Here is a 54,390-nt window from a genome sequence, read left to right as displayed (position 1 = left end):
ACCGAATCTGTCGATGAAAGTCAGATTATCTTGGCTGAATATCAATGGAACGATAAAAAAATCGAGATTTCGCTTGCGGATTTCAGGGAGGCGATTGAACAGTTATCAATCTTCCAGCAGGAAAACTACGCAAGCAAAGCCGGGAAGACAGAATACCTACCAGAGTTCATTGACGAGAAGCTGAAAGTCCTCGCAGCGATAGATAAAGGGTTGGATAAAGATGAAGGTATACTCAAAAAGTCGCAGGAATACAAACACACGCTCTTAATCGAGCGCCTGACGCTAATTGAAGTCGATGAAAAAGTCTTCCTCACAGAGGAGGATCGGCGGCGGTATTACGAGGAACACAAATCGGAATACATTGAGGAAGCAGCAGCACGAGTAACCTGCATCAGTGTCTTGGAAAAAACGCTTGCGCAGGAGGCATTGGCACAAATCAAAGCTGGAGTAGCCATCAGCGAACTGGCAAAAGGATTGTCAGAGAAAGAAAAATTGTTTGGTCCTGGCAGCAACAAGTTGGATCCGGGGAACACCGGACTCTTTACTAAGGACGAATCCGAAGACTGGCAGCCTTTTGTCGACGCCGCTTTTGATATGGAAGTCGGCGAAATAACGGAAGAGATTCTTGAACTTGAGATGGATCACGAAACGTACTACCTCATTTTCCGCAAGGAGGAGCACATACCGACTATATTGAACCCTCCGTTAAGCGTGAGAAAAAACGGCAACGAATCATTGAATGGGTGGCAGAAGTCACCTCGACAAGCGGACTGAAAACCTACCCCGAACGGATTCCTGAATCAGTGCTGGACCAAGAGGAACCGGTGACAAACGCCGAAAGTATTGTCATTGCAGAGTTTGATTGCAACGGAAAGCAGCAGATTACGCTTGCTGAAATGATACAGGACATTCGTGAACTCTCAGAGTATACACCCGAGCGCTACAGAGACAAAGCGCGCCTTGAAGAATACGCGACCCTGATGGCAGAAGGGCGCTTAATACTCTGTCTTGCCAAAGCTCGAAAACTCGAAGACGAGCCAGAAATCCAGAGAAAAAACCGAAGGTATCTCCACACGATGCTAGCCAATAAACTCTGGAAAGTCGAAGTTGAGCAGAAGGTCAGAGTGACAGAGGAAGACATACAAGCCAACTATGAAGCGCGTAAAAGCGAATTCGCCGAAGAGGAGCAGGTGCGGCTAACCTGTATCACGCTTAAGGATAGCGATCGCGCGAAGGAGATTTTTGAATCAATTCAGTCGGGCAAAGATATGGTCGAAGTGGCGAAGGAGTTGTCAGATACCGGAGAATTGACTGGTCCCGGGGCGGATCCCCTCAACCCCGGCGATACCGGTTACCTGGCCCGCGACACCTTTCCGAAGGAGCAGCAAGCCTTTACTGACGACGCCTTTGCAATGGATGTGGGACAAACCACTGATGATATCATGACTGTCAGCTTTCAAGGCAGACAATACTATACAATTTTCCGAAAAGAAGAACATAACCCAGCAGTCCAAAAAACGCTTGACGACTCAGAGGTCCGGCGGATAGTGACAGCGGACACCCAAACGGAAATGCGCAATGCACTTACGAGCAATTTGTACACCCAACTCCGTAATAAAGCGAAACTCAAAATATATTTCGACCGAATTCCAGAGCAGTCAGATAAGTGACAACAACCAGCCACCTTCAGCTTGGGGTACTTACTTCAAACCAATTCTCAACAATGTGCTGTGGATTTAGGGATGCACAGCGAACAAGACTATCAAGGCTTATGTTGCGGTGCACGACTTGACAATTTTAAGATTAGGAGGATTTACAAATAATGCAATCAATCAGTGACAGTCAATGGCAGCAATTTGAGGAGGAAGGCTATCTCCTGCTCGGCAGAGTGATGGACGATGAGGAACTCGATACTTTACAGAAGCGCATTGATGACATCATGATGGGAAAAGCCAAACTCCCCTACGATCAGATAATGATGCAAATTGATGGCAAGACCAGCGACTACAGTAAGATGGAACCAATGACCAAGGGACACAAAGGTCCGACGTTAAACTATCGTAAGATTACGGAACTTGAGCTTGACCCATTCTTCCTGTCGTATATGCAAAAACCTGCCTTCCGGGACATTTGTGCTAGAGCCTACGGTTCCTCTACTCCGATTGCTACCCCGCGTGCAATGTTTATGAATAAGCCGGCGGACACAGGAACTCACCTTCCTTGGCATCAGGATGTATTTCGGAACCTTGACACATTTTCAGACATTATCATCTGGGCGGCGCTCGATCCGGCGACCCTTGATAGCGGCTGTCTCAGGGTAATTCCCAAATCTCATCACCGCATCTATGAAGGAAACTTCCCCACGGAAGAACAGCTGGCAGCCCTCTTCGCGGTGGCGGATCCCGTCAGCCTAGCATTAGAGCCGGGCGAGGGGGTATTGCTGCACGTCAACCTGATTCACACTTCCGCGGTGAATGATACCGGTTTGCCACGGCGGGCATTCAGCGTCGCTTATATAGATGCTGCAGCTAGGACCAAAGAGGGTCAGCCTCTCCCCACTATTTTCGGTGAAGATGCCTTAATCCCTCAATTCAACTAACCAAGCGGATGTTCAATTCCGATGGCGTAAGTGTTCTGAAACCGAAAACTTACGCCATTTTGATACTACCATGCCGTAAAGGTCGGGAGCTGATGACAGCGGTTGTCCGACGAAATCAGACTGTATTGCTACTCCTTGAAGTTGTGCTTACCAGTAGTCGCTAGGGAGTGCAATTCCTCCCTAGCATCACGACATACGCTCACCCCCAAGAATCGCTTGCTCTTCGTTTCACTGAAGGGCTGGCTTCACACCTCAACATATCAGTCAAAACTAATTCTACGGGAGAATAGTTTAATGCGCAAAGATTCTGGTGGAAAATCTGCATACAGCATGGGGCTACTTATCATCTTGATTGCTTCACTATGGCTGGGTTGTGGAAGTGATGATGAACAAGAGAATGGGGACCACCCCGATAAAATTGTCGGTAACGACAATGCGGAAATGGTGCTGATTCCTGCTGGGGAGTTTGAGATGGGCGATCCCTTCAACGAAGGTACGACCTACGAACGCCCTGTCCACACTGTCTTCCTTGACGATTTCTATATTGATGTCTACGAAGTGACCAATGCGATGTACGCTAAATTTCTCAATGAGATGGGGAGGCATGTGGGGGATACCGGTCATATCTGGCTGGATATCGGCGACGGTGATGAGATGATCGAATCGGTTGGGGGGCAATACCGAGCAAAGGCAGGATTTGAAGAGTATGCTGTGGTTGAAGTGAGTTGGTACGGTGCAGCGGCATATGCCCAGTGGGCAGGCAAACGCTTGCCGACCGAAGCGGAGTGGGAGAAAGCCGCTCGCGGTGGACAGGTCAAGGAACGGTATCCGTGGGGAGATGATGAGCCTGATGGGAGTCAGTGCAACTACGCGGATAAGAACACAAGCTATTCTTGGTCAGATCCGAACGCTGATGACGGCTACCAAACAACCGCTCCTGTGGGGCTATATCCTCCAAATGGCTATGGGCTATACGACATTGCTGGAAACGTATGGGAATGGTGCGTAGATGAATTGGATGTAGAGTTTTACGAAAACAGTCCGAAAGAGAACCCGGTGTCAGGTGGAATTACACTATTGATGCCTGATAACTTTAATAGTATTAGGGAACGCCGCATACTTCGCGGAGGTTCGTGGCACAGCACTCCGGAGATTCTCCGCGTGGCGTACCGCTACAGCAGTGAACCGGCGGTCACGCTCAGTTACTTTGGCTTTCGTTGTGTAGTCCCTGCTGACCCTTAGTCTTATTTTAACTTGTGGGCAACCCGCGTTGTGATATTCTCATGCCATTATTTCATCATTTGAAGAAAGGACCGAATAATGACAGGTCCCCATGAGTGGACGCCTGCTGAAGGTAGTCTACAAGAAATATTAGAGAAATATCCAAATCCTCTCAATGCGTTGGTATCAGGCGAAGTACCGGCGATTGTCCTCCGCCAAGTTTTCAATCCGAATCACTGCGCGGGTCTCATAGAGAGGCTCTATGAACGTGGCTTGGCATACGACCCTCGCCCAAATGAAAACAGCGAAGAAAGTAATAGACCTGTGTACGTTGGTCCCGCCTTTGTTAGGTACAGCGGTGATCCCGACAAGCTCTTCGCTTACGCCGCCGACACCCACGAACTTTTCAAAACCCTCTTTAACGGGTACGATAATCCAGTAAAGACCTTCTACGAGATGTTGTCATGTCTGGCACCGGACAAGCGGGTGATGACCGCTCGTGAACCGGACGGACGTCTCTATGGTCCCGCCGTTTTTCGTGCCTACTATGCCGATAGAGGACACGGGCCGCACTTTGACTCCGTAGCAAAGCGGCAGAGGTTGTTCCATTATCAGGTTGCGCGGTTCCAGCATCAGTTTGCTGGGGTGATGTGCTTCCAGAACTCCGAAAAGGAGGACGAAAGCGGAGAACCTTTTCTCTACAACTGTCCATGGACCCCCGCCGTGGGGGAATATATCACCGCAGGCACGTTTAGCCAATATGTCGCTGACCAAGGTATCCCCCGTGTTCAAATTCAACTTGAGCCCGGCGACCTTTACTTCTTCTTCTCTGAAAACATCCATGAAGTACCGCCGGTGATAGGTGAGAAACCGCGCATTGTGCTCGCTGCCTTTTTTGGCATGTCCCCGGACGATGAAGAAATTTTTGTCTGGTCGTGATGATGCTATTGTTACTTTGCACTATTGTTAGCCACTGAAAGGACAAATCAATGAAAATCACGAAAATCGAAACATTCCAGATTGAAACCCCACGCTATTACCAAAAACACCCCGTTGACACAGGCGAAGCGCCATCAGGTCACGTTGTCGTGAAGCTGCATGTGGCTGACGGGCTTGTAGGGCTAGGAGAGGCACCGGACAGCAAGGCTGATGATCTGGGCGCGCTAACAAAGCGCTACAACGATTTGCTGGTTGGACGCGACGCCACTCGGATTACCGAGATTAATGAGTTGATGCGGGCGCAGGACTTTGAGAGTACAGTCAGTAACGCACACATAACAGCCGCCATCGACATCGGATTGTACGACCTCAACGGTAAGGCGCAGGGCGTGCCAGCCCACAATTTAATGGGCGGAAAAGTGCGAGAAAGCGTGTACTTCTGTTATCCGATTATAGGGGCGCACCTAGAGGATGGCTTTGAGCGGAACGCCAGCTACCTACAGCGGTTGGTGGATTTGGGACATCATCTGTTTCGCTACTACGTTTCAGGAGACAGTGATCTGGACAACCGGTTCATCACCGAGATGAAAGCCCGTTTTGGGGACAAAATCAAACTCAAAGCCTTCGATTTTTCCGGACGTTTCAACGATTGGGAGACCGCCCTGCGCTACGCAGACGTGTTACGTCATCATAATCCGTATAATTTTGAGCAACCATCAAACAATTTGCGAGTGTGCGCCGAGTTTGTCAAGCGGATGGATACGCAGGTAAGTCTGCACATCAGCAACCTAGAGCAAGGCTATGAGGCCATTGAGCGCGGGGCATGCACCGTCCTTAACTTGGCGTGGATCTGGTATGGTCCGACCTACGAAGCCGCGGGCTTCAAAACTTTGCTTTCGACCGATCAGGATTCAACCGTAGGCACAGCCGGTGCGGTGCATCTAGGGGTTTCGGTGCCCAACCTTGATATTCCTGCTGACCCTGCTGGTCCCCTACTCTATACAGTTTCACCTGCTAAAGTGCGCATCCGAGCTGAAGAAAGCCACCTGTATCCGCCAGAGGGACCTGGCTTGGGCATCGAGTTGGACGACGACAAGATGAGGGAACTGACAGTCGCCTCCGCATAAATACCTCCAACACGCGTGGGTTGGGTTGAACGGTTAAACGTCAATCCCTATCAAGTCCAATAGAGGATCGGTCGTTTAACAACACCTGTTGATACACAGATGGGGTGAAACCCAGTTCAGTTTTTCATCGGAAAGTCTCCTTTTCAAAAGTTTATTTCATAAAAGTAATCTTTTGTACCATCCCGATTTTATCGGGATGATCCCAATCCGCAAACTAACAGTTTGCGCTACATTTTCCAGATTGCCCGATGATTATAGCGTTTACCGAATTAGCAACATCAAAATGTCAACGCACCCTAGTTATATGCGGCGCGATAATATTGACCCCTATACCCGTAGGTCGGGCATCCCCGGCCTCGAGATCCTCTCGGACTTGCCCGACCTACAAAGCCTCAGCGGGGGCGGTATGTGTATAGAAATTGGCAACCCAATTCGCCCAAGCCCCAGTTGCTTTGAATCCCGATTTATCGGGGCGGGGCGATAGGTGTGTCGTAAAATTGGTTGTTTCTAATAGATGTCGGGTATGAAAATCAAGTTACTGGTGGTCTAGAAACTTACGTTATTATAAAAATCGGTTTTTTAGGAGAGTATGATACCAAAACCAACTATCAGCCAGCCTGAAACACACTCAATCGAGATTTCCCGATTTTTACACCTGCCTTCAAACCCAGTGAAAAGATTGAGTGTCAACTGCACGCAGAGGCGGAAATACCAATCCAACAGTAGTATTTGTGGGGTATCTATTGCCAAATGCCTACTATTCATCGCAGTAATAGGCATATCACTCACATTCACCACAGTATCCCATACAGAAGAATATAACGAAGCACCGATGCTGGCAGAGCTTGTCAAACAGGGGAAACTTCCACCGGTTGAAGAGCGGCTTCCGGAGAATCCACTGGTTCTGAGTCCACCTGAAATTGGTAAGTATGGGGGGACTCTGAACCGCGTGTGGCTCGGTTTTTCAGATAAATGGGGTGTTGAAAAGTTGACCGGAGAATCGTTGATAGAATGGTCCGAAGATGGCACTGAAATTATTCCCTGTGTTGTCACGGATGCACAAATTTCCAATGGAGGTCGTGTATACACTTATCATATCCGAAAGGGAATCAAATGGTCAGATGGTCATCCATTCACCACCGAAGATATTTTGTTTTACTGGGAGGATGTCCAATTTGATAAAGATATCCTAAATGTCCCCGGATTTCAATATAAATCGGGTGGTGAGTATGGGAAACTTAAAGTGTTAGATGAACATACCTTTCAAATAACCTTTAAGGAACCCCATCTATTTTTTCATACGCTGATTGCAAATTACCTCGGTTTTACCTCATATCCGAGACACTACCTCAAGCAGTTCCATCCAAAATACACCCCCATCGGCGAGCTGAAAAAGAAAGCAAAAAAAGCCGGTTTTGATACGTGGCTTCAACTTTGGTCCGCAAAGTCCAGCAGCAGTGGACAAGGTTGGTTTGTTGGTAATCCAGATCACCCAACGCTTTTCGCGTACAAAGTCACGCAAGCAACACCGGAACGTCTTGTGCACACCCGCAATCCCTACTACTGGAAAGTTGATAGTGCCGGCAATCAACTTCCCTACATCGATGAAATCGTCCATACTTTGACAGAAGACACCACTATGCTGAATCTGAAAGCCGCCGCCGGCGAAGTCGATTTTCAGGGGCGGCGGCTCAGTCCGAATAATCTTCCCACCTTTATGGCAAATGCAGAAAAGAATAACTTTGATGTGGCGCTTTACGATACCCACATTGGTGCACTGCCCGGAATATTTATAAACCAAACGGTTGAAGACTTGACGCTGCGGAAAATCTTCCAGGACGTGCGTTTTAGACAAGCACTTTCCGTTGCCATTAATCGTGAGGAAGCCAACGAACTTGTGACCATGGGATTGCTAACACCAAGGCAGGCTTCGTCAGCTTCAAATAGCATTTTCCATCGTGATAAATGGGCGAACAATTATGCACAATACGATGTAAAACTGGCAAACCGTCTACTCGATGAAATGGGACTCAAATGGGATGGGAAATATCGCTTACGCCCAGATGGAAAGAAACTCACCGTCGTTGTTTCCTGTTATCAAGGCTGGCTCGGCACTGAAGATGTTGACACAGCAGAAATGCTAAAGGAATATTGGGGTAAGATTGGCGTTGATGTGGCTGTTGATAATCAGGCTCGCGAGCAGCTTATGCCCAAGTGGGCAGACAACAAACTTCAAATTGGCCTCTATGTCTATTTTCCAAGTTACTCCACCATGGTGCATTTTGTCCCTTATGCAACAGATTCGTGGTCCAACTCGTGGGCACCTTTGTATTCTCAGTGGTACCATTATGATGGAGAACAGGGTGAAAAACCTATCCCTGAAATGCAAGCCCTTTTCGATCTCCACCAAAAAATACTTGTCGCAGAAACCGAGGCTGAACAAAAGCGACTCTTAGAACAAATCATCCAGAATCATATTGATAACTTATGGGTTATCGGTGTTGTAGGTGATGTTCCCCAACCCATGATTATTTCAAAGAGATTAGGTAATGTTTCAATGGAAGGCGTGTATGCACTCGCCTACAACAGCCCGAAAAATATTGCATACGAAACCTTCTATTTCAAAAATTAATCATAGTAGGTACGGAGGCAGTCATGGTGTAAACTCTCACAAGTATAGTGAAAAGCCAAAAAAATAAACCATGATAATACGGTATATTATCCAAAGATTGCTTTATGCGATCCCAACGCTCGTCTTCATTTCAATAGTGAGTTTTATCATCATTCAATTGCCGCCGGGAGATTTTGTTGATTATATTATGGCTGAAATGGCAAATGATGCGAGTCGGCTTGACGCAGACTATGAAGCGCAACTGCGAAAGGAGTTGGGGGCTGACAAACCTGTGTATATTCAGTATCTCTTATGGATGCAAGGTGTTCTTGTCGGTGATTTTGGCGTCTCCTTTATGTGGAATAGACCCGTTAACGAAATCATTTGGGAACGATTAAGCTATACGCTCCTCATCGCTTTTGTTTCATTAATCTTTACCTACTTGCTGGCAATCCCGGTTGGGATCTATGCAGCCACACACCAATACTCCTTTGGGGACTACACGCTCACATTCTTGGGTTTCATTGGCGTGGCAACTCCGAATTTCCTTCTCGCACTTGTACTGATTTGGATATTTCATCAATATTTTGGAATAAGCATCGGCGGCTTATTCTCACCTGAATTTTATGATCAGCCGTGGAGTTTTGCCAAATTTCTGGACTTTATCAGTCATTTATGGGTTCCGATAATCGTGGTCGGTACAGCTGGAACTGCTTGGTTAATTCGTATCATGCGCGGAACACTCATGGACGAATTAAGGCAACAGTATGTTATGACCGCGCGAGCTAAAGGGGTCAGCGAAAGACGTCTTCTATACAAATATCCTGTGAGAATGGCGTTAGTCCCCATCATCAGTGTAATCGGTTGGCAACTTCCAGAAATGATATCCGCGACAGTCATCACCTCGGTCGTCCTCTCCCTTCCAACAATTGGTCCCATTTTCCTAAAGGCACTATCAGGGCAAGACATGTTTCTCGCCGGATCCATCGTGTTGATCTTGTCATCACTGACAGTTGTTGGAAATTTTGTTTCTGATATTCTATTGGTTATCGTTGATCCGAGAATTCATTTTGAATCAAATTAGGCAATGATTTTCTTAAAGAAAAGAAAAAAGCGAGAAAAAACGGAACAGGATAACAATCTATATTCAGCTTTATCTCATCGCCAACTGATTTGGATTCAATTCAAAAAGCACAAGTTGGCGCAAATCAGCCTAACCCTATTAGCTCTATTCTACTTCATTGCTATCTTCTGTGAATTTTTCGCACCATATCGGCTTGGAGATCGGCACGCCAAATACACCTACTTTCCTCCCCAAGATGTCCACTTTTTCGACGAAAATGGTTTTAACTTCAGACCATTTGTGTACGGTGTTAAGCGCACAATCGACAAAAAAACTTTCCAGAAGATCTATGAAGAGGACAAGACAAAAAAGTATCCTATCAGACTTTTCGCTCGTGGAAACACTTACAAGCTGTGGGGATTATTTGAAACCGACATACATCTGTTTGGTGTTGACAAGCAGGGAAGTATATTTCTGCTAGGCACAGACCGGATGGGAAGAGATCTGTTATCTCGAATTATCTACGGTGCTCGAATCAGTCTCTCTGTAGGAATCATCGGTGTATTGCTTTCGCTTATAATTGGTTTATTCCTTGGCGGCATTTCAGGCTATCTTGGCGGGATTTGGGACATTGTCATACAACGTGTTGTTGAAATACTCCGCTCTTTCCCGACTATACCACTTTGGATGGCACTCGGTGCAGCGGTCCCACCCGAATGGTCGCCGGTGTTGGTATATTTTGGCATCACAGTGATTCTCTCTTTTATGGGATGGACAGGAGTTGCAAGGGTCGTCAGAAGTCAGCTGCTTTCGCTGAGGGAGCAAGATTTTGTCATGGCGGCTAAGGTCAGTGGTGCTACAGATGGCTACATCATTCGGCGTCATCTGATACCCGGCGTATTTACCTATATCATTGTACATTTAACGCTGGCGATCCCTTGGATGATTCTCGCCGAAACTTCGTTGAGCTTTCTCAATATAGGACTTCGACCGCCTGTAACGAGTTGGGGTGTTTTGCTCAAAGAGGCTCAAGCGGTTACCACCGTTACTCTATACCCGTGGATTATTACGCCTGCAGCGGCTGTAATTGTCGCGGTGCTTGCCTTCAATTTCGTGGGTGATGGCTTGAGAGATGCGGCGGATCCGCATCGTCATTAAGAACCGCTAATGATCGCTAAGGTGGCCAAAAAATTTGACTGAGTGAGTATATAATGTTGCCAGTGCTTGAAGTGAATAATTTGAAAACGCATTTCTTCCTCGATGAGGGCGTCTTAAAAGCCGTCGATGGGGTCAGCTTTAAGGTCTCTGAGAAACAGACGCTTGGAATTATAGGCGAAAGCGGCTGCGGCAAGAGCATTACTGCCCAATCAATCCTACAAATAGTACCGCACCCCGGCAGGATTGTTGATGGAGAAATTATCTTATATACAGACGGGGAGGAACCGGTTTTTATTAATCAGCTAGATCCATTTGGGAAAACGATTCGTGATATTAGAGGCCGTCAAATTGCGATGATCTTTCAGGAACCCATGACAAGCCTCAGTCCGATTCATACCGTTGGGGACCAAATCATGGAAGCCCTTCTATTGCACGAAACCCAGAACCGAACAGAAGCACGCGACATCGCACTGGACATGCTCAATCGTGTAGGTATCAACAACCCATCCCAAAGAATAGAAGAACTACCACATCAGCTTTCTGGCGGAATGCGGCAGCGCGTTATGATTGCTATGGCGTTATGTTGTGAACCGAAATTACTAATCGCTGATGAACCGACAACCGCTCTGGATGTAACGGTACAAGCGCAGATCCTTGAACTGCTACAAGAATTGCAGGGGCCATCAGGGATGAGCATGATCTATATTACACACGACCTCAGTGTCATTGCTGAGATTGCCGATGAAGTTGCGGTGATGTATCTAGGGCGAATTGTTGAACAAGGACCAACCCGCGAAATCCTTGATAATCCACTTCATCCTTATACACAACGGTTATTGAAAAGTGTGCCTAAACTGGGTCACAAAGCTCGTTCAAGGCTTGAAACTATAGAAGGCAATGTCCCAATTCCCCTTGACCCGCCTCGGCGATGTGGATTCTTTTCTCGCTGCCCTGAATCTAAAACAGGGGTTTGTGATGTAGATATTCCAGCTCTACTAGAGAAAAATAAAAAACATTCGGTCTGTTGTTTTCTACACAGTGACGAAATCGAAGGCGTTGAAGGATGAATCAAGAAAAAGGGAATGCAAAACGGCTTTTGGAGGTGCAAAACCTCAAAAAATATTTCCCTATTACGATAGGTTTCTTAAGGCGCGAGGTGGGTCAGGTCAAAGCGGTCGACGATGTGAGTTTCTCTATCGATCAAGGCGAAACCCTTGGCCTAGTAGGAGAAAGCGGTTGCGGAAAGACAACCTTGGGGCGTAGTGTTATACGGGCGATTGAACCGACTGATGGTATCGTGAAGTTCAGAGCCGACGGAGAAATGGTCGATTTGATTTCGCTGAACCCAAAAGAGATTCGAGAAGTTCGTCAACACATGCAGATGATTTTCCAAGACCCTTACACATCGCTTGACCCCCGTATGACAGTACTAGAAATTGTGGGCGAGCCTTTGGAGGTAAACGGTATAGCCAAGGGGGTCGAACTGGAAGAACGTGTCAAGGCACTTATGGAAGTCGTTGGTCTAGAGGTCAAATACCTGAAACGTTACCCTCACGCATTTAGCGGTGGTCAACGGCAGCGTATCGGTATCGCAAGAGCATTAGCCACAAATCCAAAGCTCGTCGTATGCGATGAAGCGGTCAGTGCCTTGGATGTCTCAATTCAAGCCCAGATTCTCAATCTACTCCTTGACCTCCAAAAAGATTTACAGTTAACCTATCTATTTATTTCGCACGATCTTTCTGTGGTCGAGCACATTTCCGACCGGGTTGGCGTGATGTATGTCGGAAAATTGGTCGAGATGTCAAAGACCGAAGATCTATTTTTTCGCCCCAAACACCCCTACACCGAAGCACTGCTTTCAGCGGTGCCAACACCCGAAGGAGACAGTAAAAATCGACGGATTATTCTTGATGGTGAAGCAGCAAACCCGGCTGATATCCCCAACGGTTGTCCGTTCCATCCCCGCTGCAGATATGCCGAGGATATCTGCAAAACTGAACCACCTGTTTGGCAAGAGATACAGCCTGACCATTTCACCGCCTGTCATTTTGCCAAGGAATTGGTACTAAAAGGCGTAGAACAATATGGAGACTGATGGTAGTCAAGTTTGACACCTTCCGTGGCGGTAGGCGGAAGCCGCAAAAACAACGAAAAAGTTGGCACACTAGGGAACGATTTTAGGTGCGTTGATATGGAGTCCTAACTATGCTCACCGACGAACAAATCAACTTCTTTAACGAATTCGGATTTCTTGTGTTTCGCCAGTTGTTTAGTCTACAAGAGATGGAGACCATCGGCAGCGAGGCGGAAATTGCCTTGAACGAAATTTACCAAGGTCGCGAAGGCGGTCCCCACGGCAGTTGGGTGCCACTTCTTGGTCCCTCCACTCCTTTCAACGCTTCCCTGCTTGAGGACGAGCGCTTCTACGGTATTGCCACCCAACTCTTTGACGAGAACATAATCGGCTTAAACACCGATATGCTCTGGTGGCAGGCTAATACAGGCTGGCACCGCGATCTGGATGTGCCGGGGAACACCGGATTGAAATTCATCTATTATTTGGATGCGCTTCAAGCGGAGAACGGATCTTTACGCGTCGTGCCGGGGTCCCACATAGAGCCTCACCACACCAATGTTCCCGAAGTCGAGCCTCTGCGTCTCACCCCAAAGGATGAGGATTACATGCGAAAGGTAAGAGCGCTAGAAATCCAGCCGGGTGACCGCATGCTTCCTAGTGTAGCCGTGGAATCTGAGCCGGGTGATGTAATCGCATTTGCTATGCCTTTGTTACACGCTAGTTTTGGAGGTGCTCCCAATCGACGCTTCGGTGCGACTGTATATTGGGTTCCGTCAAAAACCCCAGAGCAGGCAGATGCTCGCCGCAAAGAAGCGCGCACCATACACAGCAACCACTATCGTATGTTCAACTACCCGATTGATGCACCCTTTTGTCACCCACACTGGATCGAAGGCGCTCAAGGAAATCCTGTGCGCGAACGTTGGATTGAATGTTTACGTGATCTGGAGTGGATCAGTACTTCATGAATATTATCATCAGCGATAATCGAGATTTCATATCAATTCCTGCATCGAGATGACAGATAACTGACCTAAGAAAGAATCACTTTGAGTCCGACAGACAATCGTTTTCCTGCTTCAACCCGCCGCCCTCAACCAGAAATCCGTTGGCGTGTAATCTGGCTGGCGGTGGCTATCATCCCCTTTAACAACTATTGGGTCTACGCGATGCTGCGGTGGGCACAGGGCCTCCCGACGACTATGTCGCTCTTCTTCAATGTGATTTTTATCTTTGCGATTCTGCTTGTATTGAATTATGGAATTTCCCTATATTCGCCTCGCTTGGCATTGACGCAAGGCGAACTGCTGACGTTCTACACCATGCTCTCCGTCGCCACTGCAATCGCCGGTGCAGATTTCTTCGCCGTAATTATCACACATATCGCCGGCGGCGGCTGGCTGGCAACTGAGGAGAACGAATGGGCGACATTGTTTCACCGTTACTTCCCCGATTGGCTAGCATTGACCGATAAAAACAGCCTCACGACCTATTTTGTCGGTGAATCGACCCTTTACCTTGACGAACATCTTCGGTTATGGTGGAAGCCCGTCCTTTCGTGGTCTGGGTTTATCGTCGTCCTTGTTTGCACGGCATTTTGCATCAACGTCATTATGCGGAAACAGTGGATTGAGATAGAACGACTCAGCTACCCAATTATCGAACTCCCGCAGCAGATGACAACCAAGGGCTTCTTTCGGAATCGGTTGATGTGGGCTGGAGCGATCCTCGCGGGCGGTATGGATATCGTCAACGCGCTGCATTTCTTGTATCCGTCCATCCCAGGACTCGGTGGCGATTTCTTCGATTTGCGCCCCTATTTTACTACGAAACCGTGGAACGCTATCGGTTGGACACCCGTCACGCTCTTCCCCTTTGCCGTTGGGATGGCATATTTTATGCCGCTCGATCTCTCCTTTACGTTCTGGTTTTTCTATATCTTCTGGAAATTTGAATTGATCATGGGGAGTATTCTCGGGTTTCAGCAGATCCCCAATTTTCCCTATATCTTTGAGCAATCGTTTGGCGTCTGTGTCGGCGTGCTGATTCTGGTGTTTTGGAGTGCGCGCCATCATATACGAAATGTGCTGATAGGCGCATGGCGCGGCGATAAAGCGTCTGAGTCTAACGAACCGATTTCTTATCGTACGGCAGTCCTCGGAATAATTATCGGTTTCCTACTGTTAATCGGGTTTTGGGTCGTAGCGGGGATGTCGCTTTGGGTTGCTGTCCTAGTTTTCATCATCCATTTTATAACCGTGACCGTTACAGCCCGCATTCGCGCCGAGCTCGGACCTCCCCTCCATGATCTCCGCAGGATGGGACCTGATGTGTTAATTCCACAGATGTTTGGCATGCGGCGAGTCGGTCCTAGAAATCTCAGCCTGTTTGCGCTCGTATTTCCTTTTAATCGTGCTTATCGGGGTAATGCTATGCCGCCGCAACTGGAAGGACTGAAGCTCGCCGAGCGGGCGGGTATCTCAACGCGTCGCGTCGGATTTGCGATACTAATCGCTGTCGTCATCAGCCCGCTGCCCCTGTTCTTGGGTGGATTGCAGCTCGGCTACGAATCCGGTGCAGTGGCGTTTTGGGGCGGCGGTGTCTTTCGACGGACTCAGGGCTGGCTCACCAATCCAATGCCTGTGGATATCCTAGGAATCTTGGCAATGCTCTTCGGCACACTCTTCACTTTCGCTCTCACCGCCTTACGTCATCGTTTCGTTTGGTGGCCCCTCTATCCCGTTGGGTACGGCATCACAGGGACATGGGCGGTCAACTTTTTTTGGTCCTCGGTGCTCGTCGCTTGGGTGATTAAGTTGTGCATCCTCCGCTTTGGAGGCATAAGGACGTTTCGTCGCCTAGCACCGTTCTTTCTAGGAATGTTATTCGGCGAGTTTCTACTCGGAGGTGTGTGGGCGCTGATTGGTGTGATTGTACAGAGACCGATGTATCGATTTATTTGGTGAGGGCTAAAATCTCTATTGACTTTGTTCTCGTCCGCTATCATTTCCAATAGGATGTCCAACTGACGGTGCCGCTTGACTTTTACTTACTACAATTTATAATGAGAACAGAGCTGTATGTCACTTTCATAAAGTCCATATTGAGTTTAACGTTGTTCTTATCACCTCCATTGGAGGCTTAATACAGTGCCCGAAACGACCTTTTTATCACACTGTGCCTCATTCCGATCAATATTTACTTCCTTATTCAACTCGAAGTCGTCCGTTATACATTTCCCACGCTCGTCCATCCGCTATCAAATGTTATTTTTATTCTGTTTTGGCTACTTCTGATTGGAGCCCTCCTCAAGAAAATTTCTCCCAAGCTTGGAATTAGTTCGTCGGAACTTCTGACGATCTATGTTATGTTAGGGATCGTATCATCTCTCTGCTCGGGTGACTCGATGCAGATTTTGATCCCCCTTTTGGGGCATCCCTTCCGTTTTGCAACACCTGAAAACCAATGGCGCGAACTGTTCTGGAAGGAACTTCCCGCTTGGCTCACCGTCCAAGATGAAAAGGCACTAACCCCCTATTACGAAGGAGGATCCAGTTTCTATATCAAACGGCACCTGTATGCCTGGCTCCGTCCCGCTCTGGCATACGTCCCATTAATCTTTGTCCTGATGTTTGTGATGCTGTGCATTAATACGTTGTTACGGATTCAGTGGACGGAACGGGAACGGTTGACCTACCCAATTATTCAACTTCCACTGGAAATGACAGACACTAGTAACAGGTTCTTCAAAAATAAGCTGATGTGGCTTGGCTTCAGCATCGCTGCGTTGATTAGTATAATGAACCTGCTCAATTCGATTTACCCCGCGGTTCCCTATATTCCCGTCAAGCGTCAGAATTTACACCAATTTTTCACCGTCCGCCCTTGGAATGCGATGGGCTCCTTCCGGGTTTCGTTTTATCCCTTTGTCATTGGCATTGGGTTCCTCATACCCCTGGATCTCCTCTTTTCATGCTGGATGTTTTACGGAGTCTATAAGATCGAACTAATGGTCGGTAACATAATGGGATGGCGCAATCTGCCGCGTTTTCCCTATTTTAACGAACAGGCATTGGGGGTTTACGTTGCACTGCTCGTATTTGTCTTGTGGATCGGCAGAGTCCATTTCAAAGGGTTGGTGCGCCATCTGCTAGGCTCATCTTCACTTGATGATTCCCGTGAACCGATGCCGTATCGCTTGGCAGTCGCCGGCATAGTAATTGGATTGATATTTTTGATGGTATTTTCCTACAGAGCGGGGATGTCCTTGTGGGTTACTCCGATCTTTTTCGCGATTTACTTTCTAGTAGCGATAATGATTGCGAGGCTCCGTGCGGAATTGGGTTTTTTAGTACACGATTTACATTATATTGACCCGCACAATACGCTCGTCACCGTATTTGGAACACGCCGCCTCGGATCGAGCACATTGACCGTCTTTTCGTTATATCAGTTTTTCAATCGCGCCTATCGGGCTCATCCGATGCCACCACAACTAGAGGGTCTGAAAATCGCTGAAAGGCGAAATATCAATCCGCGTCATATAGCTGCAGCGATTCTACTCGCCACTTTAATTGGGTCAGTGAGCGTTTTTTGGGTGTTGTTAGATAGCTACTACCGACACGGCGCAGACACCGGGTACTATGGACCATGGGCATTAGGGTACGGACGAGCCATCTATAATCAACTCGAAATATGGCTGAACTATCCCCAGGAGACAGATGTTCCAGCTATCGCTTTCATGGGAGGCGGACTCGGTTTCGCAGCACTACTCATGTTCCTAAGAACGCGCTTTCTGTGGTGGCCCCTCCATCCACTCGGCTATGCCATGGCAAATAGCTGGGGAATGTTCAATCTGTGGGCTTGTCTCTTTGTTGCATGGGTAGCGAAAGCAATCATCCTACGTCACGGCGGACTTAAGGCATACCGACAGGCAATCCCCTTCTTTTTGGGACTTGCCCTAGGAGACTATATATTCGGCAGCCTTTGGAGTATTATAAGTATTGCAACCAACAGCACTCTGTATCAATTTTTTCCCTAGTGGGCAGAGATAACATCGACCTGCTTGTCGTAGATATCAACACATATAGTTGGTGAGATGAAAAATATATCGACAGACTCTCAAAATACCCGTTTTACCCTAACAGAGAATACCCCTGTGCCCTTCCAGAGTGGTTTAACACTTAAATCATTCGTTATCGCTTTCCTGCTGATTCCAGTCACCGTTGCTTGGATCATTCAGCTTGAAGTGGTTCGCCATACCTTCCCAACGCTTGTTCATCCGCTCTCGCATGTCATTTTTACGCTCTTCTGGCTCGTTCTGATTGGGTGGATATTCGGTAAAATCTCACCTAAACTCGGTCTTTCCCAACAGGAACTCCTCACGATTTACTTCATGTTGTGTATTGTCTCTACCCTTTGTTCGTACGACTGTATGGAGATCTTTGTACCGATTATGGCGCATGCGTTCCGGTTTGCCAGTCCTGAAAATGAATGGCGTCAGCTGTTTTGGCGACAACTTCCAGAGTGGCTTACCGTTCACGATGAAAAAGCGGTGACGGCGCTTTATGAAGGTGGGTCAAGTCTTTACATTGAGAGGTATTTGAAGGCGTGGCTTGGTCCGGCGGTGGCGTGGATGGCGTTTATCTTCGCATGGATGGTTGTGATGCTATGTATCAATGCGCTGTTGCGAATTCAGTGGATTGAGCGCGAGCGGTTGACCTATCCGTTGACCCAACTCCCGTTAGAAATGACCAATCCGAGGTTAGGGTTCTTCAGAAACAGATTGATGTGGCTCGGTTTCGGCATCGCTGCGTTGATTAGTATTGTGAACCTGCTCCATTCTATCAACCCTATTGTCCCATATATCCCTGTCAAACGCCAGGGCATCAGTCACTATTTTACCACCCGCCCTTGGAACGGGATGGGCGGTGTGCAAGTCGCGTTCTATCCTTTTGCTATCGGGATCGGCTTTCTTATACCACTGGATCTCCTATTTTCATGCTGGGCATTTTTCTGGATCTACAAGATCGAGCTGATGGTTGGTAGCATCATGGGTTGGCGAGGTCTGCCGCGCTTCCCTTACCCTGCTGAACAGGCTTTCGGTGTATATATGGGGCTGCTAGGATTCGTCCTCTGGACTGGCAGATCGCATATCAAAGGACTGGTGCGTCATCTCTTCAGTTCCCGCGCCTCCCCGTCGCAACTCGATGATTCCGGTGAACCGATGCCATATCGCCTTGCTTGCGCGGGTATCCTGATCGGGCTGATTTTTCTGATGGCATTTTCCTACAAAGCAGGCATGTCGCTGTGGGTGATCCCAATTTTCTTCGCGATCTATTTCTTGCTATCAGTAATGGTTACGCGACTAAGGGCAGAGTTGGGGTTCCTAGTACACGGTTTGAAATACATCAGTCCACATAACATGATTGTTGTCGGTGTTGGCACATGGCGACTTAACACTAGTACGCTGACCGTCTTTTCGCTGTACATGTTTTTCAATCGCGCCAACTGGGCAAATCCAATGCCGGAGCAGCTGGAAGCCTTGAAAATCTCGGAAAGGCGACAGATTAACCCGCGTCATACAGCCGTTGCGATTCTGCTTGCGACAGTGATCGGATCAGGGGTAACCTTTTGGCTCTTGTTGGATATCTACTATCGACATGGCGCGGAATCTGGATACTTTGATCCCGCCGTATTGGGATTTGGGCGTGATGTCTATGTGCAGCTTGAAAATTGGCTGAACTCTCCCAAAGAGCCAGATCGTCCAGCGCTTGCCTTCATGGGCGGCGGGCTTGTACTTACTGTCTTGCTGATGTTTTTGCGAGCGCGTTTCCTATGGTGGCCGCTCCATCCGCTCGGCTATGCCACAGCACAGAGTTGGGGGATGGCGAACCTTTGGTGCTGTCTCTTTGTCGCTTGGGCGTGCAAGGCTATCATCCTGCGTTATAGCGGATTCAATGCATATCGACGCGCAATCCCATTCTTTCTCGGACTCGCGTTAGGAGACTATATCTTGGGTAGCCTCTGGAGTATTTTGGACATTCCAACGACTATCTCTTTATACCTATTTTTCCCTTGATATAATCAAGTTACTATCTATCATCTCTGCTTGGCTTGAATAGACATATCCAAGCCATGCCCACAGACAGTGGATTTGGCAATCCACTGCAAGTTGCTTTGAATCCCGCTTGTCCCGATTCATCGAGGATCTTATCGGGGCGGTGATTGGTTCGGTTTAGCTCTCATTCTCCTAGCTTGCAACGTTTCCTATAAATGACAACTTGCGTTAATATGTGAGTGTGTATCGCTTTGAGGCAAAGTCTTGGTCAATCGAGTCGCTTCAGATACTGTTTGACGATGTCTATTCCCACAAGATCACTATACGCTGTCTGTATTCGATCCGTAACGGGTCCCGGTACACCGCCATCGCCAATGGTTGAACCGTTGACAGAGGACACGGAGCAGAGACAAAAACTAGTAGAAGTCACAAAAGCCTCATCGGCTGTGTAGACATCATAGAGATCGATATCTGCCTCTTGCACCTCAATGTTCAGACCTTGGGCGAGTTCAATGACAGTCTCGCGGCTTATACCTGCTAAGACATACTGTTCCTTTGGTGTAATGACCACCCCGTTTTTGACAATGAAGAAATTGCTTCCGAAACCTTCGGATATATTACCGTTGATGTCCAGCAAGATAGAGAAGGCGTCTGGGTTCTGCGCTTTTACCTCCTGATCTCCAAGTAAGAGGTTGATGTAATTGTGCACCTTGACCCTAGGACTCATACACTCAGGTGGTGTCCGTCTTATCGAAGGGATGACAACGCTCAAACCGTCTCGGTAATACCGTGCCCGCGCAGCGAACGGTAAAGGGTTGCACTCGATGATTACCGTCGGCTTATATTTGCCCTCTCCCGCTAGAACACCTCTGCTGATCCGCTGTATCACCCAGTAGTCATCGCCTGGTCCTAACAGGGGCTGATTTGCCGCTAGCACCTGTGTAGTCAAATCTGCCATCTGTTGCTGGGGAATTCCCGGATCTAGACGCATATATTTTAGCGAATCGTACAACCGATCCAGATGTTCCTGTAGTTTGAATATCACCCCACCGAAGGTGCGAGTCGCATCGAAGACCGCATCCCCGGTCACAAATCCCTGATCTCGGAAGGATACCTTCCCTTCGCTCTCTGGAACTATCTCTCCATTGATGTATACCATACGTTCTTGATCCATATCGTTTACCTACTCCTTTCAAGTTGCTAGGGACTCTCCGAAAAGTCCGCTGCTCTGCTGTGGAAACTTCTAAATTTTAACAAATATGTGTTAAACGTCTTGATAGTGGAAATATTTTCTCGGAAGGTTACGCTATCGATTGACTGTGGTTTTCGGCTTAAAATGTAAGCACTTCCCACACTCTATCAGGACTTCCAGTCAAATATCACACCCAGCAGAGCCTCTGGCCTGTTCTTCATCGTCTCATAGATGCGCGGTGCTTCTGTTATCGAAACCCGATGCGTCACCAGCGGTGCAATTCGGATGGTACCCAACCTGACAAAATGTAGAAGGATCTGTAGGTCTTCGAGTGTGAAGTGAGATGAGGATTCAATTGAAGCTCTTTTGGAATGAAGCATGCTTTGGTGGAACTTCGTCTCGCCCCGACCAGCCAGCGCACCGATGGCTCCATATAGGGCAAGCAGGTCATTCCTATAAATATCTTCAAATAACGTCGGTGCCCCACAGGCATCAACGATGCGGTCATAGGGAGCTCCGTGCTTCAGCGCCTCGTCTTCAGATGGCTCTGAGACGTTTATCACCCGGTGTGCGCCGAGCGTTCTGGCAATCTCAAGCCGCCGAGGATTGAAAGCGCCGAGGGCGCGCGAGGCCTGTGCCACAGATTGGCCAATAAGCCCCAAGCCTGCCACCCACACATTATGGGCGGGGCCAACACGGAGGCGTTTGGAGTGCTGCATTCCTACGCCGGCTACACCAAAGAGGGCGCAGAATTCACGCTCGACATCGTCGGGAAGTTTGATGCAGAGTCGAGCTCTTTCGTTGGTAGTTTCGACGTTTACCAGATGCCATCCACGGTGGCCCCCGTGGACGCCGAGAAAGACGACATCACCCACCGAAAACGCTTTGACCCGATTCCCTACACCGTCGACAACGCCGATGTGCTGATAGCCGGCACGAGTGGGATAATTTGTTCTACCAAAGTCATTCATCAACGCATGCCGCTCGGTACCATTGGTCACACCTGAATAGAGCGTGCGGATCCGTATCTCTGTTGGGTCTGGGGCTGGTGGCGGTCCCAGATCAAAAAATGCCATTTCACCCTGTACCGGAAACTCTATGCCAATATTCTGCATTGCTTCAACCTTTTGATTAAACCGTGTCAGTTACCCTGCCCTAAAGGATGGGGCTTCAACTGCTAAGAATTTGGTGAAGGTTTGAAACTTTCGCAAGGTTGGATGCACTTGCCCTTTGAGGATAGTTCGGCATTCAACCGTAAGAGTTGTTCCTCTGGAAATTTTGCGCGTTACCTCCTGCTTATCCGGCGACAATTTCTATCGTTCCGGAAGCAGCGATGTCAATCCACCATCGATCACAAAATTGGCACCGGTGATGTTGGTTGCTCTCTCGCTACATAAAAACAGCGCCAATTCTGCAATTTCTTGCGGTGATGTAAAACGTTGGGTTGGATATTGTGAGCGCCAGACCTCCCATTGTTCGTCTTTGGTACGGTTAAACAGTTGCGCTGCTTGGTCAACCGCTGCCTCCAATAGTGGCGTCTCCACCGATCCGGGCGAGATAGCGTTGGCGCGGATGCCGTATTTTGCCAAATCTATGGCTTCACTCCGCGTGAGCGACAGCAGCCCGGCTTTGGTCACTGAATAGACCATCGCATCCTCTTGGTTTGCCAAGCCCGATACCGAAGCAATGTTGAGGATAGCACCACCCTGTCCTTTGATGTGTGGCACCGAATACTTTGCCATTAGAAAAGCGGACGTGAGATTGATGGCGAGCGTCTGATCCCACCTTGACAGCGAAAGTTCTTCGACATCTCCCGGACAATCGACAATGCCGACAGTATTGATCAGGCAGTCAATCGTCCCGAAATTTTGGGCGACCGTCTCACAAAAACTGCGTACCGAGGCTTCATCTGCGACATCAATAGTTTCGCTGTGAACGGTTGCACCTGATTCTCGGCATTTTTCAGCGGTCTGTGAGAGTTCATCTTGACGGATGTCGCAAAGAGCTAACGTCGCCCCGGCAGCCGCAAACTTTTCAGCGATTACCTCTCCGATGCCTCCACATGCGCCAGTGATGATGACTACCTTGTTCTTGTAGTTTTCCAATCGCTTCGCTCCGTTGTGCGGTTAGCTATCTATTTCATCGAAATTCTCGTGCCAATAAATGGCTTCAATCGCACGATACTTTCCCTCTGTTTCAAAATTCATGCTGTGAACCTTGGGTACGCGCTGATCCGTCCGATTACTGATCGCTTCCGCATCGCCGATGTAAAACCCAGCGTGTCTACGAATACCGCCGTCAGGAAATTCTGTCGGTTCCCAGACGAGGACACTGCCAACTTCCGGTTCTTCTATCTTGTTCCAACCTGACCGCTGGAGATTCGCCTCTAGTCCTCTAACGGTCGTGTGTAGGTCATCTATCAGTTTACAGTGGAAAAGCACCGATGAAACGAAATAGGCACAAGAAAGTATTCCATCTCGCAGGATATCTGTCTCTTTCCCGTCAACAGAAGCATATAGATTTCGGAATAATTCCGAACCAACGCTGCGGTGAACCATCAGCATATAATTCTTAAAACGGCTTAACTCAACTTTTTGCGCCAAAATATTCCTCCGATTAGAGGCTTATGTGATCTCTCTTGAGCGTATCTCGCTCCATTACGGGAGATCTGACTTATATCCCCCAAACAAGGCACGCCCCTCCGTCTGCCAAAAACATTCCACATCAACAAACCCAATGTTTTTAAGCCAAACAACCTGATCTTCAACCGTTCCAAAGGGATCGTGGCTGTCGCGTATAGGGTCATCGAGTTTTCGTACCAAGTCGTGGTTGGCAAAGCAACCGCCCGGTTTCAGCAGTCGAAAGATTTCTTCGTACAACATCTGTTTGCGCTCATCAACCACATGGTGGATAGCTCGTGAGGAGACCGCCGCATCGAACTGTCGATCCGTAGGCAAGGTTGCCAACCAATTCGGAGAATCGAAGTTCGTGACAATGAACGAGAGTTGATCTTGCCACTCTGCTAGTCGTGCTTTCCCATGCTTTAGCATTTCCCCTGACCCATCGACGCACACCACCTGTGCGTTTGGATAAGCAGTCAGAATCTCGCGTGTTACAATTCCGTATCCCGCACCGAGATCTAACACCTCAATAGGTTCTTCAGCGCTGCATCGAATCAAACCCACGAGCGCGGTAATCTGTTCTGCCCGTTCCGGGTCTGTTTTGTCGCCATCTTCTATCCACTGGCGAACGTATTCGGGTGAATCCCATTCGTGTGGCATCGCATTTCTCCTCTCAATCAATCAGGACTGGCTAGGTTAACGGATTACCTTACCCGGCCTTGATTACTTAGCGAATCGCTGCTAGCACGTGTTTCATCAATTGGTCAATACAATCTGACTCTATCCACCGCACTACAACCACCAAATCATTTTCCGGTTCAATCCAAATCATGTTCCGTCCAGCACCCAGAGCACAGAAACTCGTTTCTGGTGCGCTTGGGAATAGCTGCCTATCCGTATTGAGCCACCACATATAGCCATAATCCGGTTCAACCGGACACGGTGTGGTCGCTAGATCTATCCACCGCTCAGAAAGTATCTGCCGTTCACCCCAGCGCCCACGTCGCAGAAATAGATAGCCGAACCGCGCATGATCTCTGGTGCTAATCCAGACTCCACCACCCCAGTGACCACCACCACTGACCGACTGCATCTTCCGTCCATCAATTGTCAGCCACGAATTTCGGTAGCCATGCCATCGCCAACTATTGGAAGCACCGATAGGGTCCATCACGTTGTCTTTTAGCACCTGCGGCAGCGGCTTGCGCCAAACACGCAGCAGAGAAAGCGCGAGCCGGTTAACACGGACATCATTGTAAGCAAAGACGCTGCCGGGGGCTGGAAGCGCATTATCAGGACCCCGCTCTCCCTGACTGTCAGCATAGTCGGGTTTGTCCCAAAGCGTCCCCTTCCACTCACTCGTTTGTTGAAGCAAGTGATGCCAAGTAATTTGGGCGTTGTGTGGTGAATCGAATCCACCGTCGTTTACATAGTCTCGGACAGGTTGATGTACGTCTCGAATCAGGTCGCGGTCTAACGCTAGTCCTGCTGTCGTAGACAGATAACTCTTGGTAATACTAAACGTCATGTCGGCGCGCTGCGTCTCGCCCCATTCGGCGATAATGTAGCCGTGCCGCAAGATAAGTCCGTTAAGCGCGGCCCGGTCTTTTATCGATCCAATGACCTCGGGGTGGGATTCTTCCCTTTCCATCTCGGTATAATGCAACCGTAGTTTACGAGACCATGCGGTTTCGACCGTCTGGGCATAGTGAATTGCCTCGTTGAGAGAGTCAGGATCAACACCCACATCCTCAGGTTTTCTGCGCTCCCAATCGTCCCCTCGTTCCGGATAGTATATATTTTGTGAAAATTGCATTTAAGACCTCCTATTTAATTTCTATACTCCACAAGAAGCACCTCGTGGAGACTTACCGCTGGCACCACAACCGTTGCAGCGGCGCTTCCTGACACCTCTAGATTTGTCTCCTGTAGCGGCAATCGTGCCGATTTCACCGCGAAGTCATTAAACCGAACCCGAATATTGTGGATAGGGTTCACCTCACGGAGCGACAAAAAAGTGGTCATCTCTGCATCGTGTTTCTCACGATTGGTAATACGCCACGGCAGGAGTGGGATGGGATTGTTGAGCAGATGAATCATCAACTCATTCGCATCTCGGTGGGCAGCGGTTACCTCAATAGCTTCCGGCATCTCAAACTCGATAGGTGGAGGTGTTTGCTTCACTAAGTCGATGATGAGCCGTTTCAGTGGCGGGTACGGATTGTTCATATATGCGCCACCCACATCACCGCAGATATAAATCGCTTTGCCTTTCCCATAACGGTTCATTGTGATAGCCGGTTCGGGCGAATCATAGTCCATCCTTGGGTCAAAATCCTTCAGCAAGCGTTCCCCTTCTAGACAGCTTCGTGTGCAAAGTACATGGATGTCCGCATCCGGCAGAACGGACACCGCAGATTCCTGACCGTAAAAACAGATGACATGACCGAATTGGCGCGACAGCTCTGCATCTTGAGGGACGTATATGATACCGTGGTCATTTGTGCCTCCACGTGTTCCTCTGTACTCCACGCCTAATACATCGGAGAGGGCAAATTTTCCACGCTCACGTCCAAGCTCGTCGAGCAGCGAAGTCTCATGGGTGGCGATGAGCGTGCCACCTTCATGGACAAATCTTCTGATAGCCTCGCACTGTTCGTCGGACAAACACGCGCTGTTTGAGAGAAAAAGCAAGCGATATTGGGACAGCGTCTCGTAGTTCAGTCGTTCGTCCAAAACGAAGTCAAACAACAGATGTGACCGATTCAATATCTCGTAGGCACCGTAAGCGTCCTTCTGCCCAATCTCGTGGAAGTAGGTTTGTCCTGTGTTCTTGGGGATCTCCGATGGACGAAAATCCCGGTTCTGCTGTGAGTAGTGGAGCGCGACGTATTTGACCGTATCGCCTTTGATGTAATCGACCCGTTTCTTAAATTCGCTGAAGACAGACTTAACCGTATCCTTATGGAGAATTGTCGGTCCATCGAAAGGATTGCCGCACGGGGCACCGCCGTTAGCGATGGCGGCAAGGCCAGCGATTGCGGGGGAAAACGTGTCAGGATAAGGTGCACCGCCAAATCCTTGGAGTGATTGAGTGACGTTCCGGAAGAGACCGAAGGGGGTGCCAGTTGACCGTAGCACTTTTGCTGTAAAGTTGGGTTCGCGTAGGGAGCGAAATGTCTCCACGAAGAAATAGCCACCAACATCTTCCAAGTGGAATGAGTTGAGCGGGTGACCGTCTGACCAGTCGGCAGTTGGTCGAATGTATGAATTCATGTCAAGGATGACATCCGGATGCTCTGCCCTGATCTGCCGGAAGAGATGGTGCATAAAATCCTTCATCTTCTCATAGCGCCAGTTGACAAAGTGTCGGAAGTCCAGAGAATCAAAGTCAACCTTTCGGGGAATTTCCAACCCCGTCTCTTCCCGAAACAGTTTTTCACAGTATTCACAACAGCAGGAGGGGTAAAAAGGACGCTCTTCGTGGGACCCGTAGTTGGTGTCGTCGAAATAGAAGCCATCGAGGTCAAGATTGTCTAACCATTCAATGAGATATTCCGGTAACCAGTCCCGATACGGTGAGTTGAAGCAAAACCAGCCCAGATTTTCGATTTCAGGTTCCGATTTATCGGAATGCTCGGAACGATGTCTTCCATCATCCAGAAACTGCATCAACCACTCCGGATGAAGCGGCTTGAGTGGTTTGGTGTATATGACAGGATAGTAGCTGAGGATAAGGATGCCCCGTTGGTGCGCCAGTTCCAAGAATCTAGGCAGGCGATCGTTGTCAACATTGGGAGGTGGCGGAATCATCTTTGAGCGAAAGCGGGGCGTACCCCTGTTGATCTCTCCATCGACTACCTGCACTTCGACACCAATTTCATCGATGAAGTCCACCCACTCCTCGACGGACAGTCCGACATATGACTCCCCCGGTTGCACACAACTTGGATAGCACTCTATGCGGCATACACGCTTTTCGTAAGGCTTTTCTGCAAGCCTTTGCGCGGTAGACCCAACCCGATTCACTTTTGGTCCTCTGTCCTCTGCGTTCACAGTATATCCCCCTCAATACTCAACCCAACATGGTTCTAAACCCTTCTTGGGTTATCCAGTTAGCCTCCCACGCTTGCTTTGGATACAATTGTTCCCTCAATAGCATTCAGAAACTCGATGACTTCGCTGGTCGCCGGTTGGGTGTTCTGAAATTTGGATTGATATTCTTTGAGGATCTGATTTAGTCGTATCAGATCCGTTCGACGATCTGCGGTCGCTTCTCTGACACGCTCAAACTGAGAGCCGATTTCTTCAACGGATACACCATCCGGTTTCCGCAGCCAGCTGCCATCCGGAGCTTTCATCAACAGGTGCGCTTCGATAGCGTTCAAGGCACGCTCCGCCATCCAATATCGCGCCCCCTCAGGTCCATCCACCCTTTGATAAAGCAAGGCTCCGACTGCGGCAATAATTATCACCACCACGAGCCCGGTGGTCGCCATACGCCGATAACAGCCCTTCCTCTGCGCCATATATCACAGTTTCCCCTCGCGGATTGTTAAATCTGCTTGCAACTTCCGGTTAGCAATAACCATCGTGCCGTGTGTATCGAAAAGTTCGAATTCGCCTTCGATGACATCAAAAACAGCAATGTCGGCGACCGTCCCAATTTTGAGATGACCGAGTTCAGTCTCACGCCCAATTGCTCTTGCCGCAGCAATCGTTGATTTTTCAATGACCTCCTCAAGCGAAAGCCCAAGATTCAAGAATTTTGATAACGTTGTTGGGAGATCATAGACAGGACCGTTGATGTTGCCGGAGTGCAGGTCTGTACTAATGACATCGGAGATGAATCCCTGCTCCATCGCACGTTGAGCAACTTCGTAATTAAAACTCCCGCCGCCATGCCCGACATCGAAGATAACCCCATCTGTACGCGCTGCCCACGCATCCGGGATAACCCGTCCTTTATCATCAACGATACAGTCACCGTTTCCTTGGAAGCAGTGGGTGACGACATCGCCGGGACGCATCAGTTTGAGAACATCGGGGAGCGGAACACCCGTCCCGATGTGCACCATGACGGATGTATCGGCAATTTCAGCGGCTTCAATTGCTAACTTCAACGGTTCAACACCATTATCACCGACTTGGGATTTGCCTTGGCGCACTTTAACGCCGACAGTGATTTCCCGATTCTGCATGAGCGTGTCAGCGACCTTCTCTGGATGAGCGTACTCAAGTTCGTGCATTTCACCTACGGGTCCATAAACGAGACCGATGCCAGAGATATGGATATAGGTTAAGATGTGTGTTTGCGCCGGCTGTGCAATATACTCCCGAAACCCGGGGAATGTCGCCCAGCCTGGGCTGCCAGCATCAACAATTGTCGTGACGCCAGTCGTTGTGCAGACCGGATCCGCTTTAACCCCCCATGTCGTGACACCTGCGTAGACATGGGCATGGATGTCCACTAAGCCGGGAGTTACATGCTTCCCGTCAACGAAAACCGTTTGCGTCGCCTTCCTTGCAGAAATATCCTCCTCGATTGCTGCAATCTTTCCATCAATAATTGCAACGTCGCGCCGGTCATGCAATTTCTGCGCGGGGTCAATAACGGTTCCACCTTTGAGCAATATGTCATATTTCATTTAGATTATTCCTCATCATTTTTTATCATTTTTTTCTGCTTCTACCTCATCACCATACTTCTGAAATCGGCGGTACACTTTTTCGTTAAAAGCCCAAAAAGAGAACGCAGCTTCTTGACTGTGGAACGAACCGGATGCCATAAATTGAAATTCCTTTACGAAATCCACTGTCATATCCGATGATTTTTTACTATCTGATGCCAGAGATAATCAAGAGGAAATCCTGCTATTTCAAAATCATATACTGCCTCCGATGGCACTATTGGCACACCGTCTTTGAGCGCATAAACATATACGTTTGTAATGGCAAATTGACTCTGTTCGATCGCCTTAATTACCTCCAGTGCATCTCTCATCTGCCAACTCGGTTCATCAATAAAGCTTGCTTTGATCGCTTTCGTGATGAAATACCCCGGCAATTGTTGCAAATACAGCATATTGGAATTATTCAGATCAAACTTACTCATGATCATTTCCATTCTCCACGACTGATCCTACGGAGGTCCACCGGGTAAGTTTGTAGCCTTCACACTATCCTCGGGTATATTTGACCTCGGAAGGATTATCCACAGTATTACACTCCCCGCTTATCTCCCCAAATATCAACGTGAACCCGCGGTGAATAGCGATAGCCGTGTTCCTTACAAATGTCCACAAGCCACTCCTGTTTGGGTGCCAATTCTTCGGGGGTTATGCCTTGGGGCATCAGCACAATTGTTTCTGTGGGGATGGGGATTTCTGCCTGTAGTGCTTGAATCTCTTCGATATCCGCAGGCTGATCAACGACAAACTTAACTTGGCACTCGTACAAGTCAAGGAATTGCCGGATGACATCGGGGCGGATACGTCCGCGCTCATGTCTTTGAAAAAAGCGATTGTCGCTGGGTGGATTGGAGTTTCGCAGTTTGGGGCTCATGGAGATGAGGTGCGCCGCCACAGGTGCAAAAACGGTCGCATTCGTCTCAATAGTGATGTGGTGACCACGTTCGTCAAGCGCTTGGCAGAGTTGGGTCAACTCCTTGACTTGGATGAACGGTTCACCGCCCGTGATAACAACATGCTTGCAATCGTACTTCGTGATCGCTTCGACTGCTTCTATGAGGGTGATGTGCTTATTCTCTGGATTCCAAGAGGTGTAAGCTGAATCGCACCAGTCGCACCTTAGATTGCAGTAGCTAGTCCGAAAGAAAACGGAGGGTACGCCAACCAGTTTGCCCTCGCCCTGAATTGTGTGGAAAAATTCGCTGTATTTCATAATTAGAAAGACAAAGCCAATTTGAGTTGTTGGGGCGGGGTTGGGTGTCCGACCTGATACCCTTTCTGAAGCTTGTCGTGGTGAAGTCGGGCCCACTCCTTTTCAGCTGCCTCAAGGTGGGAGTCAAACACCTTCTCCGCTTGCTGAAGACCTCCATCACGACGACCATAGCGGCTAATGACAGAGTAACCATTGTCCGTCAACGATTGAGCAAGGTAAAGATGATAGACCTTGTCCGATGTTCCCTCCTGATAGTAGAGGTGTGCAACTCGCCTTGAAAGTAATTTGTCATCGAAGGGAAGGAAAATTGCCTCCTTTGAAGGGAAATAGAGGGAGGCATTCCAGTCTCTATTCATACGGGACTGGTAATTTGTATAAGCGAAGGTGCACAACTGCTTTTCGTCTGCCGAATGAAATTGTACCCGCTGTTCAGGGATTGAACAAAGTTCATCCAAAACGACTGGCAGCCTTTCTCGAAGAATTTCCGGCGTCTCTTGGATTGAGGAGTGTGCCACCTCCAGCCCTGCTGCTTGTGCGTCTTCCAAGAGTCGCGCCTTCCAATCCAAGAAACTCGCTTGAGAAACGCCGGCGGTGTAAAACTCCAATCTCATCTATTACTCTCCTTTTTTCAAGAAAGTTGGTCGTTTTCCGGCAGATTTCTCAAAGCGATTGATTCATTGGTATATCTTAGGTGGGAAGTAGAGGAAGGCAAACTTTTTAATCCTTCATGTGAAGAAGTTTGCCTTCTGTGTGATACTGCCTCTAGGGGTATCAGTCCACAAAAGCTAGACCGTTCCCTCAATGAGTTCAATCTGCACGTTATCTGGACCCTTGACGAAAGCGATTGGTAAGCCAGACGGTTTAGCATCTTCAATCTCGGCCCCTTTTGCTTCCATCTCTGCAAGGGTGGCATCGAGGTCTTCTACTCCAAACGCCAATTGATAAACGCCCCAGCGTGGATTGCCGCTGGTCGGTTCCACTTCCATGTCACCAAATTTCGGTGAAAGGAAAATTTTCTCTCCACCAATATTCATCCGAACGATTGGCAAACCGCGTACCTCTACCCGCTCCGTAACTTCGCCATTGAGCATCTTTTCGTAGTAAGCAACGGCTGCTTCAACATCTTCACAACGCAGATGAACGTGATGAAATGTGTATCCCATTTTTATATCCTCCTAAAGAATGAAATGTTGTCTTGGTCGAAGACTATATCTTGACCTGATACAGGGATTATTATAGACTAAAAGCAGAGCGGATGTAAATATAATTCTCTGTTGGTGCCCAGAAATTCTCTCAGCTTGCTTTTGAATCTGGATGAAATTCGGATTAGAAAAGAGATTGTGCGTGTTGCAGATACCCTTGGATCCAGGGGCGTGTTCGATCGCTCATTCCGGCAAAATAGTACAGATCCAACCAGAGCGTCAGCCCGCGTAGGAAGGCAAGCCGCAGGTGGGTGGGAAGCATAGCCCTTTCGGTTTCAGATAATGGGCAGATGCTTTCGTAGGCGCACAGAAATATAGATTGCTGATTTGAGGTTAGAGGGATATCTTGATAAACGGCGGGGAAGAAGACCAGCGCGTAACCCAGATCATATAGACGGAACGCGGGGCAAGCGGTATCCAGATCTAGAATTGCGCGAATAGTCCCACCATCAAACTTGAGATTTTGGGCGCGGTAATCGCCGTGTATGAGCCATTCCTGTCCGTATTGTGTATCGTGTCGTGCACCCACCGAACTCTTGAGAACTTCAACCTCCTGAATCCATGAATCAATTTGGGTTGGTGACACCAGATATTTTTCCACAATGGGTTGGAGACGGGATAAACGCTCCTGCAGTTGTATAAAAATCTCGGTTTCTAGGGGAGGTCTGGCAAGTTGGATCTGGGGTTGAAGTTGGCGGAGTTGCTGGTGTAAACGTCCGAGCATTGCCCCCGATGTCCGCAGCTGCTCCGAATTCGCAACGTCGTAGTCAGATCCCTCAATGAATTCAGAGAGGGCATACACCTCCCCTATTTTCGGGGGCTGGTCGCATATGCTGAACGTTTCTCCACTGTTATTCGGCAATAACCGAGGAACAGGAAAATCTTTCTGATGCAGAAAGGTTTGGACAGCGTGCGTGAAGGCGATTCGTTGAAGGTCGGATTGTGCAGGGGACTTCTGATTCCGCGCTGACTTATAGATTTTCAGAAACAATGTTTTCCGATTGGTTGCAAGACGCATGGTTGTGCTCATTGCGCCGGTGCCGATTGGTGTCGCGGACTCGATGGTGAGGTCGTAGTTCTGACGGATGGATACCTGAATAGCGGTGGCAAGATCAGAAAGCATAATGGGAGTTTGCTATGACACCTGCGGCAGCATCACGCCCTGCTTTTCGTAAGTTGTTCGGAGTTGACCACAGGCGGCGGCGATATCTCTACCCTTACTGAACCGGATCGGTGCGACATGGTGACCGTCTGCGACAATGCGACGGAATTGTTCAATCTGATCGAGTTCAGGACGTTGAAAATCGGCACCTTCAATCTCGTTGAAGGGGATAAGGTTTAGCTTGCACGGCAGTCGCCCCATCAGTTTACGGAGGCGTCTCGCGTCTCCAACACTATCATTCACACCGCGGATCAGGACATATTCAAGCGTGGCAGGTCGTTGCGTGGCGAGCGCCCATTCCCGTGTGGCATCGAGGACTTCATCAATTGGGTATTTAGTATTGATGGGCATCAAGCGTGTGCGGACTTCGTCTATTGTGGCGTTTAACGAGAGAGCGAGATTGCACTTAAGCTGTTCGTGGGTGAATTGTCGCATCCGTCGGGCTAAACCGGAGGTGGAAACGGTAATCTTCCCTTCAGATATTCCTAACCCGTTTGCATCCGTCATCAAGCGAATTGCTTTCACGGTCTGATCATAGTTTGCTAGCGGCTCCCCCATCCCCATAAACACAACATGCGTCACACCTTTTTCGTCGTCTAGTTCGCGTTCGATTGCTATCAATTGATCCAAAATCTCTGCCGCTGTTAAATTGCGGAAAAATCCCATCTTCGCAGTCGCACAAAAGTCGCACGCCATCGCACACCCTACCTGTGATGAAACACAGACCGTGATACGATCTTGGTCATACATCAAGACACTTTCGACCTGACTGCCATCAGTGAGTTCAAACAAGTATTTGACTGCCATGTCGGCATTGGAAGTTGTGCGCGTGAGGACATGTGCACCGCTGATGTAAGCGAGACTTGCCAACGTCTGTCTTAGCTTGTGCGGCAAATTGGTCATTTCCTCGAATGTCTCCACCCGTCTGCTATACATCCATGACATCAGTTGTTTCGCACGATATTTCGGTTCGTCCCACTGTATCACTATATTTTCTAGCTCAAGCAGTGTCAACCCTTTCAAGTTGATTTTGTCTGTCTGTGGAGATTGTATTGTCATGGTATTATTGACGTACTCCCACACCCTCAAGGGGGGATTCTTATAATTGTGCGGTCAAACACGACTGCGAACCGAAGTCCGTCTTACATATCGCTAACGCAATGGACAACGCCCTGCCCACTCCCGTCACCGGGAACTTTGGCGAGGCTATAGGGGATTCCAATACCTGTCGGCATATCCTAACTATTGTGAATTTGACCCCTACTAATAGAAAGTGGAATACCCAACCTCTAAAGACGAATTGTACCATATTTCACTTGTAATTTCAACATTTCTTGGCTAACTAACGGGGCTTGGCTGACTACCATCCCCAACCTAAAGGAAGGGATCTTGTCAGCAAGATTGATAACTTGTGGCTAGTAACCCGATTGCATGGTCTGAATGGATTGCACAAGCCACAGCACCTTGGTGAAAGGTGTCTTGGATTGTCATAACTGCTTTGAACCGGGGCTTCTCCGGCAAATCGTTTGTTGGTTCCTCACTCGTCAAGTTTTTGTCGCAAAAGCTGGTTGACCATCTTCACTTGACCGACGAGGAAACCGATTGCCTTCTGCTTTCCATCTCGGTAATCTTGTGCAGGACCTGGATTTTCTTCGATAGCCTGATCGACGATTGACTCGATTGCAGACGCGTCGGAAATTTGATTGAGCTGCTCCTGAAGTTGGAGGAGATCGAATGGATTGGTAACCCGTTTCTCCAAATCAATGACAATGTCGGGCTTTAAAAGCTCCTTCAAATGATCAGTCTGTTTCGTTTTCGACATTGTAGCTATTCCTCCGTAAATTGGGTAAAACCGTAATAGATCCCATCTATGACGACACCGACTTCACCCTGATTGGTTTCTCGCCCTAAACGCATCAAAAATGCTTTCAGTTCTAATAAGGCAAATTCGGTTAAGTCGTTAGGATCAGCAAACGAAAGAACCATTACAGTGGTCTCAAAAAGAAGCTGTTCACCGCGTGCATCATCGCGCCACACACCTTTACCGGGTGGGAAAGCAGTGCCTCCTCGAAAGAGCCGACCAACAACACTCAAGCTTTCATCAACCCAATACACCTGATCAATTTCATGACCATCCCGATCTTTACTCGGAATAAAAAGGATGACTTGAGAACTACCAGACGGTGTGTCTACCTGCAAAATGTTGGCAATCTCAGCCATTGTTTGTTGGTGCCTTACCCGTCAAGTTTTTGTCGCAAAAGTTGGTTGGCCATCTGTGGGTCACTTGACCGACGAGGAAACCGATTGCCTTCTGCTTTCCATCTCGGTAATCTTGTGCAGGACCTGGATTTTCTTCGATGGCCTGATCGACGATTGACTCGATTGCAGACACGTCGGAAATCTGCGAAAGCCCTTTCTCTTCAACGATCTGTTTTGGAGTTTTGCCGGTTTCAAAGACATCGGGTAGGACGGATTTAGCAATTTTACCACTGATTGTCTGATCTTTAATTAGCTGAATCAGTTCGCTGAGGTGAGCGGGCGTTACTTTAGCCTCCTGAATCTCTATCCCTGCATTGTTCAACAGCCCCGACAAGTCACCCATGATCCAGTTACTGCCCGACTTTGGATCACTGCTGAGACGTGCTGTTTCATCGAAAAAGTCTGCTATCTGTCGTGTGGCGGTGAGAAATTCTGCATCATAGGTAGGAATATCGTACTCTTCGACAAAACGTTTGCGGCGCTCGGCGGGTAGTTCCGGCAACGATGCTCGAATACATTCAACTTCTGCTCCATCTACCTCAAAAGGAACAAGGTCCGGTTCAGGAAAGTAGCGATAATCGTGAGCTTCTTCTTTGCTACGCATGGGTGCTGTCCTGCCGGTGTTGATATCAAACAGTACAGTTTCTTGGACAACTTCCTCGCCCTGATCGAGAAGCCGTGCTTGACGTTTCTCTTCGTATTCCAAGGCGGTCAACACATGCTGAAATGAATTTTTGTTTTTTAACTCCGTTCGTGTTCCTAGTTCTTTGCTGCCGACAGGACGCAGGGAGATATTCGCATCACATCGGAAACTTCCCTCCTCCATGTTACAATCGCTGACTTCGACATACTCTAGAATTTCTTTGACAGCGCGCCAGTAGACAATTGCTTCTGCGGGGGTGCGGAGATCCGGCTCACTAACAATCTCTAACAACGGCACACATGAACGATTGAAGTCTACATAGCTCTGATTTGGATTTCCTGTCACATCCGCATGGACTAACTTTCCGGCATCCTCCTCTAAGTGAATACGATTAATGCGAACACGCTTCGTTTCGCCATCCAGTTCATAATTGACATAACCGTCGTAGGCGAGGGGTAGATCATACTGTGAGATCTGGTAACCTTTGGGCAAATCTGGATAGAAATAATTTTTCCGATCGAATTTGCTGTAAGACGCGATTTTGCAGTTCAGGCCTAAAGCGGCACGGATTGAGAATTCGACCGCCCGCTGATTCATCACAGGCAGCACACCGGGCATCCCCAAACAGATTGGACAGGTTTGCGTATTTGCCTCGGATCCAAACTTAACCTCACAGTTGCAAAAGAGTTTGCTGTTTGTCGATAATTCAGCGTGAATCTCCAAACCGATAACGGTTTCGTATTTGTATGCCATGTCTTCTCCCCAATCGGGATGTCGATTGAAAAACCGATTGATATTAACTCATCTTTCTTGTAACCATCTTCGCGTATTCAAAGGCTCATAGTCCTTCCAAAGCGCAAAGTAAAGCACTGAACCAATCAGGGATCCGGTTTCGCCGACGGTTCCGAGGACCTGTTTCGCTTGAACGATATCACCCCGTTTCACAGATATATCTGACAGATGCGCATAAAGGGAGATGTATCCATTCCCGTGCATAACGACAACTGTGTTACCATAGCCTATAATTGATTCGGAGTCTGCAACAATACCATCTGCAACACACCGCACCGGTTTCCCCTTCTTTGCTTTAATGGTGATACCACGGTCAGTGGGCGTTTGGCTCCGCACAATCACCCCGACGACGGGCCAAGGGAGTTTGCCAAACAGGGCCGGCCGAATGCTTTTAATCGCCTGCGCCTGTTTTGTAAGATGTTCATCACTGGCGATTCCGAGTCGTTCCTCCAACTGTGCAACAGCAGCTCTTAACTCCTTTAACGCTTGGTTATGAGTTCCTTTCTCTGTCCGGTACTTATGTAGGAGTTGTTGGCGTCTCCGTTCTTGGGCGAGCAGGAGTAAACGTTCCGCTTGCTTTGCTTTCTCTGCTTCCTTTGCTAATTGGATTTGGTGAACAATTTCAGTGGATTTTTGTGCAATTTCTTTCTGTCGAAGTTGTATCTCCTTTAACATATCTTGATCTGCTTCGGCGATAACCCCCATATACTTATACTTTTCCACAAGATCCTGCATATCCTGAGCACCAAACAATATCCTCAAGAAGTGTTCATCTTCCTTATTGTAGCCTAGCTTGTAAATCGCACTAATCCGCTTTATCGCACGTTTCTTTTGTTCCTTGTCTTGAGAGAGCAACTCCTCTAATTCTCTTTGAAGTTCCGCAGCCTCAAGTGTATGATTTTCAATCTCTTGTTGATACCGGGCGAGTTCTTTTTTGTTAGTGGCTAACTTGGTTTCAATTTCTTGTAGTTTCTGTAAGATCCCTTGTTCCTTTTGGATAATCGTGTTTCTTTGTTCTTCTAGGCTACGCTTCTCCTCCTTCTTCTCTTCATGTTCCCGCTGCCACTGTTCCGTCTGCTCCGGATTTTGCGCTAGGAGTAGCGCGGGAACCTGAAGGAGACTCGCAGCGATGATGTAGACAAAAGGACTTAAAATCTTCAAATCAAACAGTTTCAAGACGTGACTCCTTATAGTTAGGGGAAAGACTTCCAAAATTTCAGTAGGCTCATACTACAGGAGATAAGTGGCGACTTGAATTAATCAGCAAGTTCATTGACAATTGCAACATTCTCTTCAACTTCGCTCCGGCTAGTCATGCCAATTGTCATTGCGTGTACACAAGGCAGCCCCATGACAAACTCAATACCTTGCTTCGGGCCATCTTCCTCGGCTAACTTGCTTTGTCCAAGTACCTTCATTCCATAGATACCTTTGCCAAATGCTGCCATCTGTTCCATAGTCCGTATAACATCAGCCGGTGATGCGTCCATGTGGACGCCAGTGTAGTTAATCCGGGCTAACACAACTTCGACCCATTTGGTCATGGCAGCCGTTTGGAACGCGCCATAATCGTGGCATGAAACGCCATGCGCACGTATGAGTCCCTGTTCTTTGCACCGCTCTAAGGCTTCCATCGCGTCCGGATAGCGCTCGGGCCAATCGAATTCGGTGAGACAGTGCAGCAATACAATATCCACATAGTCCGATCCGATTTCCTTCAAGAAGCGTTTGACATCATTTTCAACCGATTCTCTAGTGCGCGAAACAGTTTTTGATGTGATAACAACTGATGACCGATCCAATCCCTTGAGGGCTTCCTTGATGTAGGAGTGGCTGCCGTATTGATCTGCGGCATCCCAAAACGTTACACCCTGATCGTGGGCAAAGTGGAGGAGGTCGACCAATCCTTTCAATCCTAGTGCCGTCTGATCCGATTTTCCACCCCAGCCGTGCGTACCTGTTCCAATCGAAAGCCGCGAAACTCGCAGCCCTGTTCTGCCAAGATCGACAACTTGCATTAAATGACTCCTTTAGGTTAAAGATGGCTGTATACTATCTTGTGCTTGATTTATTTTTGCGGACAGTATATCACACGACATTGGTGAGGTCAACCCTATTCACAGAAATCCGAAATGCTCTCACTAGCTAGAGGGATAGTGTTATTGAGACCGAATTGAGCCGGAATTGCTAACCTTTATTCTTGAAAAACGTATTACACAACTTCTAGTTACCTACATTTTTTTTGCGAAAAACCTCTTGACAAATATTCTCTGTGGGTTTATAATTTTTTCAAGCCTGTAATTGAAAATGAGTCTCAGTTTCAAAAAAAGGAGGAAATGATGAGTCAAGATACTTTGAGCACTGAGATACGCTCTGTTCCGACCGATCAGAGATTCCCTGTTACAGAAACAATCCGATCTCGCCGAACGATTTTTCAGTTTAAGCCGGATCCAGTGCCCCAAGATGTTCTCGAAGAGATTCTTGAGGCAGGTATCTGGAGTCCCAATCACCACCTAACCGAGCCGTGGCGATTCACTGTCATTGGTGAAGAAACGAAGCTAATCCTCGCTGAACGGTATAGTGAAATCCAGATCGAAAAAATTACGTCCAACCCAAAAGCGGCTGCGGCTGCGGATGAAGCAATCCTTGCCAAGGCAGGAGAGCAAGGCTTCAAGAAGTTCACGTCCAAACCGACAATTGTGGCGGTTTCGTGTCTTCAAGATGGCGACGAACAACGCAAGCGCGAAGACTACGCTGCAACCTGCTGCGCGATGCTGAACATTCAACTGGCTGGTTGGGAGCGAGGGGTCGGGATGCAGTGGAGCACCGGCGCAATCACGCTGGAGCAAAATACCTACGATCTACTCGGTATTGATTCCGATTGTGAGTATATCATCGGATTTTATTATATGGGTTATCCGGCTGAAGTGCCCACGCATGAGCGGAAACCCGTGAGTGAACAAATCCGATGGACGGATTGAAGAACCGATGAGCTAACCTTCAATGAGATGAAGTTCACCTGTTCCGACGATTCCGGGTTATTCCAAAAACCTATCGCCGAATCCTAACACTACCCGCCTGCATTGCGCTTTCAGCTTCTTCGGCAGTTGCCCAGTTGAAATCACCGGGAAAGGTATGCGCAAGCGCGGAGTAGCCACCACCGAAATCAACTGCTTCTTGAAGTGATTTGCCGCTGAGCAGGCTATAGATCAATCCTGCGGAGAAACTATCACCGCCGCCGACGCGATCAACAAGTTCGAGATTTTCGTAGATGCGCGATAGGTAGAAGTCTGATCCGTCGAACAGAAGCGTGCGCCAATCGTTCAGCCAACCGGTTTTTGCGTCGCGCAGGGTTGTGCCAATCATTTCGATATTGGGGAATGCCTCACAAACCCGTTGTGCGACCTCTTTATAACTCTCCGGATCAAGTTGGCTGAAACTTTCAGTTGTACCCTCTGCTTTGAATCCGAGTGCCATCTCAAAATCCTCTTCGTTACCGATGAGCACACAGACGTGATCCATCATCTCACGATTCGCAGCCTGTGCTTGTTCTGCGTTCCATAACTTGGATCGGAAGTTTAGGTCGTAACTCGTTTTTACGTCTGCGGCACGTGCTGCCTGAAGTGCTTCTTTCGCTACCGCTGCTGCGGATTCAGATAGTGCCGGAGTGATGCCGCTCAGATGGAACCAACGGGCACCATCAAAAATCTGTGACCAATTAATTTCGCCGGGTTGGATATTTGAGATTGCTGAATAACCGCGGTCATAGGTAACGGTGCTAGCGCGGGGGCCCGCACTTAATTCGACATGATAGAATCCGTTCCGTTCTAGCCCGACGCCGTCAAACGGTGTCCACGCAATATGGGACGTATCGACGCCTAACTCACGTCCTTTGTTAGCGATGAATTTTCCTGACCAGTTATCAACCAAGCGAGAGACCCATGCGGTGCGTAGTCCTAACTGAGCCCCATTGACTGCGACATTCAACTCCGCCCCGCCGGCGTCCATCAATAGCGTTGACGACTGCTCAAGCCGCCTAAACTCGGGCGAAGTGAGTCGTACCATCGCTTCGCCAAATGTAACTAAATCGTACATATCAACCTCCTTTGTGGAATCTACTCCGATGAAATCAGGTTGAACCCTCAATTGTATGATGTATCCGAGCAGACTGAGTTCGAGTATTTATCAGCTTAACGCAAGTTGCTAGTCGATAAACTAATCACCAGAAACAGGTGCAAGAGTCGGGAATTGGAATTCCCTCCTACAAAAAACATACTGTAGGAGCGATATCCGAATCGCGACTGGCCCGACTACGGTTATCTAGCAACTTAGGTAGTTTAATGAATACTTGAACTCAATTTATGCATTCGTGGATTCACTGATTTGTTCATGTTCCTCATCTCTTTGTTCTACTTTTGCTTGGTATTCGCGGCGTAGTTGTTCAATACAATTGCCGCAAAAGCAGTAGAGTCTGCTATAGCCGCCGACCTCCTTCTCTAGCAGCACGTTCATTGGAAATTCCTCATGGCAGAGTGCACATTCCTCAAGTTGAACGCTGGGCTCGACTTCTCCTCCCGCTTTCCGTCTCGAGATAATCTGCAGAACAATCCAGATAACCAGCGGTATACAGATAATCCAGATGATGAAAAATAGCATAATCAGTTAGCCTGTTCAGATTCAAACTGCGTCAAACGCTCATGTACAGAAATCGTGCAACCGAAACCGGGTTTTGAAAAAACTCGGTTTCTCTTTGTGCTTTGCACTGTTTTTTTAAAGCCCAGTAAACTGCTCCTCCTGGCCTGACGACACCAATGAATAATGGTTTTCACGTTTCACACATCACGTTTGACACTTCATTCATATCGTTCTGCGTCGGCAGGTTCAACAGCGTCTTCGCTCATTGAAACACCTAGTTTCTCTGCACACTCCGAAATCTGCTGATGGATAGTATCGGGGAGTTCAATATCGTCAGCCAGACGCTGGACGCGATTCCGATGTTCAAAGTCACCGGGGACAAGGACCTCGTTAAAGCCCGGTGCAGGAGGGATCGACTTGATGCCATCTAGGAAAGCACGCACGCCCTGTTGATATTCGTCCAACGGCGTCAGCGAGTTGACATTTATCACCTGCATAAAACAGCCGCCCATCGCGCCTTTTTCAATATCAAAAGTGCCAGATAGTCCTCCAAGCAAACAAACCAGCAAGCCGATTGAGTAACCTTTGTGCAAGCCAAACGGTAGGAGGAATCCGCCATCGTAAAAGTCCGCAGGTTTGACACTCGGATTTCCGTTCTTATCCACTATGTGGTCTTCAGGCAAATCTTCGCCTTTGCTCCGTGCGACTTGGATTTTGCCCTCAGCAATCATACTTGTGGCAATATCAATGACAAACGGCGCATCGTCACCGGTTGGGACACCTACGGCAATCGGGTTGGTGCCTGTTGCACCGCCAGCACCGCCAAAGGGCACTGTAATTCCCTGCATTCGCCCACCTCCACCGGTCGTAATAATACCAATACATCCCGCGCTTGCCGCTGCTTCTGCATACTCACCCAGGCGACCAATGTGACCGGTATTAACGATACTTACGCTACAAATATCTGCTGCTTTTGCTTTCTCAATTGCACGGTTCATCGCCTGTCGAGCGATGTAATGACCGAAACAGTTTTTCCCATCGAAAAACATGGTATTCGCGGTTTCCCTAGCAACTTCAGGCTCCACATTCGGAACAATTCCACCACCTTCAATGCTGCGCAGATATGCGGGGATGCGAAGGACTCCGTGTGAGTCGTGGCCAGCGAGGTTCGCGTTGACCAGAATTTCTGCCACATCGTCAGCGATGTGGCGGGTTGCGCCTGCTGCGACAAATATCCGTCGCGTGATAGAATGCAAATGACTTGCTTGAAGTTTATGTGTTGTTGCCATAATTGGTATTCCTTTCATGAGTTAATAAGTGAAAAATGTTGCTTAGTCTAACTTGTTAAGTTAGCTGCCGTCATTCTCTGATTCCGATAATTTCAGAGGTCTGTTGTTGTAACTCTACAAGATCATAAAACGCCCCCTTCTTGGCCATCAATTCACTGTGTGTACCGACCTCTACAATTCGTCCTGCATCAAGGACGACCAGCCGGTTAGCGTTCCGAAGGGTCGACAGTCGATGAGCAATGGCGAAGGTCGTCCTATTTTTGACTAGCCGGGCAACTGCCTCCTGAATCTCTTTCTCGGTCTCGACATCCACCGACGAGGTCGCTTCATCTAAAATAAGAATCTTTGGGTTGTGGAGGATGGCGCGTGCGATAGAAACGCGCTGCTTCTCTCCACCTGACAGGCTGTTTCCCCGTTCTCCGACATTTGTGTCGTAACCATCCGCCTTTGCCACGATAAAATTATGTGCATTCGCCGCCTGTGCTGCCTGCATGATCTCCTCGAAGGTGGCACCCGGGTTGCCATATCCGATGTTCTCGGCAATTGTTCCGCTAAAGAGAAATGGCTCTTGCAGCACGATACCAATCTGACTGCGTAGGTCTTCTAGACGCAGGTTGCGTACATCCACACCATCGATTTCAATGGCGCCACGGTCTACATCGTAGAAACGGACGATTAGGTTCACGGTGGTTGTCTTGCCTACTCCGGATTTGCCTACGAGCCCAACCATCTCCCCGGGAGCAACGTCAAGGTCCACTTCGTGAAGGACCGGTTTGCTCTTGTCATAGCCAAAGGTTACATCTTTGAAGGTGACCTGTCCTTTTATTTCTGCCAGTGCAGTTGCCTCTGGATCGTCGTAAGCTTCGGGTGACGCATCAATGACTTCGAAAATACGCTCTGCGCCGGCAAAAGCCCGTGTCATCCAGCTGTTGACGCGACTAAGCCACTCTAAGGGGCCGTAGACCTGCCACATATAACCAGAAAACGCTGTGAGGGTGCCTAGAGTTAAGTTGCCTCGAAGCATGTCCGATCCCCCAACTAGCCAGATGATTATTCCGCCACATCCGGTCAGAAAGCTGGTCACTGCAAAAAACACAAGCCAGTGACGTGCGGTTCTCCTAGAAATCCGCATCAAATCGGTGTTCTTCTTCTCAAAGTCTCCTATTTCCCGGACCTCTTGCGCGAAAGCCTTTACGACGTGGATACCGGCGAATGCCTCGTTTAATCGTGCGCTCAGATGCGCCCAACTCTGGCCATGCTTGTTGAAGATTCGTCGCATACGTCGCCAGAAGAGCCTACCCCAGATTATGATGAAAGGGACGGGAAGTAGCATGCAAAGAGTCAGCTGCCAGTGCATCCAGAACAGAATACCGAGTATAGCGAGAATCTTCAGGATGTTGATTACCAAGTAGGGCAGCCCATTAACCAGAAATTCCCGTAACATGTCGCTGTCCCGGGTGACACGAGACATTAGAGCGCCTACCCTACGGTCTGAGTAAAATTGCATGGTAAGCATCTCTAACCGTCGATAAAGGTGGCTTCGGATATCCGCTGTCATCCGTGCACTTAACCAACTAACTATCCATCCGTGTGCCAGCTCCATACTCCAACTTAGTATGCGAAGGCCAATCAACACAAGTATCCACTGTCCCAGAAGTGCTGCCCTTTGATCTATGCTGCGAACCGTTTCCCCCTGTAGCAGGAAGACATTATCAACAATCTGCCGCATCACTAGCGGTGGGAGAAGATCTGCACCGATAGTTACCAGTGAGATGAGTGCCAACAGGACAGCGCGCCCCTTATAGGGTATCAAATAACTAGCAATTCGTCCCAGCGTTGCCAACCGACGAATGCACGCTGTGCATATTCCGTTCTTCTCAGGTAACAGCCTACCACATTTGGAGCACCGTGTCTGGTCAAGTTCCGTGCTAATCAAAAATTCATCTTGCTGGCGGAGCTGCTCAAGTCCAAGTGCCACCTCAGAGAATTTTTCTGCAAGCGAGCTAGAGTAGGGAACAAAAAGGGTCGCCTCTTTCTTCCGATCGATTTCTAAGCGCCCGCCACCGACTAAGGATTCGGTCTGAACAGCCGCTAATTCCCTGATGGGTACGTCAACAACCCCGTCGACTCCTTCTGCAGGCACCACAATCACGCGCCTATCTGTAGCGATGAGCCACTGCTCTCCAAAGGTGCCATCAGGATTTAGATCTGTGGACACACGAATGAGTTCCTCTTCTTCGTGAGTCAGCACATCCTGAATTTTCTGGCTGACTGTATCCGGCATCTGTTCGAGCAATCTCATCATAACTTCATCCAATCCGCGGTAAAAACAGCCGCACTTTCTACTCTAGATGATGGACCCTTGGGGTGTTATTCACACGGTGGAAACATCGGTCGATGTTTCGCGGGTGGCGACATAGCAACAATCTGGTCGCCCCGCCAATCAATGGTGTAGTTTTCAAAGCATATACTCTCCACCGTCCGTGCTTCGTGCATTGGGAAAGTAATAATACTTGATGAAGGAATCTCATTGCCAGTTATAAGTAAATATGACTGGTTGAATATCTTCTGAGATTCCACACCATTTACTTCTAGACGAACCTCTTTCTTTTTCACCCAAGACGGGATACGCACGAGCAGCGGTCGTCCACTTCGGTTCTCAATTTCAAGGCGTCCTGTTCGGGAAAGGTGACTGGTCAGGCGCCCCCCTTCCGCTTCGTGGCTGAATAGCAGATTGATGCGGACGCCCGCAGCGTCTGAAGTAATGATGGATGATAACGCTTCACACATCCCGTCCACGGCGCCAGACGTAATATCATACGTTGTGATAGTGGCGTCTGGACGCAAGAGGTAATCATTGGGCGTTGGAAAACTGAAGCCACCACGCAGGCGTGAGGCACGACGATGAAGACTATCATCTGTTTCATCAGGATCATCGGGCAGGTCGTCTACATCAATAACCTGAGAAGGCAGGAGATGTCCGCGGAGTATACGCTCGGCGTCCTCGAAGTAGTTTGCCCAACCGGCGTGCCCTAAAAGTAGCGCGGCACGCAGTAGGTCGCCGGTGTTGTTGGATTCGCCGCGGGGATGAAATTTATGCAGCGATTCCATGGACCAACCAAAACTGCTGTTGAAACGTGGGCAGCCAACGTCGTAGATGGCTTTGACTCTGTTCAACAGATCTGCATCGTTGGTGAGGAGCGCAAGGTCAAGCATTCCGGCGACTATGGCGTTGAGGGAATGACCGTGTGTCCCTGCTTCTTCCTTGAGTGCGCCTTCGGGCGTAAAACAGTGTTCCAGCGCGTAGGAAGTCATAAGTCCTGCCAACTCCAAGGCAACTTCATCGCCTGTGATGCGATAGTTCCGGACCAGCGCATCAACGGCGCGACCTTCTTGCGATGGCTGGTGATTATAGTCTAAGACGTAAGAAGGAAGGCGGTCGAGTTGGATAGCTCCATCGTCAGTCAGCGCAGCGCGGACGGTCCGAATCATCCGCCGGCTCCATTCTCGCGCCCGTTCGTCGCCGCGGGGGATGAGACCATTCAGGGCGTGGGTAGATTCCCGTATGTTGTGAAGATGGACAAAACGTTCACCGGTATCGTTATCCGCTGTGCCGGGTAGATTGTCCGCCTCATCGAACAGAGCAATCTGAAGATCTGCGAGATCCGTCCAGATAGCCTCATCCACACATTCCCCCGTAGCACGCTCCACCATACCGATAGCATGAATGGCTCTGGCAACATCGTGACACCAGTCCCATGCGCCAGAGTGACGAAACGCCCCCAATTCTCCTTCAGCAAAGCCGATAGACCAATACGGCATGTGCTTATTTGTCGGATCAAGTCCACCTACAAGCGAATTCAATCCCAGCCGAATATGATTCAACATATCTACCGGTTCAAGATGCTGCATCTACTGTTTTCTCCTTTGGACTATGTCCCAATCTGTGCGCTACACGACATGCGAGTGGGTCGGTAAATCGTCATGGCTATGTTCTATGATGCTGTGGTGATGTTCGCCAGATTCCTCGACCGGGTCAATATGGATGACCGCTCTAGAAAGATAACTCAGGTGATGAAAAAGCTGATGCTGAACCTCTTTCGCTATCGTATGCCCTTCAGCGACAGAGAGGTGCGGTGGCACAGCGATATTCACTTCCGCATGTAGGCGGTGCCCGATCCAACGGCTGCGAACATCTGTTACCTCCTCAACCCCCTCAACGTGGTGGGCAGCATGATTTATCTCATCAATTACGTCAGCTTCCACGCCGTCCAATAGGCGCGTAAATACCGCTTTTCCCGACTGCAACACAATGCCAAAGATTGCGATGGTGATAAGCACTCCGACGATGGGATCTGCGAGTGGATGGACGAACCGTATCCCGATCACTCCCACTAGCACGCATGATAACCGTCCGCAACGAGAGCAGCACTTCCAATCTCTTTTCCAACCTTAATCCGAAATATTGCAACCCCTTCATTGCCTATAAAACCGATCACCGATGCGGCAGCAACGACCCAAAGATGTCCAACAGTTTTAGGATTAAAGAAGCGGTTGATTGATTCATATCCTGCGTAAATTGCGCTGAACAGTATCGTAAGCACGATCGCGATACCCGCTAAGTCCTCAACGCGCCCGTAGCCGTAGGTAAACCGTTTGCTCGGCTTTAATCGGGCGAAGGAGAAAGCAATCCACAACGGAATCGCAGTCGCTGCGTCGCCAAAGTTGTGGATCGTGTCAGAGAGTAGTGCAACACTGTCGGAAATCACAACCACGCCGACCTGTAACAGTGCGGTTACCATCAATCCTAAGAAGGACCACTTTATTGCCCAAATGCCTCGCTCCGTGGTTATAATGGACGGGTCGACGACGCCGTGTGTATGACCATGTTCCCCATGGTCGTGGCTGTGACCGTGATGATCGTGTTCCTCATGGTCGTGGTGTTCATCGTGGTCATGACTATGATCGTGATGGTGGTCATGTTCGTCATGATGCTGGCGCGCTTTTTTCCTAAACATTAGGAGCCACCTCCTACGGGTTAGTGAGCGTGTTAGACAAACACCCCCTGAATGGTTGTTTCGTTTCCAAAGTGTTCTTAGTCTCGTGGCAAAGGTAAGTGAATTTTCGCGCTGTCCTGTGATTGTGACTGCAATGCCCCCAGCATAATCTCCAGTGTATGTCGGGCGCGGCGTGGCGGCGAACTGCTCGGCACATCGTTCCAAACCATCTGGGCGAGTTCCCGGACAGGATGAATCAAACTATCGCCGAAAAAGTCTCCGTAGGTTTCGCCTTGGGGTGCCGATGCTTCCGTTGCTGTCCCTTCAGGTTGATCTGTCTTCCACGCTTTGCAATGGTTGTCGTTCAAAACATAGCGACCATTCGGCCCTTGGAGATCAAATTCGCAACCGGCGGGCGTCATCTTAGCACTGTTCACGATGCCGCGCACCCCGTTGGAGAACTCAATCAAAATCGAGGATGCTGGATCGAGGTCAGGATCTCTCCCGCCTTCTCCTTTGTACTCAATGCCGTAGTCTTCAAAGCCTTGCTCGTGTGCGGCGATGAGCCAAACCGGATCTGCATCGGCGAAGTAGCAGACCGCGTCAATGAGGTGGGTGCCGTTACGGAAAAGCATTGACCGACGCCCTCCCATGTGTGCGATAATACGGGTCAGTCCGCCGATTTCACCTTCCCGAACCGCAGTTCGTACCGCTTGGTACAGTGGCAACCAACTCCGCGTATGATCCACTGACATCTTGGTCCCGTTCCGCTCGACCGTCTCAATAATCCGATCCGCGTCTCCAAGGTTGATTGTCAGCGGTTTCTCACAGAGAATCCCTTTGACCCCAGCGTCCGATGCGTCACAGACCGGGTTGGTGTGGTAATCGTCCGGCGTTGCCACACTGACGACATCCAGATTCTCCTTTTCGAGCATGGCGTGATAGTCGTTGTACTCACGGACTGAGCCGCGTGTAATCTTTGAACGCTCGAAAAAGTTGTCGAGAACATCGGGTTTCAGGTCGCAGACTGCGACAAGTTCAAATTCGGAGGCATTGGCATAGGCATATCCATGATATGATCCCAAGCCGCAACCTATAACGCCTGCCCGTAATTTTTCATTGCTCATCGTTCACCTCGTTATATTGGTCTTTCTTACAACTCAACAGATTGGGGTTGAGGCAATCCTGCAGGGAAGCCGTAGGGAAGGTCATTCCGATCTGCGGGCAGGGGCCAGCTTTGCCCACCTAGATTCTGGAACGACTTGTGGCGACCACAGAGCCATAAGAACATCTCCGACACCTTGATTGTGTCGCGGAACTGCTCCACATACGCCCCGCCAGGACCAGTGTATTGAGCGGTCGCAAAATCGAAGTCTGGTTCGGTTACCCAGTCCCGTTGCGGGGGAGTCGTACGCCAGTAGAAGTATTTGAGTAGGTTGCGGATGCCTGAAGCTGTTGACGGTCCGCGGCGATGCCAGATGTGGTATACGGTCAGGAAGATGGAACCGGCGGGTGCGGTAGTGGGAATAGCACCCTTGATGCTAGCCAAATGTCCCATGAACCTCGCTTTATTTCGCACAAGATGGGTGCCCGGAACAATCTGCGTTGGTCCCATTTCAATGGGCGTATCCTGTGGGTAGTAGAAAACCTGCAAAAAGTTGATTTCGTGCGTGTAGTGATAGTTACCGTCCACATGCCATCCACCCACAGTCTGAATGGGGCACTGCACACGATGGTTGCTCATCAATATTGGTAGGTGAAAGTTAGCCCCCAGAAGGGAACGCACAGCACCAGCAGCCTCCGGATGAACTATCACGTTCTCAACGAACCAATCTTCCATCAGAATACCGCTTGGCTCCATATTGGAGTGCTGGTCGCAGTATTTCATCGCCCTGCGATTAACATCATCGGGGACAACACCCTCAAGCATCAGATACCCATTCTTGCAGAACTCTAGTACCTGAGTGTCTGTCATCGTCGGTTCATAGTCGTAGGTTTTCCGTTCTGATATTCGCATGATTTACTTACCTCCAGCGTTCAAGAATGAATTCAGCGCCCAAGCCGTAGAACTCTTTTTCATCGACAGCAAGCAGTGCCATATTCGGGAAAGAAATAATCCGCCAGCCATCTTGGACAGCTTCTAGCACTGTCTGATAGGGCCAATCCTCTGGATTAGGCGGTCCCTCACGAAGTTCTCCATCCTCAACCAGCAGCATACCGACCACCGCCGCTCCGGGGGAAGTGGTTACCGCTTGCAGATAGAGGACATCCTGCCGTTTCGGACTGTCTGCCCCAACAATGTCCGCAATTCCCTTGCGCAGATTCGCTTCCGTCAGTGTCTCCTGTTGGAGTTCCGTCACTAGTGCCTCTATGGTCTCTTTCTGCCTTTCAGTCATCGAGTTTTCCCTCATTCAAGGTTATGATTCTACTGACAAAAGTTCCAATTATCTCTCTGCCGCATTATACACGAATTTATTTGCCTTGCCAATAGAAAACGTGATACGATAAGAAAATACTCTGCCCCCTCGGTGCTTCGCCGATTCCCGAAATATAACGACGATGAAACAATGGACACATTATTTCCACGTTCCACTTTTGGTCTTTGAATGGAGAACACATCAACAGTTGCAAACGATCACTATTGGTTAATAATAGTCCTACTCAACTGCTTAGATCAAGACCTCAGAAAGGAATCAACATGTTAAAGGCAGGATTTATCGGTGCTGGCGGTCGAAGTCAAGGTGCGCACTACCCGCGGTATGCGAACTTGACGAAGAACGATTGAATCAGGTCGCCAAGAAATATGAATTCCAGCATACCTTCGCAAATCACCGTGAGATGCTTGATAGCGTTGACTTGGATATTATCTACTGCGTGATGCGCGAGGAGTGGATATTGCAACCCGCGCTCGATTGCCTCAACGCGGGGAAACATATCTTCATCGAAAAGCCGCCCGGTGCCAACAGCGATGAGACGCAGCAGCTGCTCGACACTGCAATCGCAAACGATGTCTATGCAATGGTCGGTTTTCAACGCCGTTACGCCGCAGTGACCCGTGAGGCGATGCGGCGTGTGGCGGAGAAAGGACCTGTCTCTACAGCGATAACCACCTTCAACAAGCAAATTCTCGGTGGTGACGGCAAGGAGTTCACGACAACACTCTGGAACGATGTGTGTCACGTTATCGATCTTCTGCGATATATGGCAGGGGGTGAACCTGTTGAGGTGACGGCGTATCGGGACAAATTCGGCAGCGAAAGCCGAAACTGTTACACCGCGCTTGTTCGCTTTGATAACGATGTAACAGGCGTGTTGCTTGGGAATCGCGCGTCAGGGGGGCGGGTGCTTCGTTCAGAGCTTCACGGCGTGGGGATCGGGTGCTACATGAAGATCCCAGCGGAGATCGAAATTCACGAAGACAACCAGAGCCACACGATGGGCGGCTGGGAGGTTGACAACGTTGACGAGCGGGATACACCTCGCTATGAAGGTGTCCTGACAATGCACGAACACTTCGTAGACTGCGTCCGTAACAAAAAAGTCCCGATTAGCGATCTTCGTGACGCGATTCATTCGATTCACCTTGTTGATCAAATCGAGGGAACTTTACCGGACTCGTAGAACGTTAGGGATCACTAAATGCACGGGAAATAAGTTATAGCGCTAGCCGGTATCGGACACCATCGGCTAATACCTCAACATCTTATGTCTGTCAATTGAGTTTCGGCAGAAATTGGACCCCTCGCTTTAATGTGGAAGAAGAGCTTTATGGAAATAAATCAGATTAAAGCACACCTTGAAAGCGACAAAATTCAGAAGATTAAACTCGCTGGCTTCGATATTGACGGCGTCATGCGCGGCAAATACATTTCGCTCGACAAATTTTTTTCTGTCATCGAAAAGGGTTTAGGCTTCTGTGATGTGACATTCGGTTGGGATATGATTGATCAACTCTACGAACAACCGACCGTCACAGGTTGGCATACTGGGTATCCGGATCTCCTTGCCAAGATTGATCCGAGTACATATCGCGCAATGCCTTGGGAGCCGAACACAGCGCTGTTTTTGCTTGACTTTTACGAGACCGAGGATCGACCGCTTACGGTTTCCCCGCGTCAACTACTCCAAACAGTCGTCCGCAAAGCGAACGATATGGGATTCCAGCCGTTCATGTCAGCAGAGTATGAATACTTCATCTTCCGAGAGACACCCCATTCCCTAGAGGATAAAGGATTTGAGAACATGACGCCGCTCTCGCCCGGTTGGTTCGGTTATAGTGTGTTACGGGCATCTGCAGCTGCGGATTATGTTCACGCAATTGTCGATGGGATGAAGGAATATGACGTTGAACTAGAAGGGATACATACGGAAACAGGGCCCGGTGTGTATGAAACTGCGATTCGCTATGATACCGCCTGCAGCGCCGCAGACAAAGCCGCACTGTTCAAAACAGGCGTGAAAGAAATCTTAGCCAGACACGGACTCGTCGCAACCTTCATGGCAAGGTGGAGTTTAGATTACCCCGGCTGCAGCGGCCACCTACACCAGAGCTTATGGAATTTAGAAGGCGACACGAATCTATTTGCCGATGAATCAGATGCATCAGGCATGTCTCAAACGATGAAGCACTATATCGCGGGACAGATCGCGGCAATGCCCGAAATGATGGCGCTTATCTGTCCGACAATCAACTCCTACAAGCGGACAGTCCCCGGTGCATGGGCACCGACCAGCGCCTCTTGGGGAATAGAAAATAGAACGTGCGCCCTTCGTGCAATTCCCGGCACCTCCCCTAAATCCACGCGGACCGAATATCGGCTAGCCGGTGCCGATGGCAATCCACATATCGCTATGGCGACAAGCCTCGCCGCTGGGTTATACGGGATTGAGAATCAGCTCGATCCCGGTGAGCCGTTTGAGGGCAACGCCTACAATGCCCCTCAAGGGCGGTTTGAACTTTTGCCAAGATCGTTGGCGGAAGCGACAGATCTGTTGACAGATAGCGAAATCAGTCGCGCCTGCCTCGGTGATGCGTTCGTGGACCACTTCATAATCACACGCGAGCATGAAATTACGGAATTCCATCGCGCCATAACGGATTGGGAACTCAAGCGATACTTTGAGATTATCTGATACTATGTTCTCCCAACCAATTCAGTTAGCAATGTTCGACATGGCTGGAACTACTGTCAACGATAACGTTGATGGACATCCGCTAATGGTTGTCAGCATGATGCATGCCTTTGCGAAGCACGGGATTGAACTCGCTCCAGATCCAATTAACAAGCATCGGGGGAAGCAGAAGTCTGAGGCTATCCAAACCCTTCTAAAAGAGGCTGCGGAACTATCTCCCGCCGATGCCGAGCGCATCGGTGATAGTATATATCGTTATTTTCTTCATGAGCTGGAAAGCAACCTTTCAAGTATCTCGGAAATTGACGGCGCAACCGAGCTTTTCCGACACCTCAAATCCAAGGATATTTATGTTGGAGTCGGAAGTGTCTCCCAACTAGGCTGGCTGGACGAGAGGCTGCTCGACTATGTAGGAAGTGCCGATCAAATCGGTGTAGGACGTCCCAACCCGAAGATGATCCTTGACGCAATGGAACGGCTCAACATCACAGATGGAAGCAAGGTTATCAAGATTGGGGATACTGTGGTTGATGTTCAAGAGGGGAAGAACGCCGGTGCTTGGACAGTCGCTGTGTTGACAGGATCTCAGACAGAAGCACAACTGAAGGCAGCGGCACCAAATTACATCCTATCGAGTATTCGAGAATTAGGAAGATTGATTCCCCTATAAATGCTTTAGTGCTCAGCGGTGAAAAAGGATTATTGGGTGCCTTGTTTGACCCAACTCCACATTGTGAATTGCTTGCCCACAGGCCCAACTGAAAACGTAGGACGATACTACACAGGTTGACGGTCATGTGCGAAAGGATTATTAGTGAGGTTTTGGGGATTCCCACCATCAGCATCCATCACGTAGATGTCCCAGTTCCCAGATCTATTAGACACAAAGGCAATCTGTGCCTGTGCATCAACGCCTATCATCAGCGTCAAGAGGACAACCGTAGCTAATGCGAGAGTGTATCTCCGTTGCATCTGTTGTACCTCCTCTCCTCTCAAAGTCATTCAATCCCCGGTGCGTTCCCACGCTTCAGCGAATTCCGCAGAGCCATCGTCGTCCCAGAAGTACATATCAACCGGCTGATTATAACCGGGACCGTGTCCATCTATAAAACTTGGACCGGTGCCCAGACCATCGCCCACAGAACGGACTGGCAGCCGTGCGTAAATTGGCGCAAGCCCTGCATATTGAATCGTTATCAAGGCGCGTGGTAACGGATCTGGCTCAACTGCAGCCCAATGGGCAAGTGCATCACGATCAAGTGTCACACCCAACCCCGGCTCCTCTGGCACACGCGCTGTTCCACCAGCGATCTCCAACGCCGGCGTTACGACGTCTTCTTCCCACAGGTGGGTGCCGGTGACGTGATGAAGTGTCGCCATCGGGAAGACCGCCGCCATGTGCGCGATAAACGCTCGCGTGATGTTGCCGCCCGTGTTCTGCATCATGAACGGTATATTCGCTGCTTCGAACAGTCCTGCTCGTTGGATGACCTGTCCAGGGGGTGCATGACCCAGCATGTAACCGTCCGCAAGTCCCATCAGCGCCTCCCGTCCACCCAACGGCAAATGGTGGAAGTAGATCGGCAGCGGACATTTATCGCGCAGTATGCGATACCCTTCAAAATCGTGTGTGCGCAACGGGTCTTCAATCGCTCCTGCAATGGAGAACTGTATCAATTCCCGCGCCAAGTCCAAGACATGCTC

49 protein-coding genes and 1 pseudogene are annotated in these 54,390 nt (G+C 49.0%); 19 read left to right on the top strand and 31 right to left on the bottom strand.

Features of this window, described 5'->3' with window-relative positions; genetic code table 11:
- The 15 genes from J4G02_13645 to J4G02_13575 form a co-directional block, all read left to right on the top strand.
- Positions 1-774 (top strand): peptidyl-prolyl cis-trans isomerase (locus tag J4G02_13645; protein ID MCE2395620.1); only part of this gene is annotated, 774 nt, incomplete at its 5' end.
- Positions 744-1,670 carry a peptidyl-prolyl cis-trans isomerase gene (locus J4G02_13640; protein MCE2395619.1) on the top strand — a complete coding sequence of 309 codons (927 nt, stop codon included), beginning with the start codon at positions 744-746 and terminating at the stop codon, positions 1,668-1,670. The genes J4G02_13645 and J4G02_13640, both read left to right, overlap by 31 nt.
- 152 nt (positions 1,671-1,822) lie before the next feature.
- Complete coding sequence (locus tag J4G02_13635) at positions 1,823-2,599, top strand: phytanoyl-CoA dioxygenase family protein (protein MCE2395618.1); 777 nt, start codon at positions 1,823-1,825, stop codon at positions 2,597-2,599.
- Positions 2,600-2,893: 294 nt separating this feature from the next.
- Positions 2,894-3,841 (top strand): formylglycine-generating enzyme family protein, encoded by a 948-nt coding sequence (locus J4G02_13630; protein MCE2395617.1) that lies wholly within the window; start codon positions 2,894-2,896, stop codon positions 3,839-3,841.
- 78 nt (positions 3,842-3,919) lie between these two features.
- A complete protein-coding gene (locus tag J4G02_13625) occupies positions 3,920-4,759 on the top strand; it encodes a 2OG-Fe(II) oxygenase (GenBank protein ID MCE2395616.1) in 840 nt (279 codons plus the stop codon).
- Positions 4,760-4,809: 50 nt separating this feature from the next.
- Positions 4,810-5,886 (top strand): mandelate racemase/muconate lactonizing enzyme family protein, encoded by a 1,077-nt coding sequence (locus J4G02_13620; GenBank protein MCE2395615.1) that lies wholly within the window; start codon positions 4,810-4,812, stop codon positions 5,884-5,886.
- A 589-nt stretch (positions 5,887-6,475) separates the two neighbouring features.
- Positions 6,476-8,518 carry an ABC transporter substrate-binding protein gene (locus J4G02_13615; GenBank protein ID MCE2395614.1) on the top strand — a complete coding sequence of 681 codons (2,043 nt, stop codon included), beginning with the start codon at positions 6,476-6,478 and terminating at the stop codon, positions 8,516-8,518.
- Between the two features lie 73 nt (positions 8,519-8,591).
- Positions 8,592-9,581, top strand: a complete 990-nt coding sequence (locus J4G02_13610; GenBank protein ID MCE2395613.1) for an ABC transporter permease — start codon at positions 8,592-8,594, stop codon at positions 9,579-9,581.
- Positions 9,582-9,584: 3 nt separating this feature from the next.
- Positions 9,585-10,718 (top strand): ABC transporter permease, encoded by a 1,134-nt coding sequence (locus J4G02_13605; GenBank protein ID MCE2395612.1) that lies wholly within the window; start codon positions 9,585-9,587, stop codon positions 10,716-10,718.
- Positions 10,719-10,771: 53 nt separating this feature from the next.
- Positions 10,772-11,785 carry an ABC transporter ATP-binding protein gene (locus J4G02_13600; GenBank protein ID MCE2395611.1) on the top strand — a complete coding sequence of 338 codons (1,014 nt, stop codon included), beginning with the start codon at positions 10,772-10,774 and terminating at the stop codon, positions 11,783-11,785.
- Positions 11,782-12,816: an ATP-binding cassette domain-containing protein gene (locus J4G02_13595; protein MCE2395610.1), complete on the top strand. Its 1,035-nt coding sequence runs from the start codon at positions 11,782-11,784 to the stop codon at positions 12,814-12,816. Before J4G02_13600 ends, J4G02_13595 begins: the two co-directional genes overlap by 4 nt.
- A 110-nt stretch (positions 12,817-12,926) precedes the next feature.
- Entirely contained in the window at positions 12,927-13,766 is an 840-nt protein-coding gene (locus J4G02_13590; protein MCE2395609.1) for a phytanoyl-CoA dioxygenase family protein, read from the top strand.
- An 81-nt stretch (positions 13,767-13,847) separates the two neighbouring features.
- The gene (locus tag J4G02_13585; GenBank protein ID MCE2395608.1) at positions 13,848-15,764 is read left to right on the top strand and encodes a hypothetical protein; all 1,917 of its coding nucleotides are present in this window, start codon (positions 13,848-13,850) and stop codon (positions 15,762-15,764) included.
- 203 nt (positions 15,765-15,967) lie between these two features.
- Positions 15,968-17,839, top strand: a complete 1,872-nt coding sequence (locus J4G02_13580; protein MCE2395607.1) for a hypothetical protein — start codon at positions 15,968-15,970, stop codon at positions 17,837-17,839.
- 57 nt (positions 17,840-17,896) lie between these two features.
- The gene (locus J4G02_13575; GenBank protein MCE2395606.1) at positions 17,897-19,879 is read left to right on the top strand and encodes a hypothetical protein; all 1,983 of its coding nucleotides are present in this window, start codon (positions 17,897-17,899) and stop codon (positions 19,877-19,879) included.
- 247 nt (positions 19,880-20,126) lie between these two features.
- Here J4G02_13575 and J4G02_13570 read toward each other — a convergent pair whose 3' ends face one another.
- From J4G02_13570 to J4G02_13475, 20 genes are all read right to left on the bottom strand, one after another.
- Positions 20,127-21,032 carry an aminotransferase class IV gene (locus tag J4G02_13570; protein ID MCE2395605.1) on the bottom strand — a complete coding sequence of 302 codons (906 nt, stop codon included), beginning with the start codon at positions 21,030-21,032 and terminating at the stop codon, positions 20,127-20,129.
- Between the two features lie 185 nt (positions 21,033-21,217).
- Positions 21,218-22,165 carry a zinc-binding dehydrogenase gene (locus J4G02_13565; GenBank protein ID MCE2395604.1) on the bottom strand — a complete coding sequence of 316 codons (948 nt, stop codon included), beginning with the start codon at positions 22,163-22,165 and terminating at the stop codon, positions 21,218-21,220.
- Positions 22,166-22,363: 198 nt separating this feature from the next.
- A complete protein-coding gene (locus tag J4G02_13560) occupies positions 22,364-23,155 on the bottom strand; it encodes an SDR family oxidoreductase (protein ID MCE2395603.1) in 792 nt (263 codons plus the stop codon).
- A gap of 21 nt (positions 23,156-23,176) precedes the next feature.
- Positions 23,177-23,653, bottom strand: coding sequence for a hypothetical protein (locus J4G02_13555; protein MCE2395602.1), 477 nt, complete (start codon positions 23,651-23,653; stop codon positions 23,177-23,179).
- A 54-nt stretch (positions 23,654-23,707) separates the two neighbouring features.
- On the bottom strand, positions 23,708-24,331 hold the full coding sequence (locus J4G02_13550; protein ID MCE2395601.1) for a class I SAM-dependent methyltransferase: 624 nt from the start codon (positions 24,329-24,331) through the stop codon (positions 23,708-23,710).
- Between the two features lie 67 nt (positions 24,332-24,398).
- Positions 24,399-25,487 (bottom strand): serine hydrolase, encoded by a 1,089-nt coding sequence (locus J4G02_13545; protein MCE2395600.1) that lies wholly within the window; start codon positions 25,485-25,487, stop codon positions 24,399-24,401.
- A gap of 14 nt (positions 25,488-25,501) precedes the next feature.
- The gene (locus J4G02_13540; GenBank protein ID MCE2395599.1) at positions 25,502-27,727 is read right to left on the bottom strand and encodes a hypothetical protein; all 2,226 of its coding nucleotides are present in this window, start codon (positions 27,725-27,727) and stop codon (positions 25,502-25,504) included.
- A 59-nt stretch (positions 27,728-27,786) separates the two neighbouring features.
- Positions 27,787-28,200 carry a hypothetical protein gene (locus J4G02_13535; protein ID MCE2395598.1) on the bottom strand — a complete coding sequence of 138 codons (414 nt, stop codon included), beginning with the start codon at positions 28,198-28,200 and terminating at the stop codon, positions 27,787-27,789.
- Between the two features lie 3 nt (positions 28,201-28,203).
- Positions 28,204-29,319, bottom strand: a complete 1,116-nt coding sequence (locus J4G02_13530; protein ID MCE2395597.1) for an amidohydrolase/deacetylase family metallohydrolase — start codon at positions 29,317-29,319, stop codon at positions 28,204-28,206.
- Between the two features lie 170 nt (positions 29,320-29,489).
- The gene (locus J4G02_13525) at positions 29,490-29,786 is read right to left on the bottom strand and encodes a hypothetical protein (GenBank protein MCE2395596.1); all 297 of its coding nucleotides are present in this window, start codon (positions 29,784-29,786) and stop codon (positions 29,490-29,492) included.
- Between the two features lie 107 nt (positions 29,787-29,893).
- Positions 29,894-30,574 (bottom strand): 7-carboxy-7-deazaguanine synthase QueE, encoded by a 681-nt coding sequence (locus tag J4G02_13520; protein ID MCE2395595.1) that lies wholly within the window; start codon positions 30,572-30,574, stop codon positions 29,894-29,896.
- A 2-nt stretch (positions 30,575-30,576) separates the two neighbouring features.
- Positions 30,577-31,185, bottom strand: coding sequence for a WGR domain-containing protein (locus J4G02_13515; GenBank protein MCE2395594.1), 609 nt, complete (start codon positions 31,183-31,185; stop codon positions 30,577-30,579).
- A gap of 174 nt (positions 31,186-31,359) precedes the next feature.
- Positions 31,360-31,737, bottom strand: a complete 378-nt coding sequence (locus J4G02_13510; GenBank protein ID MCE2395593.1) for a VOC family protein — start codon at positions 31,735-31,737, stop codon at positions 31,360-31,362.
- Positions 31,738-31,900: 163 nt separating this feature from the next.
- Positions 31,901-32,899, bottom strand: coding sequence for a phosphotransferase (locus J4G02_13505; GenBank protein ID MCE2395592.1), 999 nt, complete (start codon positions 32,897-32,899; stop codon positions 31,901-31,903).
- A 12-nt stretch (positions 32,900-32,911) separates the two neighbouring features.
- On the bottom strand, positions 32,912-33,997 hold the full coding sequence (rlmN, locus tag J4G02_13500; protein MCE2395591.1) for a 23S rRNA (adenine(2503)-C(2))-methyltransferase RlmN: 1,086 nt from the start codon (positions 33,995-33,997) through the stop codon (positions 32,912-32,914).
- Between the two features lie 478 nt (positions 33,998-34,475).
- Positions 34,476-34,760, bottom strand: a complete 285-nt coding sequence (locus J4G02_13495; GenBank protein MCE2395590.1) for a hypothetical protein — start codon at positions 34,758-34,760, stop codon at positions 34,476-34,478.
- Positions 34,761-34,765: 5 nt separating this feature from the next.
- Positions 34,766-35,158 carry a hypothetical protein gene (locus J4G02_13490; protein ID MCE2395589.1) on the bottom strand — a complete coding sequence of 131 codons (393 nt, stop codon included), beginning with the start codon at positions 35,156-35,158 and terminating at the stop codon, positions 34,766-34,768.
- The gene (gatB, locus tag J4G02_13485; GenBank protein ID MCE2395588.1) at positions 35,151-36,593 is read right to left on the bottom strand and encodes an Asp-tRNA(Asn)/Glu-tRNA(Gln) amidotransferase subunit GatB; all 1,443 of its coding nucleotides are present in this window, start codon (positions 36,591-36,593) and stop codon (positions 35,151-35,153) included. Before gatB ends, J4G02_13490 begins: the two co-directional genes overlap by 8 nt.
- A 48-nt stretch (positions 36,594-36,641) precedes the next feature.
- Positions 36,642-37,808 carry a peptidoglycan DD-metalloendopeptidase family protein gene (locus tag J4G02_13480; protein ID MCE2395587.1) on the bottom strand — a complete coding sequence of 389 codons (1,167 nt, stop codon included), beginning with the start codon at positions 37,806-37,808 and terminating at the stop codon, positions 36,642-36,644.
- Positions 37,809-37,888: 80 nt separating this feature from the next.
- Complete coding sequence (locus J4G02_13475; protein MCE2395586.1) at positions 37,889-38,650, bottom strand: aldo/keto reductase; 762 nt, start codon at positions 38,648-38,650, stop codon at positions 37,889-37,891.
- A 321-nt stretch (positions 38,651-38,971) separates the two neighbouring features.
- Between J4G02_13475 and J4G02_13470 the strand changes: the two genes are divergently transcribed.
- Entirely contained in the window at positions 38,972-39,613 is a 642-nt protein-coding gene (locus J4G02_13470; protein MCE2395585.1) for a nitroreductase, read from the top strand.
- 70 nt (positions 39,614-39,683) lie between these two features.
- Here J4G02_13470 and J4G02_13465 read toward each other — a convergent pair whose 3' ends face one another.
- From J4G02_13465 to J4G02_13425, 9 genes and pseudogenes are all read right to left on the bottom strand, one after another.
- Positions 39,684-40,727 (bottom strand): sugar kinase, encoded by a 1,044-nt coding sequence (locus J4G02_13465; GenBank protein MCE2395584.1) that lies wholly within the window; start codon positions 40,725-40,727, stop codon positions 39,684-39,686.
- A 264-nt stretch (positions 40,728-40,991) separates the two neighbouring features.
- Positions 40,992-41,288 carry a hypothetical protein gene (locus J4G02_13460; GenBank protein ID MCE2395583.1) on the bottom strand — a complete coding sequence of 99 codons (297 nt, stop codon included), beginning with the start codon at positions 41,286-41,288 and terminating at the stop codon, positions 40,992-40,994.
- Positions 41,289-41,485: 197 nt separating this feature from the next.
- A complete protein-coding gene (locus tag J4G02_13455) occupies positions 41,486-42,556 on the bottom strand; it encodes an Ldh family oxidoreductase (GenBank protein MCE2395582.1) in 1,071 nt (356 codons plus the stop codon).
- A 70-nt stretch (positions 42,557-42,626) separates the two neighbouring features.
- Positions 42,627-44,861, bottom strand: coding sequence for an ABC transporter ATP-binding protein (locus J4G02_13450; GenBank protein ID MCE2395581.1), 2,235 nt, complete (start codon positions 44,859-44,861; stop codon positions 42,627-42,629).
- 65 nt (positions 44,862-44,926) lie between these two features.
- Positions 44,927-46,468 (bottom strand): hypothetical protein, encoded by a 1,542-nt coding sequence (locus J4G02_13445; GenBank protein MCE2395580.1) that lies wholly within the window; start codon positions 46,466-46,468, stop codon positions 44,927-44,929.
- A 39-nt stretch (positions 46,469-46,507) separates the two neighbouring features.
- Positions 46,508-47,574 (bottom strand): annotated as a pseudogene (locus J4G02_13440) (cation transporter).
- A 77-nt stretch (positions 47,575-47,651) separates the two neighbouring features.
- Complete coding sequence (locus tag J4G02_13435) at positions 47,652-48,680, bottom strand: Gfo/Idh/MocA family oxidoreductase (protein ID MCE2395579.1); 1,029 nt, start codon at positions 48,678-48,680, stop codon at positions 47,652-47,654.
- Positions 48,681-48,706: 26 nt separating this feature from the next.
- The gene (locus tag J4G02_13430) at positions 48,707-49,570 is read right to left on the bottom strand and encodes a phytanoyl-CoA dioxygenase family protein (GenBank protein MCE2395578.1); all 864 of its coding nucleotides are present in this window, start codon (positions 49,568-49,570) and stop codon (positions 48,707-48,709) included.
- 7 nt (positions 49,571-49,577) lie between these two features.
- The gene (locus J4G02_13425; protein ID MCE2395577.1) at positions 49,578-49,949 is read right to left on the bottom strand and encodes a hypothetical protein; all 372 of its coding nucleotides are present in this window, start codon (positions 49,947-49,949) and stop codon (positions 49,578-49,580) included.
- 277 nt (positions 49,950-50,226) lie between these two features.
- Between J4G02_13425 and J4G02_13420 the strand changes: the two genes are divergently transcribed.
- The 3 genes from J4G02_13420 to J4G02_13410 all read left to right on the top strand — a co-directional run bounded on the left by J4G02_13420 (position 50,227) and on the right by J4G02_13410 (position 53,356).
- A complete protein-coding gene (locus tag J4G02_13420; protein MCE2395576.1) occupies positions 50,227-51,174 on the top strand; it encodes a Gfo/Idh/MocA family oxidoreductase in 948 nt (315 codons plus the stop codon).
- Between the two features lie 147 nt (positions 51,175-51,321).
- Complete coding sequence (locus J4G02_13415; protein MCE2395575.1) at positions 51,322-52,686, top strand: glutamine synthetase; 1,365 nt, start codon at positions 51,322-51,324, stop codon at positions 52,684-52,686.
- Between the two features lie 40 nt (positions 52,687-52,726).
- Positions 52,727-53,356, top strand: coding sequence for an HAD-IA family hydrolase (locus J4G02_13410; protein ID MCE2395574.1), 630 nt, complete (start codon positions 52,727-52,729; stop codon positions 53,354-53,356).
- Positions 53,357-53,463: 107 nt separating this feature from the next.
- Here the strand turns inward: J4G02_13410 and J4G02_13405 are convergent, their stop codons facing one another.
- Both J4G02_13405 and J4G02_13400 read right to left on the bottom strand, forming a co-directional pair.
- A complete protein-coding gene (locus tag J4G02_13405; GenBank protein ID MCE2395573.1) occupies positions 53,464-53,658 on the bottom strand; it encodes a PD40 domain-containing protein in 195 nt (64 codons plus the stop codon).
- A gap of 30 nt (positions 53,659-53,688) precedes the next feature.
- A partial coding sequence (locus J4G02_13400; GenBank protein ID MCE2395572.1) for a hypothetical protein occupies positions 53,689-54,390 on the bottom strand: 702 nt, incomplete at its 5' end.

Source organism: Candidatus Poribacteria bacterium, assembly GCA_021295755.1.
Lineage (GTDB): Bacteria > Poribacteria > WGA-4E > WGA-4E > PCPOR2b > PCPOR2b.
The sequence above is the reverse complement of the archived record's forward strand: the minus strand, read 5'-3'. Positions and strand labels throughout refer to the sequence as shown.

Coding starts and splice junctions, on each gene's coding strand:
- J4G02_13635 (MCE2395618.1), top strand. CDS start 1,823: ATGCAATCAATCAGTGACAGTCAATGGCAGCAATTTGAGGAGGAAGGC.
- J4G02_13630 (MCE2395617.1), top strand. CDS start 2,894: ATGCGCAAAGATTCTGGTGGAAAATCTGCATACAGCATGGGGCTACTT.
- J4G02_13625 (MCE2395616.1), top strand. CDS start 3,920: ATGACAGGTCCCCATGAGTGGACGCCTGCTGAAGGTAGTCTACAAGAA.
- J4G02_13620 (MCE2395615.1), top strand. CDS start 4,810: ATGAAAATCACGAAAATCGAAACATTCCAGATTGAAACCCCACGCTAT.
- J4G02_13615 (MCE2395614.1), top strand. CDS start 6,476: ATGATACCAAAACCAACTATCAGCCAGCCTGAAACACACTCAATCGAG.
- J4G02_13605 (MCE2395612.1), top strand. CDS start 9,585: ATGATTTTCTTAAAGAAAAGAAAAAAGCGAGAAAAAACGGAACAGGAT.
- J4G02_13600 (MCE2395611.1), top strand. CDS start 10,772: ATGTTGCCAGTGCTTGAAGTGAATAATTTGAAAACGCATTTCTTCCTC.
- J4G02_13595 (MCE2395610.1), top strand. CDS start 11,782: ATGAATCAAGAAAAAGGGAATGCAAAACGGCTTTTGGAGGTGCAAAAC.
- J4G02_13590 (MCE2395609.1), top strand. CDS start 12,927: ATGCTCACCGACGAACAAATCAACTTCTTTAACGAATTCGGATTTCTT.
- J4G02_13575 (MCE2395606.1), top strand. CDS start 17,897: ATGAAAAATATATCGACAGACTCTCAAAATACCCGTTTTACCCTAACA.
- J4G02_13570 (MCE2395605.1), bottom strand. CDS start 21,032: ATGGATCAAGAACGTATGGTATACATCAATGGAGAGATAGTTCCAGAG.
- J4G02_13565 (MCE2395604.1), bottom strand. CDS start 22,165: ATGCAGAATATTGGCATAGAGTTTCCGGTACAGGGTGAAATGGCATTT.
- J4G02_13550 (MCE2395601.1), bottom strand. CDS start 24,331: ATGCCACACGAATGGGATTCACCCGAATACGTTCGCCAGTGGATAGAA.
- J4G02_13545 (MCE2395600.1), bottom strand. CDS start 25,487: ATGCAATTTTCACAAAATATATACTATCCGGAACGAGGGGACGATTGG.
- J4G02_13535 (MCE2395598.1), bottom strand. CDS start 28,200: ATGGCGCAGAGGAAGGGCTGTTATCGGCGTATGGCGACCACCGGGCTC.
- J4G02_13530 (MCE2395597.1), bottom strand. CDS start 29,319: ATGAAATATGACATATTGCTCAAAGGTGGAACCGTTATTGACCCCGCG.
- J4G02_13525 (MCE2395596.1), bottom strand. CDS start 29,786: ATGAGTAAGTTTGATCTGAATAATTCCAATATGCTGTATTTGCAACAA.
- J4G02_13520 (MCE2395595.1), bottom strand. CDS start 30,574: ATGAAATACAGCGAATTTTTCCACACAATTCAGGGCGAGGGCAAACTG.
- J4G02_13515 (MCE2395594.1), bottom strand. CDS start 31,185: ATGAGATTGGAGTTTTACACCGCCGGCGTTTCTCAAGCGAGTTTCTTG.
- J4G02_13510 (MCE2395593.1), bottom strand. CDS start 31,737: ATGGGATACACATTTCATCACGTTCATCTGCGTTGTGAAGATGTTGAA.
- J4G02_13505 (MCE2395592.1), bottom strand. CDS start 32,899: ATGCTTTCTGATCTTGCCACCGCTATTCAGGTATCCATCCGTCAGAAC.
- rlmN (MCE2395591.1), bottom strand. CDS start 33,997: ATGACAATACAATCTCCACAGACAGACAAAATCAACTTGAAAGGGTTG.
- J4G02_13495 (MCE2395590.1), bottom strand. CDS start 34,760: ATGTCGAAAACGAAACAGACTGATCATTTGAAGGAGCTTTTAAAGCCC.
- J4G02_13490 (MCE2395589.1), bottom strand. CDS start 35,158: ATGGCTGAGATTGCCAACATTTTGCAGGTAGACACACCGTCTGGTAGT.
- gatB (MCE2395588.1), bottom strand. CDS start 36,593: ATGGCATACAAATACGAAACCGTTATCGGTTTGGAGATTCACGCTGAA.
- J4G02_13475 (MCE2395586.1), bottom strand. CDS start 38,650: ATGCAAGTTGTCGATCTTGGCAGAACAGGGCTGCGAGTTTCGCGGCTT.
- J4G02_13470 (MCE2395585.1), top strand. CDS start 38,972: ATGAGTCAAGATACTTTGAGCACTGAGATACGCTCTGTTCCGACCGAT.
- J4G02_13465 (MCE2395584.1), bottom strand. CDS start 40,727: ATGTACGATTTAGTTACATTTGGCGAAGCGATGGTACGACTCACTTCG.
- J4G02_13460 (MCE2395583.1), bottom strand. CDS start 41,288: ATGCTATTTTTCATCATCTGGATTATCTGTATACCGCTGGTTATCTGG.
- J4G02_13455 (MCE2395582.1), bottom strand. CDS start 42,556: ATGGCAACAACACATAAACTTCAAGCAAGTCATTTGCATTCTATCACG.
- J4G02_13450 (MCE2395581.1), bottom strand. CDS start 44,861: ATGATGAGATTGCTCGAACAGATGCCGGATACAGTCAGCCAGAAAATT.
- J4G02_13445 (MCE2395580.1), bottom strand. CDS start 46,468: ATGCAGCATCTTGAACCGGTAGATATGTTGAATCATATTCGGCTGGGA.
- J4G02_13435 (MCE2395579.1), bottom strand. CDS start 48,680: ATGAGCAATGAAAAATTACGGGCAGGCGTTATAGGTTGCGGCTTGGGA.
- J4G02_13430 (MCE2395578.1), bottom strand. CDS start 49,570: ATGCGAATATCAGAACGGAAAACCTACGACTATGAACCGACGATGACA.
- J4G02_13425 (MCE2395577.1), bottom strand. CDS start 49,949: ATGACTGAAAGGCAGAAAGAGACCATAGAGGCACTAGTGACGGAACTC.
- J4G02_13415 (MCE2395575.1), top strand. CDS start 51,322: ATGGAAATAAATCAGATTAAAGCACACCTTGAAAGCGACAAAATTCAG.
- J4G02_13410 (MCE2395574.1), top strand. CDS start 52,727: ATGGCTGGAACTACTGTCAACGATAACGTTGATGGACATCCGCTAATG.
- J4G02_13405 (MCE2395573.1), bottom strand. CDS start 53,658: ATGCAACGGAGATACACTCTCGCATTAGCTACGGTTGTCCTCTTGACG.